Source organism: Streptomyces sp. NPDC055400 (genome assembly GCF_053644375.1).
In genome coordinates, this window is sequence record NZ_JBSHLM010000013.1 from 1 (window position 1) to 55,089 (window position 55,089).

The following is a 55,089-nucleotide window of genomic DNA, read 5'->3' on the forward strand; positions in this document are numbered from 1 at the left end:
CCGGAAGGAGCGCGGGGCCCGCGACGCGCGTACGGAACCGATCGCCTAGGCTGCAGCGGGCCGGCGCGTGGCGGCCGACCGGCGCAGGGACACGGCCCGTTGAGGCGGGCCGCGACGTGAGGGGGCGGGCCATGGGCGTGGCGATCCGGAGGGCCACGGAGGGCGATCGGGCGGACCTTGTGCGGCTGCTCGACGAGGCGTTCATGGACGACCCGGTGAGCGGCTGGGTCTTCCCCGGACTGGCGCACCGGCGCCGCAGGCACGCCGGACTCATGGCGGCCTTCATCGACATCTCCCTGAGTGAGGGATATGTCGACATCACCGAGGACGGTGCCGCGGCCGCGCTCTGGCTCTCGGTGCCGGCCCGGCCGGACGGCTCGGCTGAGGACGAGGACGACGACGGCCCCGCGCACCTGCGCGCCGCCGTGGACCCGGACAACGAACGGGTCGAGGAGATCGGCCGGTTGACCGCAGGGGCCCACCCGAGCGACCGCGCGCACGAATACCTGTGGATGATCGCCGTCGACCCGGCGCGGCAGGGCCAGGGCCTCGGCACCGCGCTGACGCAGCCCGTCCTCGACCGCTGCGACCGCGAGGGCACCGCGGCGTATCTGGAGGCGAGCAGCGACCGCAGCCGTGTGCTGTACGAGCGGCTCGGCTTCACGTGTACCGGCAGCGGGATCGCGTTGCCGGACGGACCGACGATGTGGCCCATGTGGCGTGATCCGCAAGGGATGTGAGCGCCTCGCTCAGGGTCCGGCCGCTCAGGGGCCGGGCGGCTACTCCTGCGGCACGATCGTGCGGACGATCCGGTCCATGAGGCCTTCGGGGACGCTCACGCCGGGCACGGCGCCGTCCAGCATCCCCGGCATCGTCAGGTGTTCCAGGATGAGCCCCAGCGTGGCGAGATAGAGCACGGTCACCGTCTCCGCGCCGCCGGGCAGCCCGCACTCGGTGTGGAACGAGATGCCGAAGTCGAGGTCGCCGCGGAGCGATTTCATGAGGGACGCGCGCAGTTCGGGCCGGCGCCCCGCCTCCAGGCGCATCTCCATCATGGCCAGATAGCCCGTGCGGTCACGCTGGGCGCGGCCGAGCAGATCGTGCATGAACGCCGCGACCAGCTCGCGGTCCCGCGGCCGCTCGAGGAGTTCCGCGACCACCGCCGGATCCGGGGCCAGCCGCTCGTGCAGCCATGCGTCGATCTGGTGCAGCAGGTCGTCCCTGCTGGTGAAGTAGTTCGACGAGGTGCCCGTGGGGACGCCCGCCGCCGCGTCCACCGCGCGGAAGGTCAGGCCGCGCGCGCCCTCGGCCGCGAGTACCTCCACCGCGGCGTTCACCAGGGCCACCCTGCGCTCCGCGTTCCGTGCCATCTGCGCGCTCCTCTTGACCGTAGGTCCGGAAACCTCTTGCAACCACTACAGATGAAGCACTATAACTGCAGTTGTTCGAGCGGGCCAGGAAGCCGAAACGGCGCGACGGCACACACGGACACCCCTGTCGTCTGCGGAAAGAGACCCACTTGCGAAAGCTCACGTACTTCGTCGCCGTGTCGATCGACGGTTTCATCGGCGGTCCCGACGGAGACGCGAACGCCTTCATGCGCTTCGTGGACGAGGAGTTCCTGGAGTTCCTCACGACCGAGTACCCCGAGACCATCTCGGCGGAGGGCCGGCGGATCCTCGGTCTGGAGCACCTGGCCAACAAGCGGTTCGACACCGTCATCCAGGGCCGGGCCAGCTATCAGGTCGGCCTCGACGCCGGCCTGACCAGCCCCTACGGGCACTTGCGCGAGTACGTCGCGGCGCGCTCGATCGAGAAGTCCCCCGACCCGAACGTGGAGATCGTCGCCGATGACGTCGTCGGGAAGATCCGCGAACTGAAGGCGCAGGACGGCGAGTTCGGCATCTGGCTGTGCGGCGGCGCGACGCTCGCCGGTGTGCTCGCCGACGAGGTGGACGAGCTGGTGATCAAGACGTACCCGCTGGTGTTCGGCTCGGGCATGCCGATGTTCGGCTCCGGCTTCGCGATCGGCGAGTTCGCGCTGGAGGAGAACCGGACCTTCGGCAACGGCGTGATCGTGCGGACGTACAGCAGGAAGAGCCCGGGGACCCCCGGCTAGAATTTTTCTCCGGGCGGTGTCGAGAACGCTGCTGCCGCTCCGACGTCTCCAGTGAAGCCGCCCGCGCCCGGCGGGCGGCGGACCGAAGGAGTGCAGCAATGAAGTACCTGATGATGGTGACAGGCACCCAGCTCGACTACGAGGCCATGGCGGGCAAGGCGTCCGAGGGCAACCCGGCCTGGGGCGAGAAGGACATCCAGACGATGTTCGCCCACATGCAGAAGATCAATGACGACCTCGCCGAGACCGGCGAGATGCTCGCCGGCGAAGGTCTGGCGGAGCCCGCGAAGACCCGGTTCGTCACTCCGGACGCGGAGGGGCGGCCCGTCATCAGTGACGGCCCCTACGGGGAGACGAAGGAGCTGCTCGCCGGTTTCTGGATCCTCGAGTGCGAGAACCTCGACCGGGTCACCGAGATCGCCAAGCGCGTGGCCGAGTGCCCCGCCCCCGCGGGCGCACCAGCCCGCCCCGTCGTGATCCGCCCCATCCTGGACAGCGGCGGCGACGTTTGCTGACCGCGTCGACCGAGGACCTGCTGCGCCGCCACGCGCCGCAGGTCCTCGGCGCGCTGGTCCGCCGCTACGGACACTTCGACGCCGCCGAGGACGCCGTGCAGGAGGCGCTGCTCGCCGCCGCACGCCAGTGGCCCGACGCCGGGGTGCCCGACAACCCGCGCGGCTGGCTCATCAAGGTCGCCTCGCGCCGCCTCGTCGACACCCTGCGCAGTGACGACGCGCGGCGCAGGCGCGAGGAGGCGGACGCCGCGCTCACCCCGCGTGACGCGTTCACGGCCCCGCCGCCCGGCGAGAGCCGCGCCCCCTGTGAGGACGACACCCTCACCCTGCTCTATCTGTGCTGCCACCCGGAGCTGACCCCCGCCGCCCAGGTCGCCCTCACCTTGCGCGCCGTGGGCGGCCTGACGACGGCCGAGATCGCCCGCGCCCACCTCGTCCCCGAGCCGACGATGGCCCAGCGCATCAGCCGCGCCAAGCAGCGCGTACGAGGCGTGCGGTTCCGCCTGCCCGAGAACTGGCGAGAGCGGCTGCCCGCCGTGCTCCAGATCCTCTATCTCATCTTCAACGAGGGGTATACGGCCACGTCGGGGCCCCAGTTGCAGCGCGCCGACCTGGCCCGCGAGGCGATCCGGCTGACCCGGGCGGTGCGGGCGCTGCTGCCCGACGACAGCGAGGTCACCGGGCTGCTCGCCCTCATGCTGCTCACCGACGCGCGCCGCGCGGCCCGTACCGACGCGGCGGGCGAACTGGTCCGCCTCGACGAACAGGACCGCACCCTGTGGGACCGCGCGGAGATCGACGAAGGCGTCGCCCTGGTCTCCCTCGCCCTCCTGCACGGACCGGTCGGCCCCTATCAACTCCAGGCCGCCATCGCCGCGTTGCACGACGAGGCGGCGCGCGCCGAGGACACCGACTGGCCGCAGATCCTCGCCCTGTACGAGCTGCTCGTGCGGATCGTGCCCGAGGGGGAGGCGATGGCCTCACTCGGCCGGGCGGTCGCCGTCGCCATGGTGCACGGCCCCGAGGCGGGCCTTGCGGAGACGGACAAGCTGGCGGACGCCCTCGGCGGGCACCACCGGCTCGCCGCCGTGCGGGGTCATCTCCTGGAGCTGGCCGGGGACCGCGACGCGGCGCGGGCGGCCTACCAGGAGGCGGCGAGCGGCACGCTCAGCCGCCCGGAGCAGCGCTACCTCCAGCTGCGGGCGGCCCGGCTCGGGTGAGGCGCGCCGCGTCGGCCGATATGCGATGCCCGCCGAGCGATCGGCTCGTGAGCCGGGCCGCGTGATCGTAGGTTGGTGCGCATGACCGAACTCCTGCACATCACCGAGCGCTCCCTGTGGGACGCGGCCCGCGCGTCCGGCGCTTACGAGATGTCCACGCGCGGCAGGTCCCTCGCCGAGGAGGGCTTCATCCACTGCTCGCTGGCGCACCAGCTCCAGAGGGTCGCCGACTTCCTGTACGGCGCGTACGATGGGCCCGACCGGCTGGTGGTCCTGGTCATCGACAGCGAGCGGGTGCCCGCGCCCGTCAGGTTCGAGGCGCCGGAGCCCGGCGCGGATGAATTCCCGCACATCTACGGGCCGTTGCCGGTCGACGCCGTCACCGAGGTGCGCGACTGGGACGGCGGGCGGGTCCGCTAAAGTCCCCCCGGTCTGCCCGTCGGTCGGACGGGCGTTCGGACTCGGGGGCGGCTCGCCCCGGGCGGGGACGGGCCGGCGTGAGCCGGCCGAGGGGGTTCGGTGCGCGCACGGCGAGGGGGCGGTCCCGCAGGGGTCGCGGCGGCGATGGCGGTGGTCCTGCTGGCGGGGTGTGACGGTTCACCGTCCGGCGGCCGGCGGACCGAGGACGGCGTTCCGGTCGTCCGCGAGGCGAAGGACCGGCCCGAACTGCCTCTGCACCGCTACGAATTCACCGCCGAGGACGACGGGGCGTTCGGCACGCTCAAGCGCGCCCAGAAGCTCCTCGCCCAGCGGTGCATGCGCGACTTCGGCTTCGCCGGCTTCCCGCGCGACCCGAAGAACCCGAATCCCGGCGCGTTGGCCATGGTGGCGGTGTCCCAGGATCTCGACGGGCAGCTCGACCTGGAGAAGGCGCGGCGCTGGGGGTACGGCTGGGACCCGGATCGGGGCGTCCGGATCGAGCCCGAGGGCCGCCGTATGACGGTCGAGGAGTCCCACGTCTACTGGGGGCACCGCACGGGCGGGGAGCGGACGGTCCTCGGCAGGCGCGTGCCCGAGGAGGGCTGCCTCGGCCGCGCGGACGAACGCCTCTACCGCGGTGTGCGGGACCTGCGCCGCACGTGGGGGTACGTCCCGCGGCGGGAGATCGTCCTGGAGAAGGCGGCCGTGAAGGACCGGCGGATGCGGCGCGTGCTCAAGGCCTGGTCGCAGTGTGTCGTGGACAAGGGGTTCAAGCGGTACGGCACCCCCGATGACGCCTTCCGCGACAAGGCGTGGAAGCGCGACAGCGGCGGCAACACGGCGCGTACGCGACGCGAGCGGGCCACGGCCGTCGCCGACGTCGAATGCAAGCGCGAACACAACACCGCCGGGGTGTGGTGGTCCGTGCTGTCCGAGCGGCAGCGGGCGGACCTCGGGCGTCACAGGTCCGCGTACGAGGCGGCACGCCGGGACCAGGAGACGGTGCGGGACAACGTCCGCGAGGTACTCGCCGGAACGTAACGGAACTGCAGTTCCCTTAGGGCCCTCCACTCTGCTACGTTTGGCATGCCTTAACGGGAACGCAGAACCATTTAAGGAGAGCCCTCATGTCGGCGCCCACACAGACCACCCCCGCGCCCGCCGTCGCATCAGCCCCGCGCATGACGGCCCGCCAGAAGCTCGTCCTCACCCTTCTCCTCGGCGCCCAGTTCATGATCGCCGTGGATTTCTCGATCCTGAACGTCGCGCTGCCCGCCGTCGGCGAGGGGCTCGGCTTCTCGCTCTCCCGTCTCCAGTGGATCGCCACGGCGTTCGCGCTCGCCGCCGCCGGGTTCACGCTCCTCTTCGGCCGCGTCGCCGACCTGGTGGGCCGCAAGCGGCTGTTCCTCGCCGGCATGGGCGTCCTCGGCGCCTCCTCACTCCTGGGCGGGCTCGCCTCCTCACCCGAAGTCCTGCTCGTGGCAAGGGTGTTGCAGGGCCTTGCGACCGCGGCCGTCACCCCGGCCGGTCTCGCCCTCCTGACCACCGCCTTCAAGGAGGGGCCGCTGCGCGAGCGCGCCCTCGGCCTCAACGGCGCCCTGATGTCCGCGGGCTTCACCGCGGGCGCCATCCTCGGCGGGCTGCTCACCGACCTGCTCTCCTGGCGCTGGGCGTTCTTCGTCAACGTCCCCGTCGCAGCCCTCGTCCTCGTCCTCGCCCCGTCCGTCATCGCCGACTCGCGCCCGGACCGGCGCCCGCGCCTCGACGTACCCGGCGCCGCGGCCGTCACCGGCGGACTCCTGCTCCTCGTCTACGGGCTCACGCAGGCCGGCGAGACCGGCTGGGGCGCCCCGGCGACCCTGGCCGCGCTGCTCGCGGGCGCCGCGCTCCTCGTCGCCTTCCTGTTCGTCGAGAAGCGGGCCGCCGCGCCCCTCGTCCCGCTCCACATCCTCAGGCGGCGCACCGTGATCTGGGGCAACGCGGCCGGGCTCATCGCCTTCGTCACCGAGACGTCCCTCGTCTTCCTGCTCACGCTCTACCTCCAGGAAGTCCTCGGCTACTCGCCGCTCGCCACGGGCCTCGCCTTCGGCGTCCTCGGGCTCGGCACGGTGATCGGCGGCACGCTCGGCGGCCGGGCCGTCGGACGCCTCGGCAACCGGACCACGATCGTCGTCGGCGGCGCCGTCCAGGCCGTCGCCACGCTCGCCCTGGTGGCGCTCGGCACGTCGGGGGCCTGGATCTGGCTGCTCCTCGCGGCCACGTTCGCCGGGGGCGTCGGCAACATGCTGGTGATCGTCGGCTTCATGGTGACGGCCACGTCCGGACTGCCCGACGAGGAGCAGGGCCTCGCCACCGGCCTCGCGACCATGATCCAGCAGGTCGGCATCACCCTGGGCATCCCGGTGATGAGCGCGATCGCCACGGCCCGCATGGGCGGGGCGACCGGCCCGCACGCGGTCCTGTCCGGAGTCTCCACGGCCGTACTCGTCAATTCACTTCTGGTGGCGGCGGGTTCGGCGCTGACCGCGCTGTTCCTCGCGCCCCGGCGCGGACAGAACAGGGCGGACGCCTGACCCCTTGGCCCTGCATGAGGGGGTCATGTCCGACCACGGCGCGATCCGCTTCCACCGGCGCCTGAGCGCCCGCGAGAAGGGCAAGGTCCGCTTCAGCCGGCCGTCCTCGTCAGACCTCGTCGGCCAGTAGCCCCCGCAGCGAGTCCGCCATCGCCGCCACGAACGCGTCGCGCGTGCCCGCGTCGACGAGGTCCAGGGACAGATACGGATTGAGGTCCTCCAATTCGACCAGGAGCAGCTCGCCCTCCGGCGTGCGGCACGCGTCCACGCGCTGGATGCCGTGGCCGACGGTGTTCCAGTCGATGAACTTCTGCGCGAACTCCCGGTCCGCGTCGGTGGGTTCGTACGGTTCCAGGACCCATCGCTCGTCCGGCCGGGGCGCGTACAGGGCGTACTGGAGAGCGCGGTCGACGAAGTAGAACGACACCTCGTACCGGAAGCGGATCCGCGGCTGGACGAGGATGCCGTCGAACTCCAGGCCGGGCAGCGCCTCGCGGGCGACGAACTCGAGGCCGATGGAGTCGGCGCCGAGCAGCGGCTTGACCACGTACTCGTCCGCCTCGGGCAACAGATGCAGATCGGCGGCGCGGGCGACGGTCGGGATGACGGGATACCCGGCGGCGGTCAGGTCGAGCAGGTACCCCTTGCCCGCCATGTCGGCCTTCCCGGACAGCGCGTTGTAGACCCGCACTCCGCGCGCGAGGGCCCGCTCGCGGAACGCGTCGTACGCGGCCTGGTAGTGCAGCACGGGCCCGCTGTTGCGCACGACGACCGCGTCGAAGCCGTCCATCAGCGCGGCGGCGTCAAGGGGATGGCACAGCGCCACGTCGAACTCCTCGCGCAGCCGCGCCGAGAGGCCGATGTCCTCGTCGCAGTAACGGCGGCCTCGGGCCGGGTATGCGAGATCGGTGACGTAGAGGATGCGGGGGCGACGCGAGCGGTCCATCCGGGCGACGCTACCTGAGCGCCCCGAAGACGCCGACAGCACCCGGCGTCGGTTAGTTGCAAGCGATACCATATTGAATGAGCGGGTGGCTGGTATTTTGTGCTTATGGCCGCTGACGTTCCTGACCGAGACGCCGCCGCGCGTGCGACCGATCGCCCTGGGGACACGTCCCCTTTTGCTCTCGGCCTGCTGCTGCGCCGGGCGCACTGGCGCGCGGCCGCGGTGATGACCGAGGCGCTCAGGCCGCTCGGCATCGAGCTGAGGCATTTCGCCGTGCTGGTCGAGCTGGTCAACCATGGGCCCACGGTGCAGCGGGATCTGGCGGCTGCGACGGGGTCGGACAAGGCCGGAATCATGCGGGTCGTGGACGACCTGGAGCGCAAGGGGCTGGCTGTACGCAAGGCCGTTCCGGGGGACCGGCGGGCGCGGGCGGTGGAGATCACGCCTCAGGGGCTCGAGCTCTTCGACGCGGCCCACGTGGCGGCGGAACCGCTGGCTGAGCGCCTGGTCCTCGAACTGGGGCCCGGCGAGTCCGCGCAGCTGACAGATCTGCTGACGCGGATCACCTATCCCGGAGGCGGAGGCGGAGGCGGAGGCGGGGGCGCGTAGCACTGCCGCGGTCGCCCCGCGTCAAGGCGTCGTCCTCACCGTCGGAGGGCGTGCGGGCGCCCAGGCGCCGTGTGACGTCCTCGGGTGAGCTGTCACACGGCGTCCACGGGCCCGGGGGTTATGCGGCGAGGCGCTCCGCGAGTTCCTTGGCCTTGGTGGTCGCGTCCTCGAACGCGCGCCGGCGGGAAGCCTCGTAGAGGGGAACCAGTTCAGACATGGCCGGGTTGCGGGGTGCCATGGTGAGTTCCGGGACGATGAAGTCGAGGTCCAGGCCGAGAGTGCCCGCGCATACGGCCTCCAGGTAGTTCTGTACGAACTCGTAGTCCTCGCGCGGGGTGCCCGGCGCGTAGGAGCCGCCGCGGCTGGCGACGATGATGACGGGTGTGCCCTGGGCGGAGGGGGTCTCGCCCGCCGTGCGGCCGAGCAGGAGCACGTTGTCCAGCCAGGCCTTGAGGGTCGACGGGATCGAGAAGTTGTACATGGGCGCGCCGATCAGGACGGTGTCCGCCTGCTCCAGCTCCTCGATGAGCTTCACGCGCGCGGCGAACGCGGCGGACTGCTCCGGGGTGCGCTCGGACGGGGCGGCGTAACCGGCGGACCAGGCGTCGGCAGTGATGTGCGGGACAGGGGTCGCGGCGAGGTCGCGGTAGATCACCGCGCCCTGCGGGTGCTGCTCCTCCCAGGTCTTGCGGAAGGCGGCTGTGACCGAACGGGACGAGGACGCCTCGCCGGGGAACACGGACGAGTCGATGTGCAGCAGCGTGGCCATGAACTTTCTCCAATGAACGGTGCCCGAGGCGAGGAACAGGGGGCGAGGATTCGTAGGCGATGATAGTTGCGCATGAGATGGTGTTGATTGATACCATCGTAAGTGTAACGAAGATGATCCCGTTGAACAGATTGGAGGAGGGTGATCATGGACGCCTACGAGGCGGTCATGAGCCGACGAGCAGTGCGCGGATTCACCGACCGGCCTGTCCCGAGGCAGGTGCTGGAGCGCGTGCTGTCGGCCGCGGCCTGGGCGCCGTCCGGCTCGAACCTCCAGCCGTGGCACGCCTTCGTGGTGACCGGCGCGCCGCTGGCCGAGATGAAGAAGCGCGTCGACGAGCGCCTGGCCGCAGGTGACCCCTGGGACGAGCCGGAGTATGAGATGTACCCGCCCGCGCTGACGTCCCCCTATCGCGAGCGCCGGTTCGCGTTCGGCGAGCAGCGTTACGGGGCACTCGGCATTCCGCGCGAGGACATGGAGGCGCGCCAGCGGGCCTCTGCCGCGAACTGGAAATGCTTCGGTGCGCCCGCCGCCCTGTTCTGCTATATCGACCGCGACCTGGGGCGGCCTCAATGGTCCGACGTCGGGATGTACCTGCAGACCGTCATGCTGTTGCTTCGCGCCGAAGGGCTGCACAGTTGCCCGCAGATGGCCTGGGCGAAGTTTCACAGGACCGTCGCGGAGGTCCTGTCACCCCCGGACGAGCTCATGCTCTTCTGCGGCATGTCGATCGGATTCGAGGACGCGACGGTGGGTGACGCCCGTACGGGCCGCGCGCCGCTGGGTGAGACGGTCACGTTCGTCGACGGTCTGTGACGCCGTCTGCCTCCTCGACTGGCCGAGGCGCCGTTTCTTGCGGCGCCCACATGGCTCCGCCCACAGATTCGTTCATATGTCACATTGCGCTTGAAATCCCCATGAAAGGCATGTCATGAAGATCGCAGTCATCGGCGGTACCGGGCTGATCGGGTCGCAGGTCGTCAAGAACCTGAACGCTGCCGGGCACGAGGCGGTACCGCACTCGAAGTCCAGTGGAGTCGACGTCATCAGCGGCCAGGGAGTGGAAGAGGCGGTGGCGGGAGCCGATGCCGTCGTCAACCTGACGAATTCCCCGACCTTCGACGAAGCCTCCCGGGCCTTCTTCCAGACCTCGATGGACAACCTTCTCGCCGCGGCCCACAAGGGCGGCGTCGGCCACTTCGTCATCCTCTCGATCGTCGGCGTGGACCAGGTGCCGGAGCTGGACTACTACCGGGCCAAGGCGCTCCAGGAGAAGCTCCTGATGGACGCGTCGGTTCCCTACTCGGTCGTCCGGGCGACGCAGTTCATGGAGTTCATGGATGCCGCTCTGTCGTGGACGGCGGACGGCGACACCGTACGGTTGCCGGCCACACCGATCCAGCCGATCGCCTCCAAGGACGTGGCCGACGAGGTGGCACAGGTCGCCGCAGGTGCCCCGCTGAACGGCATCCGCAACATCGGCGGCCCCGAGATCTTCACCCTGGACGAGCTGGGCCGCGTCACCCTGTCCCACAAGGGCGACAACCGCACCGTCGTCACCGACCCCACCGCCGGTATGTTCGCCGCCGTCAAGGGTGACGTCCTCACTGACAAGAACGCTCACCTCGCCTCCACGCGCTACGCCGACTGGCTCTCCTGACCCGCTCGCGGCTCCCGCGGACGCGGCGGTCGTCTCGCCGGATCAGGCTTGCGAAGAGGCGAGTTGCTCGGCCTGCCGGAGACCGCCAAGTCCCGGCGCGCTGTCCCCGTCGTCGCGGTGAGCGAGCGTCAAACAGGTCCAGTTGGTCCGCGGTCACGCCTGTGGCGTCATCGAGTTGCGGATATGCGCCCATCTGTGGCGGGGCGCAAAAAAAGACCGCACCCGGACCGTCATGGACGCCGTTCTCGGCGGCCTGCGGGCCGGGTGCGAACCGGTAGACCTGGCGACCAAAGAAGTCGCAGGTCAAGCGGCGTGATCGAGGATCAGGCCTTCTTCGTCTCCCAGAAGATCTTGTCGATCTGGGCGATGTAGTCCAGAGCCTTCTGGCCCGTCGCCGGGTCGCTCGACGCCTTGGCGGCCGAGAGGGCCTTCAGGGTGTCGTTGACCAGCTGGCTCAGCTCCGGGTACTTCTCGAAGTGCGGCGGCTTGAAGTAGTCGCTCCACAGCACCGACACGTGGTGCTTGGCGAGCTCGGCGCGCTGCTCCTTGATGAGGATGGCGCGCGTCTGGAACTGGGGGTCGTCGTTGGCGGCCATCTTGTCCTGGACGGCCTTGACCGACTCCGCCTCGATGCGGGCCTGGGCCGGGTCGTACACGCCGCAGGGCAGGTCGCAGTGCGCGCTGGCCTTCACCTTGGGGGCAAACAGGCGGGAAAGCATGTAGCTGTCCTTCCTCGTGATCGTCTTCTCAGGTGGGACATTACTCCGTGGCAGAGGGGTTTTCTCGGGTGCCCCCATGGGCTTAGGACAAAAGTCCGGGGCGAGACTGGGACTGGTGGAGGATGGGACCGGACGACCGGCGGGCGGAACCGGGGAGGATGTCTGATGCCTGAGACGGCGGAGGAGACGCGGGAGGCCAGGGTGCCGTTTCAAATCATCGAGGTGGACGGGCCGTCCATGGTGCCCACGCTGTATCCCGGCGACTGGATGCTCGTGCAGCACGGCGCGCGGGTGCGACCGGGGGACGTGGTCATCCTGCGGCACCCCTTCCAGCAGGATCTGCTCGTGGTGAAGCGGATCTCCGAGCGGCGGGAAGGGGGTTGGTGGGTGCTCGGCGACAACCCCGACGCCGGCGGCGACAGCGAGGTGTACGGGGCGGTGCCCGACGACCTCGTGCTCGCCAAGGTGCGCGGGCGCCTGCGCCGCCGCAAGCCGTGGGTGGAGGGCGAGCGTCAGCGGTCCGTCGCGGCCGTGGCCGCCTGGGCGTTCTCGGCGCTGCGGCCCGTGCTGTCCGACCGGTCCGCCTCGGCGCGCTTGCGGGCGCGGTAGGCCGCCACGTTCGCGCGGGTCGCACATCGGTCCGAGCAGTAGCGCCGGGAGCGGTTCGTCGACGTGTCCAGGTAGGCGTTGCGGCACGGCGACGCCTCGCACAGGCCGAGGCGGTCCACGCCGTACTCCGTGAGGTGGAAGGCGAGGCCCATCGCGGCGATCGCCGCGTATCCCGCTGTCGCGTTCGACGGGTGGTCCGCGAGGTGCATGTGCCACAACGGGCGGCCGTCGTCGTCCCGGTGGTCGTGTCCGGAGATCTGCGGGCTCACCGGGAACTCCAGGAGGAGCGAGTTCAGCAGGTCGACCGCGAGGGTCTCGTCGCCGCCGTCCGCCGCCTCGAAGACCGAGCGCAGGCGCGCCCGTACGCCGCGGAAGCGGGTCAGGTCGGCGTCCGTGGCGCGCCGGGCCGCCGACTGGTTGGCGCCGAACAGGTCGCGCACCGCCTCGACCGTGGTCAGGGAGTCCTTGCCACGACCCGGCTCCTCGCTGTTGACCAGACGTACGGCGTAGTCCGAGTAATAGGCCAGTTCCACTTGTAGTCCTTACCGGGGCGGTCTATCTTCGTCAGTGACGGGAGTAATGGCTGCTCTTGCTTCGAGGGTATTACGTACGGGAGGGTTCTCGATGACGGGATCTACGGAAACCGCAGGAGTCACCGCCGACTGGCGCGCCTGGCAGGACAGCTGGGACCGGCAGCAGGAGTGGTACATGCCCGACCGCGAGGAGCGGCTGCGGGTCATGCTCGACATGGTGGAGGCCTTCGCCGGGCCCACGCCGCGCGTGCTCGACCTCGCGTGCGGTACGGGAAGTATTACGGACCGGCTCCTGAAGAGGTTCCCCGGAGCCACCAGTGTCGGCGTCGACCTCGACCCCGCGCTGCTCGCCATCGCCGAGGGCACGTTCGCGGACGACGACCGCGTCACCCTCGTGACCGCCGACCTCAAGGACCCGCACTGGGCCGCGCGGCTGCCGCACACCTCGTACGACGCCGTTCTGACCGCCACCGCCCTGCACTGGCTGCACAACGAACCGCTCGCCACCCTCTACGGACAGATCGCCGGCCTCGTCCGCGACGGCGGCGTCTTCATGAACGCCGACCACATGATCGACGACACCACGCCCCGGATCAACGCCGCCGAACGCGCCCACCGCCACGCCCAGATGGACCGCGCCAAGGCCTCCGGCGCCCTCGACTGGGCCGAGTGGTGGGCCCTCGCCGCCAAGGACCCGGTACTCGCCGGACCCACGGCCGAGCGCTTCGAGATCTACGGGGAGCACGCCGACGGCGAGACCCCGTCGGCCGACTGGCACGCCCGCACCCTGCGCGCCGCCGGGTTCGGCGAGGCCCGCCCCGTCTGGCGCTCGCCCTCCGACGCGCTGGTGCTCGCGGTCAAGTAGCCCTGCGGACAAGCGCAGACGCGCATACGGGAGGGGGCGGTGCGGACATGGTGTCCGTACCGCCCCCTCCTTCATGCGTACGCGGAGCTACAGCACCTTCGACAGGAAGGACTGCGTGCGCTCGTGCTGCGGGTTCGTCAGGACGTCGCGCGGGTGGCCCGACTCGACGACCACGCCGCCGTCCATGAAGACGAGGCTGTCGCCGACCTCGCGCGCGAAGCCCATCTCGTGCGTCACGACGATCATCGTCATGCCGGACTCGGCGAGGTCACGCATCACGTCGAGGACGTCGCCGACGAGCTCGGGGTCGAGGGCCGAGGTCGGCTCGTCGAAGAGCATCAGCTTCGGGTCCATCGCGAGCGCCCGGGCGATGGCGACGCGCTGCTGCTGGCCGCCCGACAGCTGCGAGGGGTAGTTCCCCGCCTTGTCGGCGAGGCCCACGCGCTCCAGGAGCTCGCCGGCCCGCTGCCGCGCCTGGGACCGGGACTGGCGCTTGACCTGGACCGGCGCCTCCATGACGTTCTCGAGAGCGGTCAGGTGCGGGAAGAGGTTGAAGCGCTGGAACACCATGCCGATGTCCCGGCGCTTGAGCGCGACCTCGCTGTCCTTGAGCTCGTAGAGCTTGTCGCCCTTCTGCCGGTAGCCGACCAGCTCGCCGTCGACGTAGAGCCGGCCGGCGTTGATCTTCTCCAGGTGGTTGATGCACCGCAGGAACGTCGACTTGCCGGAGCCGGAGGGGCCGATGAGGCAGAAGACCTCGCCCTCCTTGACCTCCAGGTCGATGCCCTTGAGGACCTCGACGTTGCCGAAGGACTTGTGGACGCCCTCGGACTTCACCATGGCGTTGGTGGACATCACGCGGCTCCCTTCAGCCGGCCGAGGGACAGCACGTTGGCCCGGATCTTCTGGAACGGCGTCGGAGGCAGCGAGCGGCTGGAGCCGCGGGCGTAGTAACGCTCCAGGTAGTACTGGCCGACGCTCAGGACCGACGTCATCACCAGGTACCAGGCCGCGGCCAGGAAGAACATCTCCACCGGTGCGCCGGAGTTCTGGCCGATGTCCTGGGCGTAGCGGAAGAGTTCGTAGAACTGCACCGCCGACACCAGCGAGGTCGTCTTCAGCATGTTGATGACCTCGTTGCCCGTGGGCGGCACGATCACCCGCATCGCCTGCGGGATCACGATCCGGCGCAGGGTCTTGGAGTGGCTCATGCCGAGGGCGTGCGAGGCCTCCGTCTGGCCCTCGTCGACCGAGAGCAGACCTGCGCGGCAGATCTCGGCCATGTACGCGGCCTCGTTCAGGCCGAGTCCGAGCAGCGCCGTCAGGAACGGCGTCATGAACGAGGACCAGTAGTCCTTGTAGATCGGGCCGAGGTTGATGTACTCGAAGACCAGGCCCAGGTTGAACCAGACGAACAGCTGGACCAGGACCGGCGTACCGCGGAAGAACCAGATGTAGAACCAGGCGATCGACGACGTCACCGGGTTGCGCGACAGGCGCATCACGGCGAGCAGGACGCCGCCCGCCACGCCGATGATCATGGAGATCGCGGTCAGCAGCAGGGTCTGGCCGACACCCTTGAGGATGCGGCTGTCGAAGAAGTAGTCAGGGATCGCGCCCCAGTTGATCTTGCCCTGGGCGAACGCGTAGACGATCGCGACGAGGACGGCGATCGCGACGACCGCGGCCACATAGCGGCCGTAGTGCCGGACCGGGATGGCCTTGATGGCCTCGGGTCCCGCCTTGGGCGTCGGGACGTCCTCGGGCCCGTCCGTCTTGTCGATGTCAACAGACACGGGTGTTGCCTTTCAAACGGCTGGGTGACGACAGGGACGCGGTCACTTGCCGCCGTTGACGGTGGCTTCCTTGACGGAGCCCGCCTCGACGCCCCACTTCGCGATGATCTTCTCGTACTCGCCGTTCTTGATGACGGCGTCGAGCGCCGCCTTCAGGGCGTCCCGCAGCTGGGTGTTGCCCTTGGCGACCGCGATGCCGTACGGGGCGGCCTCGACCTGCTCGCCGACGAGCTCGAAGTCCTTGCCGCCGCCCGCGGTCTTCACCGCGTACGCGGCGACCGGGAAGTCGGAGGAGCCGGCGTCCGCGCCGCCCGAGCGCAGCCGGGTCTGGGCCTGCTGGTCGTCGTCGAAGGACTCGATGGCGAGCTTCTTGCCGGCCGGGCACTTCTTCGCCTGCGCCTTGGCCAGGTCGTGCGAGACCGTGCCGCGCTGGACGACGATCTTCTTGCCGCACAGGTCGTCCCAGGTCTTGATGCCCTGGGTCTTGCCCTTCGGCGTGTAGATCGAGACGCCCGCGTCGAAGTAGTCCACGAAGTCGACGCCCTCGCCGACCTTCTTGCCGGTGTCGGAGTCGACACCGTTCTGCCGGTCCTTGGTGTCCGTCATCGCCGACATCGCGATGTCGTAGCGCTTGGAGCGCAGGCCCGTGATCAGGGTGTCGAACGTGCCGTTCTGGAACTCGAACTTCACGCCGAGCTGCTTGCCCATGGCGGCCGCGAGGTCGGGGTCGATGCCCGCCGTGTTGCCGGACTTGTCCTTGAACTCGACCGGCGCGTACGCGATGTCCGAACCCACCGTGATGACGCCCTTGTCGCGGATCTGCTTGGGGAGCTTGTCCGCGAGCGGGGCGCTCTTGGTGGAGTCGGCGGGCCCGCTCTTGTCCTTGGTCTGGTCACCGCAGCCGGACAGCAGCAGAGTGCCGGCGACCGCGATCGCGCCGACCACGGCAATCCGGGACTTCGCGGACTTCGCTGCGGTCGAACGACGGGTGGTGCTTGCGGTCATTTCTGGTTCCTCCGGCAGGGTGAGGGAGTAGCCGATGCAGAGATCCGGCACACATCTTCGAGTGTTGCGACCTCGTGTGATTACGGCATCTTGCCATTCGGACCAGGTCATTCAGGGGCCCTGCTATGTCAAAATCGGATAACGGGTTATCCCCCTGCCGCTCCCGGACCCCGACAGGCCGGTACATCGCGCCACCGGGCGAGCGAACATCTGCGGCGACAGCGCCGTCCGGCCGGAAGATCTGCGGCCACGCGGGCCGCGTCTCACCATGTGAGCGACGCCCCGTCGGCGTTGAGGCCGGCTTGAGGTCGGGCCCCTAATATCCGGATCCTCGGCTATGAGTCATGTCACCGCGCTGTGATCGATCACAAATGGACTCGTCCGGGGTGGCGTCCTTCAGGTAAGAAGGTTCTTTACACCCCTCATCCGGGGCTCAGGGCGCGCGTGCGGCGCGCCCATCGCGTACTGACCCGTACGAGTGCAAGACACCCGACATGTGGGTCATACGCGGTGCCCGCCCGTTCCTCAACCAGGAGCGGACCCACCCTCAACTGATGATTAAGACTTAAGGGGTCATACAAGTGGCAGCGGAGATCGTCAATCCTCGCAGCGACGCCGGTTCCGGCCAGGCCAGTGCGGGCCCGGCGCATACCGGCAACGAAAGCACCGAAGAGCCCTTCGATCCGGCCTTCGCGCTGCACCGCGGCGGCAAAATGGCCGTGCAGGCCACCGTGCCGGTGCGCGACAAGGACGACCTGTCCCTGGCGTACACGCCGGGTGTCGCGAAGGTGTGCTCCGCGATCGCGGAGAATCCCGAGCTCGTCCACGACTACACGTGGAAGTCGTCCGTCGTGGCCGTCGTCACCGACGGCACCGCGGTGCTCGGCCTCGGGGACATCGGTCCCGAGGCGTCCCTCCCGGTGATGGAGGGCAAAGCGATCCTGTTCAAGCAGTTCGGCGGCGTCGACGCGGTGCCGATCGCGCTCGGCACGACCGACACGGACGAGATCATCGAGACCGTCGTCCGGCTCGCTCCCTCGTTCGGCGGTGTGAACCTCGAGGACATCTCGGCGCCGCGCTGCTTCGAGATCGAGCGCAGGCTGCAGGAGCGGCTCGACATCCCGGTCTTCCACGACGACCAGCACGGCACCGCCGTGGTCACGCTGGCGGCGCTGAAGAACGCGGCCAAGCTCAGCGGACGCACGCTCGGCGAGCTGCGCGCCGTGATCTCGGGCGCCGGCGCGGCCGGTGTCGCCATCGCCAAGTTCCTCCTCGAGGCGGGGCTCGGCGACGTGGCGGTCGCGGACCGCAAGGGCATCGTCAGCCGGGACCGCGAGGACCTCACGGACGTCAAGCGCGAGCTGGCCGAGCTCACCAACAAGGCCAACATCACGGGTTCGCTCGAGACGGCGCTCGCCGGCGCGGACGTGTTCATCGGCGTCTCCGGCGGTACGGTCCCGGAGCCCGCGGTCGCCTCGATGGCGCCCGGCGCCTTCGTTTTCGCGATGGCCAACCCGAACCCCGAGGTTCACCCGGACGTGGCGCACAAGTACGCGGCGGTCGTCGCGACGGGGCGCTCCGACTACCCGAACCAGATCAACAACGTCCTCGCCTTCCCCGGCATCTTCGCCGGTGCCCTTCAGGTGCGGGCGTCGCGGATCACCGAGGGCATGAAGATCGCGGCGGCCGACGCGCTCGCCGACGTGGTCGGTGACGACCTGGACGCCGGGTACGTCATCCCCTCGCCGTTCGACGAGCGGGTCGCTCCCGCGGTGACCGCGGCCGTCGCCGCCGCCGCGCGCGCCGAGGGCGTCGCCCGACGCTGATCACGCCGCAGGCCCCGACCGCGCCCCGTGCGCCACGGATCGACTCCGTGGGGCACGGGGCGCGGCGCGTGTCACAGCCCTACGGTGTTCCGCGCGGCTCCGCGCGGACCTAGGGTCAAGGTCATGTTCGCTGCCTACGCCGCCCGAATCGACCGTGACCAGCCGCTGAACGGCCTTGAGTTGGGGGATCGCCCGGCCCCCGAGGCCCGCCCCGGCTGGACGACCGTGAACGTCAAGGCCGCCTCCCTCAACCACCACGACCTGTGGTCCCTGCGCGGGGTCGGACTCGGTGAGGACAAGCTCCCGATGATCCTCGGCTGCGACGCCGCCGGGATCGACCAGGACGGCAACGAGGTCGTCCTGCACTCCGTCATCGGCCAGGCCGGTTACGGGGTCGGGCCCCGGGAGGGCCGGTCCATCCTCACCGAGAAGTACCAGGGCACCTTCGCCGAGCAGGTGAGCGTGCCCGAGTGGAACGTACTGCCCAAGCCGAAGGAGCTCAGCTTCGAGGAGGCGGCCTGCCTGCCGACCGCGTGGCTGACGGCGTACCGGATGCTGTTCACCAACGCCGGTGTGCGGCCCGGTGACTCCGTGCTCGTGCAGGGCGCCGGCGGCGGGGTCGCCACGGCCGCGATCGTCCTCGGTAAGGCGGCCGGTCTCAAGGTCTTCGCGACCAGCCGCGACGAGGCCAAGCGCAAGCGCGCCCTGGAGCTCGGCGCCGTCGAGGCCGTGGAGTCGGGTGCGCGGCTGCCGCAGCGGGTGGACGCCGTCATCGAGACGGTCGGCGCGGCCACCTGGTCGCACTCGATCAAGTCGCTCAAGCCCGGTGGCACGGTCGTCATCTCCGGCGCCACGAGCGGGGACCGCCCCTCGCACGCCGAGCTGACCCGTGTCTTCTTCCTGGAGCTGAAGATCGTCGGCTCCACGATGGGCTCGAAGGACGAGCTGGAGGACCTGCTGTCGTTCTGCGCGGCCACCGGTGTGCGTCCCGTGATCGACGAGACGCTCCCGCTGGACCGCGCCCGCGAGGGGTTCGAGCGGATGGAGGCCGGCGGCCAGTTCGGCAAGATCGTGCTGACGGTCTGACCTCGCCCGGCCTCGCCCGGCCTCGGCGGGCCTGTGCGGGTCGAGGGGCGGCGCCCCTCGACCCGCATCGCCGAGGCCCTCACCGCGGGTCAGCCCTTGGGTGCCTGGAGGGAAGCCCCGATGTGCGCCGCCGCCTCCGACAGCCGGCTCCTGGCCTCGCGGAGTTGATCCTCCGTCACCCCGTGGTCCCTGGCCGCGTCGCGGATGTCGTCGCGGAAGCGGTCGAGGAGGCGGTCCAGATCGCGGGCCGGGTCACCGGTCGAGTCCTCGTGGGTCCACGACGGCAGATACTCCGCGGGGATGTCCCCATGAGTGACCCGCACCTCGGGCCCGGCGCTGTCCGAACGGGCCGCGCCGCCCGTCTCCTTGCCGAAGTACTTGCCGAAGTCGCCGAACTCCTTGGCCAGTTCGGTCAGGCCCTCCCGGACCCCCGTGGGCCAGTCGCCCTGCGTGAAGTGGTCCTGGACCTGGTCCTGCACCCGCTGCGCCAGACGCTGGACCTGCTCCTGCGCCTGCTCGCGCGCCTGCTCCTGCGCCTCCTTGGCCTGCCGGCGCGCCCGCTGGGCCTCCTCGCGGGCCCGACGGCTCTCGTCCTTCGCGCGCCTCGCCTGCTCCTTCCACTCCTGCCGGGCGCGGCGCAGCTCCTCCTTGGCCGCGCGCCACGCCTCCTTGTCCCCGAAGTCCTGGAAGTCGCCGAACGGGCTCTGCCGCTCGCTCTTGCGCGTGGTCGCACCCGACCCGTTCCTCGCCTCCGAGGCGGCCGCCCGCATCTCGCGGCGCAGATCGCCCGCCGCGCCCCGCACGTCGTCCCGGATCTCGGCGGCGAGCTCCGCCACGGACTCGCGGATCTCCAGCTCCAGGTCGGCCAGCTCACCGCTGCGGTCGGCCAGCTCGGCGCGGCCCGCGTCGGTGATCGAGTAGACCTTTCTGCCGCCCTCCGTGGTGTGCGTGACCAGGCCTTCGGCCTCCAGCTTCGCCAGGCGCGGGTACACCGTGCCGGCCGAGGGCGCGTACAGGCCCTGGAAGCGTTCCTCCAGGAGCCTGATCACCTCGTACCCGTGGCGCGGGGCCTCGTCGAGCAGCTTCAGGAGGTACAGGCGCAGGCGGCCGTGGGCGAAGACGGGGGGCATGTCAGAGCACCTTCTTGTCGGCCGGGCCGCCGGAGGCGGCGTCAGTGGCGGGGGAGTCCTCGGCGGGGGGCTGCGTGTAGTCCTCCGCCGGAGGCCGCCGCAGGAGCGCGATCGATCCGGAGACCGTCGTCGCCTTGAGCTTTCCGCGGCCCGTGCCGAGCCTGCCCGTGATGCTCTTGGCGCCCCAGTGGCCGCCGACCCGCAGATCCTCGAAGGCGTTCGACACGGCTCCGCTCGCCGTGTTCGCCTCGACCTCCGCGTCCGCGGGGTGCGGGAGGCGGATCGCGATCTCGCCCGAGACGCTCGTCAGGTTCACATCCGTCGCCCGGTCGGCCGGGTCGAGGTCCACGATCATCGAGCCGCTCACCGATTCGGCCCGCACGCGGGAGCCCGCGCCCTCGACGACGGTCAGGTCGCCGGACACGGAGTTGAAGCGCAGGTCGCCCGTGACCGCCTGGGCCTCGAGATTCCCGGAGACGGTGTCCGTGCGCACGTCGCCCGCGACGCCGACCAGTGTCGTGTCACCGGTGACGCCCTTGACCTCCGTACGCCCCTGTATCCCGGAGACGACCGCTCCGGCGCCGACGACGCCGACCTCGACTCCGGTGCCCGCCGGGACCGCCAGGGACACGACCGCGCTGCGGCGCCAGCCCTTGCGGTCGAGCCACTTGAGGAAGCCCTTCCAGGGCAGGTCGTCGTACGCGACGGTCAGCACGCCGTCCGCCAGGGTCACCTGGAGCGGCGGGCCCTCGATCCCGGACACCTCGAGGCGGGCGGAACCTTCGTCTGTGCCCACGACGTTCACCGTTCCGTTGACGATGCGGACGTGGAGCGTCGTCACGGGCTCGTCGAAGGCGAGCTTGCGGGGCTCTGCCACGGACCACTCGGGCATGGTGCGACCTCCTCGGCGGGACGGTTCGGGAGCGAACGCGTTGTATCGCACCCTCGTGAGACACGATATATCGCGGATACGGAAAGTCAAGACAGTCGCGACTGGATTCCGTCGTACCGGTCATCCCACACAGAGGCATCCAGGGCATACAGGGGCTGAATCCCGCGAACTGACCTAGCGTTGGCTCCATGCCGTCCGACGCCACCGCCGACTCCGCCGGCACCCCCGCCCCGCAGGCCAGGGCCGCGGGAGCGCTGCTGCTCTGCCGCGCCGACCCCGCCACCGTCGGCCCCGCCGCACAGCTCCTGCGCGAACGCATGCTCCTCGCCCAGGCAGGACCCGGGTGGAGCGTCCTGATCCCCGAGGGCAAGCCCTGGCTACACGGCGGCGAACGGGTCGACAGCGTCCTCGCGGGCTGGGCAGCGGCCCTCGCCGTCAGCGCCCCCTGGCCGGTGCTCGCCCTGTGGTGGGACGCCGAACACAGCGGCTACACCCTCGCCTCCGGGTTCCGCCGCCCCGTCGGCTACGTATGGCTGGCGAACGGCACGCCCGTCGGCGAGGACGAGGCCATGCGCACGTTCGCCGCACGTCTCGGCCTCGACCCCGTCCTGGACATGCAGTCGCTGGAGGCACTCACCCGGCTCGACAGCGCCGCGGACGCCCGCGCCCGCCTGCTCGGCCTGCTTGCGGTCCTCACGCGCGCGGGGCTGACGCTCCCGCCGGGCATGAACCCCGGCGAACCCGCCGACCGGCTGCGCGCGGTCGCGCGCGTGCAGCCCGGCGCCGAGCACATCGTGTGGTCGGGCTGGCGGGACGCCGTACGCGCGGAACTCGACGTCGTCGAGCGCAGCGCCATGGGGCCCTGGCTGCGCGGCCCCAAGGCGCGCACAGCGGCGGTGGGCCAGCTCGCCGTGGGCATCCCGCTCACCGCCTGGGGCCTGCGCCGACGCGGCATCGGCTGGGCGGTCGCGGGCGCGCTCCTCGTCGTGCACGGCGCGCTCGGCCTCGCCTACGACCGGCTGCGCGCCTGGGACTGAGACCTGCCCGGGACCTGCTACTCGTCGTCGTCCTCGTCGTCGAGCCGTGCCAGCCAGGTCGCCAGCCGCTCGACCGGCACCTCGAAGTCCGGGTTCAGGTCGACGAACGTGCGCAGCTGCTCGGCGAGCCACTCGAAGGTGACCTCCTCCTCGCCGCGCCGCTTCTCCAGTTCCTCGATGCCGCGGTCGGTGAAGTACATGGGCCAGTCGCTCCTGGGGTGATACGGACGTGGGGCCCGGGACGATGTCCCGGGCCCCACAATCGTACGTACGAGGTCAGGCTGCTCAGGCCTCGAAGACCTCGCGCACCAGCTGCTCCTGCTCCGCCTGGTGACGCTTCGCCGAGCCGACCGCCGGGGACGAGCTGTGCGGCCGCGAGATGCGGCGCAGGCGCTCACCGTGCGGGACGTCGGCGCCGACCGCCAGGTCCAGGTGGTCGATCAGGTTGAGGGCGATGAAGGGCCACGCGCCCTGGTTCGCCGGCTCCTCCTGCGCCCACAGGTACTTCTCCGCGTTCGGGTACTTGGAGATCTCCGCCTGGAGCTCGGCACCCGGCAGCGGGTACAGGCGCTCGATGCGGATGATCGCCGTGTCCGTCACGCCGCGCTTCTGACGCTCGGCCTCGAGGTCGTAGTAGACCTTGCCCGCGCAGAAGACGACCTTGCGGACCGCGGCCGGGTCCACCGAGCTGTCGCCGATGACGGGACGGAAGCCGCCCTCCGTGAACTCCTCCGCCTTCGACGCGGCGGCCTTGAGGCGCAGCATCGACTTCGGGGTGAAGACCACCAGCGGCTTGTGGTGCGGGTTGTGCACCTGCCACCGCAGGAGGTGGAAGTAGTTCGACGGGAGCGTCGGCATGGCGACCGTCATGTTGTTCTGCGCGCACAGCTGGAGGAAGCGCTCCGGGCGGGCGGACGAGTGGTCCGGGCCCTGGCCCTCGTAGCCGTGCGGCAGGAGCAGCGTGACGCCGGAGGTCTGGCCCCACTTCTGCTCGGCGGCCGAGATGTACTCGTCCACCACCGTCTGCGCGCCGTTGACGAAGTCGCCGAACTGCGCCTCCCACATCACGAGCGACTCGGGACGGGCCAGCGAGTAGCCGTACTCGAAGCCCATGACCGCGTACTCGGAGAGCAGGGAGTCGTAGACGTTGTAACGCGCCTGGTCGTCCGAGAGGTACAGGAGCGGGGTGAAGTCCTCGCCCGTCTCACGGTCGATCAGGACCGCGTGGCGCTGGCCGAACGTGCCGCGGCGCGAGTCCTGGCCCGAGAGGCGCACCGGGGTGCCCTCGAGGAGCAGGGAGCCGATGGCGAGCGTCTCGCCCATGCCCCAGTCGATCGTGCCGTCCTCGATCATCGCCGCGCGGCGCTGCAGCTGCGGCAGCAGACGCGGGTGGACGGTGACGCGGTCGGGGATGTTGACCTGCGACTCGGCGATCCGCTTCACGGTCTCCTGGGAGATCGCGGTGCTGACGGCGACCGGGAACTCGGCCTGCGGGTCGAGGGCCGGAACCGGGGCGGGGAGCGCGGTGGCCTCGCGGACCTCGGCGAACACCTTCTCCAGCTGGCCCTGGAAGTCCTGCAGCGCCTGCTCGGCCTCTTCGAGCGTGATGTCGCCACGGCCGATGAGGGACTCGGTGTAGAGCTTGCGCACCGAGCGCTTCTTGTCGATCAGGTCGTACATCAGCGGCTGCGTGAACGCGGGGTTGTCCGACTCGTTGTGACCGCGGCGGCGGTAGCAGATCAGGTCGATGACGACGTCCTTGTTGAACGCCTGACGGAACTCGAACGCCAGACGGGCAACGCGGACGACGGCCTCGGGGTCGTCGCCGTTCACGTGGAAGATCGGCGCCTCGATCATGCGGGCCACGTCCGTGGCGTACATGGAGGAGCGCGACGACTCCGGGGCGGCGGTGAAGCCGACCTGGTTGTTGATGACGATGTGGACCGTGCCGCCCGTGCGGTAGCCGCGCAGCTGCGACATGTTGAGCGTCTCGGCGACCACACCCTGGCCCGCGAAGGCCGCGTCACCGTGCAGGGCGACCGGCAGGACCGTGAAGTCCGTGCCGCCCTTGTTGATGATGTCCTGCTTGGCGCGGACGATGCCCTCGATGACCGGGTCGACCGTCTCCAGGTGGGACGGGTTCGCGGCCAGCGAGACCTTGATCTGCTCGCCGTCCAGGCCCGTGAAGGTGCCCTGGGCGCCCAGGTGGTACTTCACGTCGCCGGAGCCGTGCATCGACTTCGGGTCGAGGTTGCCCTCGAACTCGCGGAAGATCTGCGCGTACGACTTGCCGACGATGTTCGCCAGGACGTTCAGGCGGCCGCGGTGGGCCATGCCGATGACGACCTCGTCCAGGCGCGACTCGGCGGCGGAGTCGATGACCGCGTCGAGCAGCGGGATGACGGACTCGCCGCCCTCCAGGGAGAAGCGCTTCTGGCCGACGTACTTCGTCTGCAGGAACGTCTCGAACGCCTCGGCCGCGTTCAGCCGGCGCAGGATGCGCAGCTGCTCCTCGCGCTCCGGCTTGGTGTGCGGGCGCTCGACGCGGTCCTGGAGCCACTTGCGCTGCTTCGGGTCCTGGATGTGCATGTACTCGATGCCGGTGGTGCGGCAGTACGAGTCGCGCAGGACGCCGAGGATGTCGCGCAGCTTCATCATCGACTTGCCGGCGAAGCCGCCGACCGCGAACTCGCGCTCCAGGTCCCACAGGGTGAGGCCGTGTTCGGCGATGTCCAGGTCGGGGTGCTTGCGCTGGCGGTACTCCAGCGGGTCGGTGTCGGCCATGACGTGGCCGCGGACCCGGAAGGAGTGGATCAGCTCGAAGACGCGGGCGGCCTTCGTGACGTCGTCGTCGTGCGAGGCGTCGATGTCCTTGAACCAGCGGACCGGCTCGTAGGGGATGCGCAGCGCCTTGAAGATCTCGTCGTAGAACTCGCCCTCACCGAGGAGGAAGTTCGCCACGACGCGCAGGAACTCGCCGGAGGCGGCGCCCTGGATGACCCGGTGGTCGTAGGTCGACGTGAGCGTCATGACCTTCGAGATGCCGAGCTTGTTCAGGGTGTCCTGGGACGTGCCCTGGAACTCCGCCGGGTAGTCCATCGAGCCGACGCCCATGATGACCGACTGTCCGGGCATCAGACGCGGCACGGAGTGGACGGTGCCGAGGCCGCCGGGGTTGGTCAGCGAGACCGTGACACCGGTGAAGTCGTCCATGCCGAGCTTGCCGTCGCGGGCGCGGCGGACGATGTCCTCGTAGGCCTGCCAGAACTCGAAGAAGTTCAGCGTCTCGGCCTTCTTGATGCCCGCGACGACCAGCTGGCGGTCGCCGTTGGGCTTCACGAGGTCGATGGCGAGGCCGAAGTTGATGTGCTCCGGCTTGACCAGCGTCGGCTTGCCGTCCTTCTCCGCGAAGGAGTAGTTCATCGACGGCATGGCCTTGATGGCCTGCACCATCGCGTAGCCGATGAGGTGGGTGAAGGAGATCTTCCCGCCCCGGGCGCGCTTCAGGTGGTTGTTGATGACGATGCGGTTGTCGAACAGCAGCTTCACCGGGACCGCGCGCACGGACGTCGCCGTGGGGACCTCGATGGAGGCGTTCATGTTCTTCGCGACGGCGGCGCTCGGGCCGCGCAGGGTCACGAACTCGGGGCCGGCAGGGGCCTCGGTCGCGGGCTGCGCCTTGGCGGGAGCCGGGGCCTTCACCGCTGCGGCGGCCGGCTTCGCGGGCGCCGCGGTGGCGGGCTTGGCCAGCGGGGCGGCCGGAGCCGCCTTGACCGGAGCTGCGGCCGGAGCCGGAGCTGCGGCCGGGGCCGGGGCCGCCGGTGCGGCGGGCGCCGCGGCAGTGCCCGCAGCCCCCGCGGCTGCGGTACCGGCGGTGCCGACGGGGCCGGAACCCTGTGCGGGGGCTCCGGTCGTCGGCTGGGCCGGGGCACCCGGCTTGTAGTCGGCGAAGAAGTCCCACCAGGCTCGGTCAACCGAATTCGGGTCCTGGAGGTACTGCTGATAGATCTCGTCGACGAGCCACTCATTGGGACCGAAAGCGGCGGCAGGACTCTTGCCCTGCCCCTCTTGGTCGGTCGAGGTGCTCGAGTTACTGGGGGACTGTGGCGACACGGCGGTAACCGCCCTCTTCCGCTTCTCACAAGGTGATGGACAGCGGGAATAAAGGCTACGCCTCCAACACCGGGACTTGCAGACCGGGCCGGTCATCCGTCGCGTAAGTCACACCGGAAGCCGTGTTTCGGCGCTGGAAATGGCGGGAAACAAGCGAGGTTCCGGTTCACCTTGGGTACGTCGTTGTACGAGTGCGGCCCATCGGCCCGCACCCCGTGACGAATGGCACGGCGATCTTGTGCTTCCGGTTCGAACCCTACGTCAACTTTGAGCGCGCGGCAGGCCCGGAAGAGTGACCTGGATCCGGCAGCCGCGAGCCGATTCGGCCACGCCGATCCGGCCGCCGTGCAGGTCCACGGCCCACCGGGCGATGGCGAGGCCGAGACCGGTGCCGCCGTCGCTGCCGGGGCCGTGCGCGGCGCCCTTCACATGGCCGCCTCGGTTGAAGCGCTCGAAGACGCGGTGCCACTCGGAGCGGGGGATGCCGGGGCCCTCGTCGAGGACCTCCAGATCGAGCGACTCCGGGTAGAGACCGCGCCGCGCGAGCACGGTCACGCGGCCGTGCGGCGGGCTGTGTTTCACGGCGTTGTCGATGAGGTTGGCCACGACCTGGTGGATCCGCTCGGGGTCCGCGTGCGCGGTCAGCTCGGGCGGGGACACGTCCAGGTGCAGATGTACGTCCGTACGCGTATGGGTGCCGGAGCCCGAGGCGATGCCGGCGCGCTGCGAGGCGACCATGTTGGCCTCCTTCAGGACGCCCGACAGATATGGCCACACCTCGAAGCGGCGCGCCTTGAGCGGGACCACGCCGTTGTCGAGCCGGGAGAGGTCGAGCAGCGTCTCGACCAGCCGGCCCAGGCGCTCCGTCTGCTTCAGCGCCGTGCGCATGGTCTCGGGGTCGGCGGCCGAGACCCCGTCCACGACGTTCTCGAGGACGGCGCGCAGGCCCGCGATCGGGGTGCGCAGCTCGTGCGAGACGTTCGCCACGAGCTCCTTGCGCTGCTGGTCCTGGGCCTCCAGGTCATCCGCCATGCGGTTGATCGTCGCGGCCAGGTCGCCGAGCTCGTCGCGCCGGTCCGCGCCACGGACCCGGCGGGTGTAGTCGCCGTGCGAGATGGAGCGGGCGACCGTGTTCATCTCGTCGAGCGGCGCGGTCAGCGAGTGCGCCACGAACTGGGTGATGAGGAGCGTCGCGATGACCGAGAAGACCGTGATGAAACGGAGCTCGGTCTGGGTGCGGACGGCGACCATCAGCAGTCCGGTCGTGATGAACACCGAGACGACGACCAGCGTGCCGAGCTTGGTCTTGATGGAGAACGGCCGCAGGCTGCCCTGCACCCAGTGGCCCGCCAGGGGCCGGGCGGCCGGGGGAGCGCCGGGCACAAGGCCCGGAGCCCCCGGCTCGTACCCGTCCGCGTCCCGTACGTCGGATGCGCCGCCGCTGCCGGTCATGGCGTCGGCGTCTCCAGCGCGTAGCCCACACCGTGCACGGTGCGGATCCGCTCGGCGCCGATCTTCCGGCGCAGCGCCTTGATATGGCTGTCGACGGTCCGGGTGCCCGACGCGTCCGCCCAGTCCCACACCTCGGCGAGCAGCTGCTCGCGCGAGAGGACGGCGCGGGGCGTGTTGGCCAGGCAGACCAGGAGGTCGAACTCCGTGGGCGTCAGGTGGACGTCCTCGGAGCGCACCCGCACACGGCGCTGTGCGTGGTCGATCTCCAGCTCGCCGAGCCGCAGGATGCCGCTCCTGGGCGTGGCCGCCGCGAGCGCCGCGCGCTCGACCCTCCGCAGCAGGACGTGCACGCGCGCCGCGAGCTCCCGCATCGAGAAGGGTTTCGTCATGTAGTCGTCGGCACCCACGCCGAGCCCGACGAGCATGTCCGTCTCGTCGTCGCGCGCCGTGAGCATCATCACCGGCACCGGCCGCTGCGCCTGCACACGGCGGCAGACCTCGAGCCCGTCGAAGCCGGGCAGCATGATGTCGAGGATCAGCAGGTCCGGCTGCCATGCCTCGGCTGTGTCGACCGCCGCCGGACCGTCCTGTGCTGTTTGCACGAGGAATCCCTCGGCGCGCAGCCGAGCGGCGATGGCGTCGACGATCGTGGGGTCGTCCTCGACGACCAGGACCCGTCGCTGGGCACCCGGCGTAGCCGTGCTGCCGTTGTGGGAGGTGTGTGTCTGCTCCATCGCCCCGCCCCTGAATGCGCACATCCGTGTGCGCTTGACGCTTGAATGATCTGGGTTTCGGCAGTCAGCGTACGGGGAGTTACCGCGAGTCGGCTACGCAGGCCTGACCCCGAGATGTACGACGTCGGGAACGCCACGGACAACCGGGATCTCTTCGGTGCGGACCGACCGGAATCCGGCATTCCACAAGGTTCCTTCAAAATTTGCGGAGGGCTGTGCGGACCACACGGCAAGCACGCCGCCAGGGGCGAGCCGCTCCCGGCAGGCCGCGAGACCTACCGGTGAGTAGAGGTTGTCATTACCCTCCGTCACCGTCCAGTCGGGTCCGTTGTCGATATCGAGGCACAGCGCGTCGTACGTCTCGGTCGATTCCCGGACGTACGAGACAAGGTCCGCCTCCACAATCTCCGTGCGCGGATCGGTGAGCGCGGATCGTGACAGCTCGGACAGCGGGCCTTCGCGATGCCAGTCGACGATCGCGGGCTCGCGTTCCACGACGGTGATGCGGCCCCAGCGGAAATTCGCAGCCGCGTGCGTGAGGGAGAATCCGACACCGAGTCCGCCGATGAGAATTCCTGGCGCCGGGCGGTCGTCGAGAGCGTCGAGCGCCGCGTCGACCAGGAGGCGCTCGGAGCGCCCGTCGGACGTGTCCATCAGGAAGCATCCGTTGGCGATGATCTGGAGCAGCGCGCCGTGGCGCCGCAGTACGACCTCTCCGAAGGGCCCTTCGCGCCGGTCGAGGACGACGGGCGCGGTGTGGTCGGTGTCGTACGGGGTGGGGTACGAGGTGGACATGGCGTCCATCCTGCCGTAACCGGCGCGACGCCCGGCTGCCCCTGGAAAGGGAGTTGACGGCTCTCCCGTGCGCGTCCTGCGGATCGTGCCGCACGTGGCGCCGGTCATAGACAGTGCGGGTGCGAGGGGCGAAGGGTTGGGGCGGGCCGGAAGGGAAAGGATGCCGCAGGTGGAGCGTGGCGTGACGGTCGAGGCCGACTCTTCGGAGACGCTGCCTGAGGCTTCGCTGCCCGTATCGCGGCCCCTGCTCGACGCCGTCCCGGCTCAGGCGCCGGCCGGTGGCGCGGCGCTCGGCGCGACCGGCGGGCGCGCGGCGTCCGAGAGGGCCGTCCCCCTGCGCCGGCTGCGCCCCTGGCGGCTGCTGCCCACGCCCACGGGGACCCCGTTCACGTTCGTCTACGCCGCCGTGCTCATCGGCACGTCCCTCTTCGCGCAGTTCGCCGACCCCGGCCTCGTCGCGTCCGCGCTGCGGGGTTCGAGCACCGACGTGGCGCACCTCGCGCACACGCCCGTATTCGTGCTGGTCGCGAGCGCGCTGTGGATCGCCGGCGGGATCACCTCCCCGTTCGCGGTCTGCTTCCTGGTCGTCCTCACGGCGCTGGAGCGCAGGATCGGCGGCTGGTGCACCGCCGGTGTCTTCGTCCTCGGCCACACCGTGGCGACACTCGCCACCGAGGTGCCGGTCGGGCTCTCCGTGATGGCCGGGCATCTGCCCGAGAGCTCGCTGCACCGCCTCGACTACGGCATCAGCTTCGGCGTGGCCGCGAGCATCGGCGCCCTCGCCGGTCTCCTCACGCCCTGGCTGTGCTGGATTGTGCTGGCCGTCTTCGGCGGAATGCTGGTCGAGGACCTCATCGCGTTCACGGACCCGATGGCGAACTGGGGCCACCTCATGGCCCTGGCCATCGGCGTCGGGACCTGGCTGCTGGTGCGCCGGTGGCGGCGCGCGCCGGGTTCCTCCGCGACCTGACGTAGTCCCCCGGCCGGCCTAGGGCCGGTCCCTGGCCGTCCCCGTCACAGACCCCCTCTGAGCTGCGGATCTCCCCTGCCCATCCGCTGATCGCCGAGAGCGAACAGCGCCGGGGGAACATTCAAGGGCTCACGTGCATTGAGCCTGCATAGCTCAACTTGACTGCTTAAGGGGAGATCATGGCTTCGACGTCCACACCGCTCACCCTGCCCGTGCTGCCGCTCGACGACGAGGTCGTGCTGCCCGGAATGGTGGTGCCCCTGGACCTCAACGACAACGACGTACGCGCCGCGGTGGAGGCCGCCCAGGCAGCGGCCCGTTCCAGCGGATCCGTGGGCGGCAGCAAGCCGAAGGTGCTTCTTGTTCCCCGGATCGACGGCACGTACGCGAACACCGGCGTGCTCGGCACCGTCGAGCAGGTGGGCCGGCTCGCCGACGGCGACCCCGGCGCCCTGATCCGCGGCCGCAGCCGTGTACGGATCGGCGCGGGCACGACCGGCCCCGGCGCCTCCCTGTGGGTGGAGGGAATCGCGGTCGAGGAGACCGTGCCGGAGCCGCTGCCCGGCTCGGTGACCGAGCTGGTCACCGAATACAAGGCACTCGCCACGAACTGGCTGAAGAAGCGCGGAGCCTGGCAGGTCGTGGACCGCGTCCAGCAGATCGACGACGTCTCCGCGCTCGCCGACAACTCCGGCTACTCGCCCTTCCTGAGCACCCCGCAGAAGGTGGAGCTCCTGGAGACGGCCGACCCGGTCGCCCGGCTCAAGCTGGCCACCGAGCAGCTGCGCGAGCACCTCGCCGAGCAGGACGTGGCCGAGTCCATCGCCAAGGACGTCCAGGAAGGCGTCGACAAGCAGCAGCGCGAGTTCCTGCTGAGGCGCCAGCTGGACGCCGTACGCAAGGAGCTGCGCGAGCTGAACGGTGAGTCGGAGGGCGAGGAGTCCGACGACTACCGCACGCGGGTCGAGGCCGCCGACCTTCCGGAGAAGGTCCGCGAGGCCGCGCTCAAGGAGGTCGAGAAGCTGGAGCGGTCCAGCGACCAGTCCCCCGAGGGCTCGTGGATCCGCACCTGGCTCGACACGGTCCTCGAACTGCCGTGGAACGAGCGCACCGAGGACGAGTACGACATCCAGGGCGCCCAGAGCGTCCTCGATGCCGAGCACTCGGGTCTGGAGGACGTGAAGGAGCGCATCACCGAGTACCTGGCCGTGCGCAAGCGGCGTTCCGAGCGCGGGCTCGGCGTCGTCGGCGGGCGCAGGGGCGGCGCGGTGCTCGCGCTCGTGGGCCCGCCCGGCGTCGGCAAGACCTCGCTCGGCGAGTCCGTGGCGCACGCCATGGGCCGCAAGTTCGTCCGCGTCGCCCTCGGTGGCGTACGGGACGAGGCGGAGATCCGCGGACACCGGCGTACGTACGTGGGCGCCCTGCCGGGCCGTGTCGTGCGGGCGATCAAGGAGGCCGGGTCGATGAACCCGGTCGTGCTGCTCGACGAGATCGACAAGGTGGGGTCCGACTTCCGGGGCGACCCGGCGGCCGCCCTCCTCGAAGTCCTCGACCCGGCGCAGAACCACACGTTCCGCGACCACTACCTGGAGGTCGAACTCGACCTCAGCGACGTCGTGTTCCTCGCGACGGCGAACGTCCTGGAGGCCATCCCGGAGGCCCTGCTCGACCGTATGGAGCTGGTCAGGCTCGACGGGTACACCGAGGACGAGAAGGTCGTCATCGCCCGCGATCACCTGCTCCCGCGCCAGCTGGAGCGGGCCGGTCTGGACAAGGACGAGGTCACCCTCGACGAGAGCGCGCTGCGCAAGCTCGCCGGGGAGTACACGCGGGAAGCAGGCGTACGCAACCTGGAGCGGTCCGTCGCCCGCCTGCTGCGCAAGGTCGCGGCCCAGCACGAACTGGGCGAGCGCGAGCTGCCGTTCACCGTCGAGGACACCGACCTGCGGAGCCTCATCGGGCGCCCGCACCACGTGCCCGAGGCGGCGCAGGACCCGGCCGAGCGCCGCACGGCGGTGCCGGGCGTGGCCACCGGACTCGCGGTCACCGGAGCGGGCGGCGACGTCCTCTACGTGGAGGCGTCCCTCGCCGACCCGGAGACGGGCGCGGCCGGCCTGACCCTGACCGGTCAGCTCGGTGACGTGATGAAGGAGTCCGCGCAGATCGCGCTCTCCTTCCTGCGCTCGCACGGCGCCGAACTGGAGCTGCCCGTCGCCGACCTGAAGGACCGGGGCGTGCACATCCACTTCCCGGCGGGCGCGGTGCCGAAGGACGGCCCGAGCGCGGGTGTCACCATGACGACCGCTCTCGCGTCGCTGCTCAGCGGGCGCCAGGTCCGTACGGACGTGGCGATGACCGGTGAGGTGTCGCTGACCGGCCGTGTGCTGCCGATCGGTGGCGTCAAGCAGAAGCTGCTCGCCGCGCACCGGGCCGGGATCACGACGGTCGTCATCCCGAAGCGGAACGAGGCGGACCTGGACGACGTCCCCGCCGAGGTCCTGGAGAAGCTGGACGTGCACCCGGTGACGGACGCGCGCCAGGTGCTCGAACTGGCGCTGGCGCCGGCCGCGGTGGAGGTTCCGGTGGCGGCGTGACGGACGCTGCCGGATGACGAAGGCCCGGGTCCCCGCACGGGGCCCGGGCCTTCCGCAGGGTCGACCGCCCGGCGGGCAGCTGCTGACCCGCCCCCGTACGAGCGGCCGGACCCCTGGGGGAGCCCGGCCGCTCTTCGTTCGCTCGCGGGCTCAGCCGTTGGCCAGTGCCTGCAGTCGGTCGTAGGCGCCGTTGAACTTGCTGTGGTCGCCGACCGTCGGGCCGGACGACGTGTACTGCCACATCGTGTAGAAGCCCCAGCCGGCCGGGAGCGCGCCCGGGTCGGTGTTGTAGCGGGCGATCCAGAGCGGGTTGGTCGCCCCGAAGGCGCTGGAGTTGCCGGTGCACTGGGTCCACCAGCTCGTCGCCGTGTAGATCACGGCGTCGCGGCCGGTGCGGGCCTTGTACTGGTTCACGAAGTCACGGATCCAGCTGACCATTCCGGCCGCGGTCTTGCCGTAACAGGCCGCGCCGTACGGGTTCCACTCGATGTCGAGCGCGCCCGGCAGGGTCCTGCCGTCCTGGGACCAGCCGCCTCCGTGGTCCACGAAGTAGTTGGCCTGGGTGGCGCCGGTCGTCGTGTCCGGGGTCGCGAAGTGGTACGCGCCGCGGATCATGCCGACGTTGTACGAGCCGTTGTACTGCTGGGCGAAGTAGGGGTTCGTGTAGTACGTGCCCTCCGTGGCCTTGACGTAGGCCCACTTCACGCCGCTGTTCCAGAGCGTTGACCAGGCCACGTTGCCGTTGTGGCTGCTGGTGTCCACGCCCTCGGTCTGGACCGCCTTGTTGTCGGTGGGCAGACCGCCCTGACCGTCGTGCTCGGCGACGCCCATGCCCATCGTGGCGGAGCCACGGGCGGGGACGTCGGCGGCCTGGGCCGCGGTGGGCAGGGTGAACAGCAGCGAGAGCGCTGCGAGGATGACTCCGGCCGCCGGGATGCGCCTCAGGCGCGGGCGGCGGACGGTTCCGGATCTGTGCACGGGCATTGCGTGCCTCCGAAGGCCTCGTTGAGCTTCTGCGAGCTCGGTGGGGGGATCTGTCGACATGTCGCTGGTGTGGACATGTCACCAATGAAGCTACGCACGTAGACCGCCGGGAGGGAAGGGGGCCCGGATGCTGCCGTTGGTCTACTCCTGCGAAATACTGGCGGAGCTGCGGCAATGGCCGCGAATGGCGGAAACTTTCAGGAACGGGAAACTCTGGCATGGGCGCTGACGTGCACGAGGACGGGAACGGCGCGCGGCCGGGCGCCGAATCCGACGCGACGGAGAGTGGTGTGGACCACGAATTCTTGTCCCTGGAGAGGGAGTTGACGGTCTTCCTCCGGCGGGCCCGCGCCTCCTCCGGCGAGATGGCGCGTGCCGTCCACCCGGACCTCGAACCCGCCGCCTACGGACTTCTCGCGCGCCTCGAGGAGTGCGGCCGGCAGCGGGCCACCGAACTCGCCGCGTACGTCGGCGTCGGCAAGGCCACCATGAGCCGGCAGCTGCGCGCCCTGGAGCACCTCGGACTCGTCGCGCGCGAGCCGGACCCCGCCGACGGCCGCGCCTGGCTCGTCCACCTCACCGAGGAGGGCCGCGCCAACTTCCGCCAGGTGCGCGACGCCCGCCGGGCCACGTACGTACGCCAGCTCGCGGGCTGGGACCGCACCGAGGTGGCGGAACTGGCCCGGCTGCTGCATCAGTTGAACGCCGGTGCCGAGAGCTAGGGCCTGCGTTCGGTCCCCTGCAGCTCCACGTACACCGCCGTCGCGTCGTCATGGGTCTTGCTGCGCCGCAGGAAGACCCGGTCCTGCTCGTCCGCGTCCTCCAGGGCCCGTACGCGCGCGAGCGCCGCGTGCGCGCCCTCCTTGCGGACGAGCGCGAACAGGTCCGCCCAGTCGCCTTCGCGGAACTTCTCGACCCAGCGCGTGACTCCGTCGGTCAGCGCCACGAGCGTGCGCACCCGCGCGCGGGGGAGTTCGCCGGTGACCGCGCGGGCGGCGGCCGAGGGATCGGCGGCGGCCGTGAAGAAGCCGCCCTCCTTGTTGCGCACCGTCGCGTCGGCCACCTCGTCCGAGACGAGGGAGGAGCGCGGCACACGGTCGAGCCGGTCGTCCACCAGCGCCGTCACCGAGCCGGACACGTCCTCGACCAGCAACACCGAGTCGGACAGCACCAGATGCTCGACCCGTTCGGCGTCCCACCGCGCCAGGACCACGGTTGCCTGAGGCGTACGCGGGTGAGAAAGGTCACATGTCCGCCGATGGGTGTCGGCGGTGCGCCGGATTGCCTCGGCGAGGACGGCGGTCAACGTCATATCCCGGCGTGAAACGGACAGTTCACCCAATGCGCCGCCGAGCCGGGACGTGAACCAGGGGACCGAATGCAGACAGCCGGTCTCGCCCCTGGGTGGTGTGACCCCGTCCAGGACCACCAGCGTTCCCCCCTGTCCGGAGGCGGGAACGGCCGCCGAGGCGAAGTCCTCGTTGGGCCGGTCGGGGTTTCCGGGCTCCGTCGCGAGTTCGATGCGCATCCGGCCAGTCTGCACGAGCCCTTCACAAGAGGCCCGTTGAGCCGTGAGTTGAGCCGCATCGGCAGGTCAGGCGCCTGGTTTCGACCGGAATGATCAACTCCGCCGGAGAGTGGCGGGGCATCTTGCCAAAGCCTGTGAGAGACGTCCAACCGGCGCCCCGTTCGGGCTCCGTGCCCATGCCACCGGGACTTGCTCGCCAACTCCCGCTCGATGTTCACTCCTTCGGGTGGCTGGCTAGGTGATGCGCGACCACTGCTCACCGGCACTGGAATGGTCAGGAGCCATTCCAGGGGGGCGCGCGCGTTGACAGATCGTCACCCGGGCCCATGGGTAGACGAGTCAGGAATGCGAGCACCGGTGCGGAAGATGCGGCCTCGACGCAAGGGCAAGCAAGCGGCCTCCGAAGCGGACGAGGGGCGCACGACGGCTCCCGCGGGACCCGCCGCGCAGGCCCCGGCGGGCACCCCCGCCGACCCCGGAGGGCGACGCCCCGCGCGGGTGCGCAACCGGCTCATCATCGCCGTGGCGGTAGTCGCCGCGGCCATCGCCGGTGCCGCCGCACCCGCCCTCATGACCGCGTCGGGGCAGGTCGGCGACTCCCAGGAGCTCGTCGACCTCGCGGCGCGGACCCAGCAGACCGTCACGCTCTCCCACTCCCTGGCCGACGAGCGCGACGAGGTCACCGCCTTCATCGCCGCCGGGCGCCCCAAGGGACAGGGGCTCTCCGAGAGCCGCAGCGCCCGCGTCGACCGGCAGCTCGAAGAGCTCCGCACCGACGCACCGGCCCCTCTGCAACGCGACCTCTCCGGCATCGCGGCCGTCCGCCGGGCCGCGCTCACCGGCAAGGGCAGCGCCCTCGAGGCGCACAAGGCGTACTCCGACGCGATCAACGAGCTGCACAGCACCGCCGAGCAGCTCGCCGAGAGCACCCCGCCCCGCGCGGGTTCCGGAGCACACGCCTTCGCCGACCTCGACCGGGCCGTCGAACAGGCTTCCGCCGCCCGCGGACTCCTGCTCGCCGCGCTCGCCGTGCCGCGCTCCAGCCAGACGTCCACGGTCATCGACCCGGTCACCGGACTCCCGAAGACGGTCGTCTCCCAGGACTCCGCCGACGGCAAGGAGCGCGACGCCCTGAGCGCCGCCGCCCAGCAGGCCCACGTACGCGAACAGGCCGCGCTCGCCGACTTCGAGGACGCCGCCCCGTCCGCGTCCGTCTCCTCCTACGGCGCCACGGTCACCGGGCCCGACGTCACCAAGGCCGACAAGTACCTGGCCGCCCTCACCGACGAGCCCACGCTGTCCGCCGGAGACCTCTCCGCAAGCCCCAAGAACATCGACGCCGCGCTGTCCGCCCGTATCGACCTGATGCGCGGCGCCGAGTCGTCCCTCTACGACCGGCGCACCAAGGACCTCGCCCTGCTGCGCGACGACGACGTCAACGCGCTCGAGGTCCGCATCGCGCTGGCCGGTCTGTGCCTGCTCGTCGCCGTCGGCGTCTCGATGGCCACGGCCCGCACACTGACCAGGCCGCTCGCGGTGCTCCGCCTCGGCTCGGCCCGCCTCGCGGGGGACCCGGCGAGCGAGGAGCCGGTCAAGTTCACCGGCCGCAACGACGAGTTCTCCCAGGTCGTACGGTCCGTCAACGCCCTGCACGCGCACGCACTCGGCCTCCACGAGCGCCTCACCACGCTGGAGGCCGACCGCAAGCACCTGATCGGCCAGCGCGCGACCATGGCCGACGAGCGCGAGAAGCTGCGCGCCGAACTCGCCTCGGCCGCGGCCCACCTGGACCGGGTCCGGCACAGCATCCACGGCACGTTCGTGAACCTCGCCCTGCGCACCCTCGGCCTCGTGGAGCGCCAGCTCGGCGTCATCGAGAACCTGGAGGAGCGCGAGCAGGACCCCGAGCGCCTCGCGACCCTCTTCAAGCTCGACCACTTCGCCACCGTCATGCGGCGGCACAGCGAGAACCTGCTCGTACTCGCCGGCGCCGAGCACGGCCACGGAAACCCGGGCGCCGTCCCGCTGGTCGACGTCGTGCGCGCCGCCGTCAGCGAGATCGAGCGCTACGAACGGGTCCGGATCTCCGCGCTCCCGCCGCACGCGCACCTCGCCGGCTTCGCCGCCGACGACGTCAGCCACCTCGTCGCCGAAGTCCTGGAGAACGCCACGTCGTTCTCGCCGCCCGACGCCTCCGTCGAGGTGTCCGGCTGGCTCCTGGAGAGCGGCGAGGTCATGCTCTCCGTCCAGGACGAGGGCATCGGCATGACCGACGAGCGGATGAAGGAGCTCAACGCCCGCCTCGCCGCGTTCGCGGACGACGAGATGTTCGACCCCGAGGACGGCGACGGACTCGGCCTCGGCCTGTACGTCGTGGCCCGGCTCGCCGCGCGCCACGGCGTGCGGGTGCAGCTGCGCGAGCAGAAGCAGGGCGGGATCGCCGTCGTCGTCGTACTGCCCAGGGCGCTCCTCGCGGCGGCCCCCGCGGCAGCCGTGCCGCCGCGGGTCCCGGTGGCGGGCGCCGCACCCGCCGTGCACCTGCCCGGATCCGAGGCCGAGGCCAACTCCAATGTCCTGAGCGGCCGTTCCAAGGACGGCCACGACCCGCTGATCGCCGCGGCGGAGCACGCCGTACGCGAAGCGGGGACGGACGCCGAAGCCCCTGCACCGGTGGCGGAACCCGACCCGGAGCTCACGAAGCCCGCGGTCCCGGCCGAGTCGCCCGCCGAGACGACCATGACGCTGATGGCGCCGATCCCCGCCGTCGACCCGGAACCGGTACCCGCCGTCGACCCGGCACCCGTACCGGCACCAGCCCCCGAGCCTGCGCCCGCGCCCCAGACCCTGCACCTCGACGACGAGCCCGCGCACGACCGGGTCGCCGACGAGACGGGCGCCGGGCAGACCAGCGGCACCCCGGGCCTGCCCACCCGGCCCAAGGCCGACACGCCTCCCGCCCCCGAGGCGGCGGGCGAGCCCGTGATCCCCGCGGCCCGCACCCCCCAGTGGGAGCGGGTCACGGACAAGGGCCTGCCCAAGAGGACCCCCAGGATCTCGGCCCCCGCGCCCGCCGCGGCGCCGCGTACCGGATCCGTCGACGCCGACGCCCTGCGCCGCAGGCTCGGCGGGTTCCACCAGGGGGCCAACAAGGGCCGGCGGGACGTCGAGGCCGAGATCGGCGGGACGGACCGGACCGCAGAACCCAAGGGGGACACAGTCGAGGAGGCAAGCAGTTGACTGCGCCCAGTCGCACGCCGAGTGCGTCCACCCCTGGATTCGGACTGAGCACCGAAGCCCGCAACCTGCACTGGCTGCTGACCAATCTGGTGGAGGAGGTGCCAGGGCTCCTCTCGGTCGCGGTCGTCTCCTCCGACGGGCTGCTCCTGCTCTCCTCCGACCCCGGCAGGAACGCTGAGCGCCCTGCCGACCACAGCGGCGGGCCCAAGGGGTCCAGCGCCGACCTGGCCACGATCGTGTCCGGCGTCGGCAGCCTCACCATCGGCGCCGCCAAGCTGATGGACGGCGGCAGCGTCAAGCAGACCATGGTCGCGATGGAGGAAGGCAGCCTCTTCGTCATGTCCATCAGCGACGGCTCACTGCTCGGCGTGCACGCCACCCCGGACTGCGACATGAGCGTCGTCGCCTACCACATGGCGCTCTTCGTCGGCCGTGCCGGGCACGTCCTCACGCCCGAACTCCGCAGTGAACTGCGCCAGTCGATGGAGAACGCCAAGTGAGCAGCAGCATCACGAACCTCAGTACCGGCGGCCCGAAACTTCCCACCCGGGGCGGCGACCGCAAGCCGGCCCGGGTGCGCCCCTACTCGCTCACCGGCGGCCGCACCCGCTTCGGCCATGTGCTGCTCGTCGAGACATTCGTCGCCGCGCTCGAAGCGCCCGAGGAACGCCTCGAGATAGGCCAGGGCACGCTCTCGACGCGGATCATGCCGGAGATGCGGGCGATCGTGGAGCTGTGCCGCCGCATGCGCACGGTCGCCGAGATCGCCGCGCTCCTGAAGATGCCCCTCGGCGTGGTCCGCGTACTGCTCAGCGACCTCGCCGACCAGGGAAAGATCCGCGTTTACGGAACCGGCCACGGCCCGGGCCAGCCGGACCGCGCACTGCTTGAAAGGGTGCTGAGTGGACTCCGTCGTCTCTGAAGGCGTCACTGAGGGCGTCACGCCCGCCTTCGTACCTGCCCAGCCGTCGTCCGGCCGTGAAGCCATCGCCTTCGAGCCCCAGGAAGAGCTCCAGGCCTGGCAGACGGACCGCACCCGCGCCCCGATCGCCACGAAGATAGTGGTGGCCGGCGGCTTCGGCGTCGGCAAGACCACCCTCGTCACCGCCGTCTCGGAGATCCAGCCCCTCCAGACCGAGGCGCTGATGACCCAGGCGAGCGAGGACACCGACGACCTCACCGCCACCCCGGACAAGACCACGACCACGGTCGCCATGGACTTCGGGCGGATCACGCTCGACGACGACCTGGTGCTCTACCTCTTCGGCACGCCGGGGCAGCAGCGCTTCTGGTTCATGTGGGACGACCTGGTGCGCGGCGCGATCGGCGCGGTCGTGCTCGCCGACACCCGGCGGCTGCCCGACTGCTTCCCGGCCCTCGACTACTTCGAGAGCTGCGGGCTCCCGTACGTCGTCGCCGTCAACCACTTCGACGGCTCCGACGAGTTCGCCGCCGCCGACGTGCGCGAGGCACTGACGGTGCCGCCGCACATCCCCGTCCTCATCATGGACGCGCGGCAGCGCATCTCGGTCGTCGAGACCCTCCTGGCCCTCGTCGGCCACGCGCTCGACGCCACCCCCGAATAGCCACCACCCCTCAGCAGTAGAAGAGGCACCCGCATGCGGAAGATACTCGTCGTCGGAGCCGGACAGTCCGGTCTCCAGCTCGCCCTCGGCCTCCAGTCGAACGGGTACGAGGTCACACTGATGTCCAACCGCACCGCGGACGAGATCCGGTCCGGCCGGGTCATGTCCACGCAGTGCATGTTCGACACGGCGCTCCAGCACGAGCGCGACCTCCAGGTGAACTTCTGGGAGTCCCAGGCCCCGAAGATCGAGGGCCTCGGCGTCTCCGTCGCCGCCCCCGGCTCCTTCGACCCGGGACCCTCGCAGCGCGCCATCGACTGGGTGGGCAAGCTCGACGGCTACGCGCAGTCCGTCGACCAGCGCGTGAAGATGGCCGGCTGGATGGAGACGTTCGCGCAGCGCGGCGGCCAGCTCGTCATCCACGGCGCCGCGGTCTCCGACCTCGACTACTTCGCCCGCACCTACGACCTGGTGCTCGTCTCCGCCGGCAAGGGCGAGCTGGTCTCGATGTTCGGCCGCGACGCCTCGCGCTCCCCGTACACCGAGCCGCAGCGCGCGCTCGCCGTCGCGTACGTGCACGGCATGGGTCCCCGCCCCGAGCACCCGGACTTCGACGCGGTGCGCTGCAACCTGGTGCCCGGCGTCGGCGAGCTGTTCGTCATGCCGACCCTCACCACCTCGGGCCGCGCCGACATCCTGTTCTGGGAGGGCATCCCCGGCGGTCCGCTGGACGCCTTCAAGGGCGTCAAGGACCCCTCGGAGCACCTGGCCCTCACCCTGGAGCTGATGGAGAAGTTCACGCCCTGGGAGTACGCGCGCGCCACGAAGGTCGAGCTGACCGACGCCAACGCGACCCTCGCCGGCCGTTACGCGCCGACCGTCCGCAACCCGATCGGGCGGCTGCCCGGCGGCGGCGCGGTCCTCGGTGTCGCCGATGTCGTCGTCGCCAACGACCCGATCACGGGCCAGGGCTCGAACTCGGCGTCCAAGTGCGCCGCCTCATACCTCGACTCGATCACCGAGCACGGCGACAAGCCGTTCGACGAGGAGTGGATGCAGTCCACCTTCGACCGCTACTGGGACACCGCGCAGCACGTCGTGAAGTGGACCAACGCGATGCTGGGCGTCCCGCCGGAGCACGTCCTCAACCTGATCGGCGCCGCCGGCCAGCTCCAGCCGGTCGCCGACCGCTTCGCGAACGGCTTCAACAACCCGGCCGACTTCGAGAACTTCTTCTATGAGCCCGAGAAGACGAACGCCTATCTGGCCTCCGTCTCCGGCTGATCCGCGGCGGGGCGCGCACCGGTCAGCCGGTGGGCGCCCCCGCGGCGCCGTACCCGGTGTCGTCGCCGCCCGTCGCGCCCCCGGGCAGCTTCGGCGGGGTGTAGCCCTTCATCGACGGGTCTCCCTGATCGGGGCGGACAGCGCCGAGCAGCGGGTTGGCCGCGATCGGCGACACCTTGACCTTCGCGCCCGGCCGCGGCGCCTGCACCACCATCCCGTCGCCCAGGTACATCGCCACGTGCGTCGCCTCGCGGAAGTACACGACGAGGTCCCCGGGACGCAGCTCGCTGAGCGGGACGCGCGGCAGTCTCGCCCACTGCTCCTGCGACGTGCGGGGAATGTCCTCGCCCGCGTGCTCCCACGCCTGCGACGTGAGCCCCGAGCAGTCGAACGCCGCGGGCCCTTCCGCGCCCCACACGTACGGCTTCCCGATCTGCTTCACCGCGTACGCGAGTGCGGCGTCCCCGGCTCGTGACGGCGCCTGCTGTGAACTGAGCGCGCCCGACGCCATGAACGTCTTCTGGGCCTTCGCCATCCCCGCGTTCTCCAGGCGGGTCAGCTCGGCGAGCTGACCCGGGCGGAGTGAGGCGAGCACCCTCTCGACGTCCTTGAGGCGGGCCTGGACAGCGTCCCGGTCCTTCTTCTGCCGCTCCGACAGCCGGGTCTGCTCGGCGAGCGTCCTGCGTGCCTGCGCCGCCAGGCCGTCGGCGCGCTTCTCGCCGCCGACGAGCCGGTCCACGGTCGCCATGCGCTCCTGGGCCACGCGCCGGATCACATGGCCCTGGTCGAGGGCGTGCTGCGGGTCGCGGGCGAGGAGCAGGTGCAGGTAGGGGGAGATGTTGCTGCTGCCCTGGTACTGCTCGCGGGCGAGGCGTCCTGCCGCGCCGCGGCTGTCGTGGAGCGAGGTGCGGGCCGCGGCCAGCTTGCGAGCCAGGTCACCGGCCGTCTTGCGGCGCTTCTTGAGCTTCTCGGCGGTGGCGTTGTACTTCTCGGTGGCCTTCTCGGCATCCTGGTACAGGCGCTGAAGATCCGTCAGGAGCGTCGTGACGGAGGTGCGGTTGGGCGCGGGGAGGGGCTGGGGGGCCGGTGTGGGTGCGGCGGACGCGGGCCCCGGCGCCGCGAGCGTTGAGGCCACCGCCACGGCACAGGCCCACCGCAGAAGGCTTTCTGACACGTCATCACCTCCGGTGCGGGGCGGCCCGTCCGTCCCGCACCGTGAGCATCAACACGTCCGCCCGCCCGCGCGCCTCCTGCTGGGCGGTTCGGCCCAAGGACCTCACCCGGCCGGGGGACTCCATGAAGGTGATCCGTCAAAAAGAGTGCTATGAGCGCGGCTTGGACCAGGGCCACCGGGGCCCGCTGTCGTCGCGCCCAGAAGGGTCGTACTCGTACTTCCAGCGGTGGGCGAACCGGATCTTGCCGGGGGTCATCGGCACCCGGCGGTAGATGAGCACCGTGCCTGGGGAGCCGTCGGGGCCCGGCACCGGGATGCGGTACACCTTCGGCGGATGCCCCGTCGGTCCCAGCAGCACGGGCAGCACCCGCCCGTCCATCGGCCCGCCGACGAACGGCGTCTCTTCGCTCTTCACGGCACCAGTGTCACAGCAGGTGCGCGGCGTCGCTCACCACGGGCAGCACCAGGCGGGCCAGCCGGCCCACGGGCCCGTCCGCCGTCTCCAGGGCCAGCGCGTGCCGCACCGCCCCGGCGGTCTGCGGGTCGCGGCCCGCCGTCGCCGTGAGGACGGCCATGAACTGGTCGACGAGCCCGTCGCGCAGCTCGTCCAGCGGCGGCTTCTTGTCCTCGTCGAGCCAGATCAGCGAGGCCGCCTCCACGGCCGTGATCCACATGCGTACGGTCATCCGCAACCGGGGACCCGGGTCCGCCACGGCGAGATGGCTCAGGATGTGCTCGGCGGCCGCCCTGCGCACGCCGTCCACGATCGACGTCGTCCGCGACGTCTCCACCACGCTGCCGCCCTGGAGCAGCGCGGCGAACCCCATGTCGTGCTGGTCCACGAACGCGAGGTAGCGGTCGAGGGCCCGCGTGAGCCGGCCGCTCAGCGGTCCTTCCTGCGGCTCCGCGAAGCACTTCTCCAGCTCGTCGGCCGCGGAGCGCAGCGCGGCCTCGTACAACTGCTGCTTGCCGCCGGGGAAGTACCGGTAGACGAGCGGCCGCGAGACACCTGCCGCCTCCGCCACGTCGTCGAGGGACACCTCCTCGGGTGCCCGGTGCGCGAAGAGGGACAGCGCGGCGACGAGGAGCTGGCTGCGACGCTCCTCGACGCTGAGCCGTCGGTACGCGCGGGTGCCGGGTGCCGAGGTCATGTTCCGCAGCGTAACCGGCTTTTCGCGCGGGGGTCCTGTACGGAGGCGCTCCGCCGGGTCCCGGGCGCAGTCCTGGGCGAGCGGCCCGGGTCGTGTGGCGGTCAGGCGAGGAGCCCGGACCGCGTGGCGGTCAGGCGAGCAGTCCGGACGACTTCCAGAGCCTGCGGCCGACGCCCCGCATGACCCCGATGTCGTCAAGGCTGTATCGATGTGCGGCTCTGCCGCGTGGCGGTCAGGCGAGCAGTCCGGACGACTTCCAGAGCCTGCGGCCGACGCCCCGCAACACCCCGATGTCGTCAAGGAAGTCGGTCAGGCGCTTGGCGCCGGTCTGCATGATCTCGCGCCGGTGGCCGCTGGCCTTGACCTGTGCCAGTGCCTCCTTCGGGTCGAGCCCCGCCCGTTCGTAGGCGGCCGGGTTGTGGAACGCCGTGTAGATGACGCGGGCGGCCTCGCCGCACACGATCCGGGTGTACGCCGCCTCCGTCGGGCCGCACGCCACCATCTGGCGGCGCAGCTCCTCGCGGGCGTAGCGCACGTGCCGCGCCTCCTCGATGACGTGGATGCGGGTGATGCCGCGCACCAGCGGCTGGACGCGCTCGTCCGGGAACGTCATCCGCTGCATCCAGTCGATGATCTCCTCGCCGAGCAGCGTCGCCGAGAAGGATCCCGGCGTCGTGGAGATCGTCTTGAGCACGCGCCCCAGGTTGTGGTGGATACGCGGCATGGGGAAGCCCTCGCCGACGCTCCTCTTGATCATGCGGGCGAACATCATGGAGTGCCGGCACTCGTCGGCGATCTCCGTGAGGGCGTAGCGCACATGGCTGCTGGTCAGCGACTTGTCGTAGATGTGCCGTACGAGGAGCTGCATCAGGATGATCTCGAACCAGACGCCCATGGACGCCATGGAGGCGGCCTCGTACTTGGAGAGCTCGATGCGCTGCTCCTGCGGCATCCGCTTCCACATGGGGGTGTCGTAGAGCGAGCAGAGCTCCGGGGGCCAGTACCAAAGGCCCTCGACGTCGGGGGAATCCCAGTCCAGTTCCTTGTCCGGGTCGAAGGAGTGCTTGGCGGAGGAGTCGAGCAGGCGCTCGGCCACCTGCTCGCGGTCCTTGAGCAGCCCGAGCGCGTCGCGCAGACCCTCGAACGCGTCGGCTTCCGTCACGGTCGTCATGGCTGTCCCCACCTCGTCGTACGGGAAACGTGCGCCGCGGCACAGTAGTTACCGGCGGTCACGTCTTATGAGACTGCTTGTCAGCAAGGCCGTCAATCCCTTGCGCGCGACTTGTTGACCCGGTGTCCACAAGCGTGTGAGCCTGCCTGTATGTCGACGCATGAGCTGTACACCAGGGCGCCCGAGGAGCTCAACTGGCAAGTACCCGCGGCCGGTTCGGCACGATTCAGCTGGGAGTACGACGAGGGCAGGGAACGCCTCCTCGCGCTCTACCAGAAGGGCAAGGACAAGCAGTGGGACGGTGCCAAGCGCATCGACTGGGGCCTCGAGGTCGATCCCCACAACCCGCTCGGCACCCCCGACGAGGCGCTGACCCTCTACGGCACCCGGCACTGGGCGAAGATGACGGACCGGGACAAGGGCGAGCTGCGCAAGCACTACGCGTCCTGGCAGTTCAGCCAGTTCCTGCACGGTGAGCAGGGCGCGATGGTGTGCGCCGCCCGCATCGTCGAGTCCGTCCCCGACATGGACGCCAAGTTCTACTCGGCGACCCAGACCATGGACGAGGCCCGGCACGCGGAGATCTTCGGCCGCTTCCTGCACGAGAAGGTCGGGATGCTCTACCCGATCAACGACAACCTCCAGTCGCTCCTCGGCGACACCCTGCGCGACTCCCGCTGGGACATGCCCTACCTCGGCATGCAGGTCCTCATCGAGGGCCTGGCGCTCGCCGCGTTCGGCATGATCCGCGACACCACGGACAAGCCGCTGCCCCAGCAGATCCTCGCGTACGTCATGCAGGACGAGGCCCGCCATGTGGCCTTCGGGCGGATGGCCCTGCGTGACTACTACAAGCAGCTCACCGACGCCGAACTGCGCGAGCGCGAGGAGTTCGTCATCGAGGGCTGCTACCTGATGCGCGACCGGCTGCGCGGCGTCGAGGTCCTGGAGAACTTCGGCATCTCCAAGGCCGAGGCCGAGGAGTACAGCGAGCAGTCCGAGTTCCTGGCCCTCTTCCGCCAGCTGCTCTTCTCCCGGATCGTGCCCTGCGTCAAGGACATCGGCCTGTGGGGCAAGCGCCTCCAGCAGGCGTACGTCGACATGGGCGTCTTCGAGATGGGCCACTCGAACCTCGACCAGCTCATGGCCCAGGACGAGGAGATCGCCGAGAAGCTCGACGCGGAACGCTTCGCGGCGGAGGAACTGGAGCGCGTCGCGGAGGTCGAGTCGACGATCGGGGAGGGCGCGCAGCAGCCCTAGGGCTCGCCTGAGCGGGGCCTGGCGAGTGCGGGCCCCACCCCGATGTCCGGGGCGTGGGGATGTGTCACCCGCATGGAGTATTTTGCTGACGTGTCCACGCCTCAGCCACCCCAGCCCGGCCCGTACGGCCAGCAGCCCCCGGCCGCGCCCTACGGTCAGCCCGGCCCCTACGGTCCGCCGCAGCAGCCGGGCCCGTACGGCCAGCCGGGCCAGCCCGGTCCGTACGCCCAGCAGCCCTACCCGGGCGGTGCCCCCTACCCCGGATGGGGCGGTGCCCCCATGGGCCCGCCGCCCAGGAAGCGGCGGGTCGGGATGATTCTCGGCATCGTCGGTGGCGCGCTCGGCGTCGTCGTCATCGGCATCGTCGCGGTCGCCATGTTCGGCTCGGAGGTCGACAAGAGCTTCCCGGCGGCCGAGTACAAGCTGACCATCCCGCAGACCGTTCTCGACGGGAGGTACACCCTCACCGAGGACCTGTCCCGGACCCAGGGCAAGGAGATCGAGGACGAGGCGGACGGCGCCTGGGACGCACGCGACACCAAGGCGGCCGTCGGCCAGTACGCCGCGACCGACCCCGCCAAGAAGAACGCGGGGGTGGTGATCTCCGGCATGTACGGCCGGTTCAAGAACACCGACCTGGCGCGCAAGAACATGATGCAGGGCGCCGCCAAGAGCGACGGCGCCGAAGTCGCCGTGCCCGCCAAGGACTTCAAGCCGGCCGGCTCCGACGTCACCATCACCTGTCAGGTGCTCACCAAGCAGCAGGCGACCATCCCGATGTGCGCCTGGGCCGACGGGAACACCGGCGCCACCGTCGCCGAGATCACCCCCGAGATCGCCCTTCAGGCCCCCTCCGAGGTGGACCTCGACGCGGCGGCCGCGACCGCGGCGAAGATCCGTTCGGAGATCAGGAAGCCGATCGGCTGACGGACTCCGGCTCCGACTCCGGCTCCGACGCCGGCTCCGGTTCGGGGCCGGCGTCGCCCGCCGGGAACGACGTACGCAGAGTGAAGGCGTACGGCGTCGGACCGTGCGTCCGCAGATGGACCAGGCGTTCCTCCGCCTCCGCGACAGTGGGCCGGTGCCCGGCCGGCACCCACCACAGGGCGGTCACCGCCTCGTCGAGACGCTGGAAGAACTCCCGGCGGCGGGCGAGGAGTTCACGGTGCTGCCCCTGGTATATGAACGCTGTCAGCGCGATGGTGTCCCGCCACACCGACATGTTCACCAGCAGCCACGCGTCTTCGAAGATCCGGATGCTCGTCGCGTCCCCGGTGTCGTCCTTCAGACGCCACACGAACCCGTCCGACGCGTCGGCGACGGCGTTCACCGGATCGAGTCCCTCCGCGAAGTCTCTCAGCGGCTCCGAGTCGAGCGGGGCGGTGAGGCGGCCGATGTTCACCTGGGCGAGTTCGTGGCGAGTCCCGTTCTCCGTCGTACGCACAGTCCCGTAGTCAGTCATGGGCTGCACGATAGGCAGCGGACGCGTCGCCGTGGAGGGCCGATTCACCTGTTGGTATCAAGGGCCAATCGCTCCATTGCCGCTACTGGTCAGAAGAGTTGAGTGCGGCCTCCATCACCTTCCGTGCGATCGGTGCCGCGCTGCCGCCGCCGCTGATGTCCGAACGGTTCGCCGACGCGTCCTCGACGACCACCGCGACAGCGACCTCCGGGCTGCCCGGCTCCGGGGACCGCGCCCAGGAGATGAACCACGCGTACGGGGTGCCCTTGTTGCCCACGCCGTGCTGCGCCGTGCCGGTCTTGCCGCCCACCATCACATCGCGGATCTGCGCGTTCGTGCCCGTGCCGTACTCCACGGCGTCCTGCATCATGTCCTGGAGCTGCGTCGCCGTGGCCGGGTTCATAGCCTGCCGGTACGTCTTCGCAACGGTCTGCGCGAGGGTGTTCCCGCCGTGGTCCGTCGTCCTGTCCACCAGATGCGGCGCCATCAGGACCCCGCCGTTGACGACGGCGGCCGACACCATCGCCATCTGCAGCGGCGTCGCCGTCGTGTTGAACTGGCCGATGGACGAGAGCGCCAGCTGCGAACGGTCCATGTCCGTGTCGAAGTTGCTCCGTGAGACGCTCGACGGGATCCTCACCCCCGCGTCGTCGAAGCCGAACCGCTTTGCGGCCGACACCATCCCCTTCAGCCCGACCTGGACACCGAGCTTCGCCATCACCGTGTTGCAGGAGACCCGGATCGCGTCCGCGAGCGACGCGTCCTCGCAGCCGCGCGACTCGTTCCGCAGCAAGGTCGACGTGTCCGGCAGGACCCAGGGGCTCGGCGTGTCCGTCGGCTCGTCCACATCCGTCACGATGCCCGCGTCGAGGGCCGCCGCCGCGGTGACGATCTTGAAGGTCGAGCCCGGCGGATACGTCTGCCGGATCGCCCGGTTGAGCATCGGCTGACTCGGCGCGCGGTTCAGGCGCGTCCACGCCGACATCGTCGCCGAATCCGTCCCGGCGATCTTCCCCGGATCGTACGAGGGGCTGCTCACCAGGGCGAGGATCGCCCCGGTCGCCGGATTGAGCGCCGCGACCGCGCCCCGGCGCCCGGCCAGCGCGGAGTACGCCGCGCGCTGAGCCGCCCCGTTGATCGTGGTCGCCACCTTGCCGGCCGGCTGCTGCGAGCGCGTCAGGTCGTCCCACAGGGGGAGCGGGGCGAGCGTCGGGTCCGTGCCGGAGAGGATGTCGTCCTCGGCGTTCTCCAGCAGCGAGGTGCCGTACGTCTGGGACGCGTACCCGGTCACCGGCGCGAACAACGGGCCGTACCTGTACGTCCGTTCGTAGCGGAGCTGCTGGCCGGAATCCCTGGACCCGGTGACCGCCTTGCCGTCGACGAGGATGTTGCCGCGCGCCTGGTGGTAACGCGCGATCGTGTTGCGGCGGTTGGCCGGATTGCCGTCGAGGGAGTCCGCCTCGAAGATCTGCACGCGGGCCGCGTTGACCAGCAGCGCGGCAAGCAGCACCAGACACAGGACCGCGGCCCGGCGGATGTAACGGGTCACCGATGCGCCTCCAGCGCCTTGTCGGACAGGAGCTGGCCCCGCGCGGAGTCACTGATCCGTACGAGCAGCGCCACGATGATCCAGTTGGTGACGACGGACGAGCCGCCCTGCGCGAGGAACGGCATCGCCATGCCGGTCAGCGGGATCAGGCCCATCACCCCGCCCGCGATCACGAACACCTGGAGCGCGACGATCGACGCGATACCGATCGCGAGGAGCCGGCCGAACGGGTCGCGCAGCGCGAGCCCCGCCCGGTAGCCGCGTTCCACGAGCAGCGCGTACAGCAGGAAGACCGCCGTCAGGCCGACAAGTCCCAGCTCCTCGCCCGCGGTCGCCAGGATGAAGTCCGACTTCGCGGCGAACCCGATGAGGATCGAGTGCCCCGCCCCGAGCCCCTCGCCGAGCATGCCGCCCGCCGCGAACGAGAACAGGGACTGCGCGAGCTGGCCGGGCCCCTGGCCCGCGTCGATCGAGGCGAACGGGTGCAGCCAGTCGTGGACGCGGCTGTTCACATGCGGTTCGAGCGCGCCGACGACGACCGCGCCGCCCGCCGCGAGGAGCAGCCCGATCGCGATCCAGCTGCCGCGGCCCGTCGCCACGTACAGCATCACGATGAAGAGGCCGAAGAACAGCAGCGACGTCCCGAGGTCACGCTCCAGGACCAGGACGCCCACGCTGATCAGCCAGAAGACCAGGATCGGCGCGAAGACCCGCATCGTGGGGAACTGGAAGCGCCAGATCTTCTTGCCCGTGTACGAGAGCGCGTTGCGGTTCGCCGCGAGATAGCTGGCGAAGAAGATCGCGAGCAGCACCTTGGCGAACTCTCCCGGCTGGATGGAGAATCCGCTGATCCTGAGCCAGATACGGGCGCCGTTCACCGCCGGGAAGAGGATCGGCAGGACCATCAGGAACAGCGCGGCGACGGCCGACAGATACGCGTACCGCTGGAGCACCCGGTGGTCGCGCACGAGGACCACGACCGCGATGAACAGGGCCACGCCCAGCGTGGACCAGATGAGCTGGATCGGCGCCGCCTGGTCGTCGGGCGTCTCCAGGTCGAGCCGGTAGATCAGGACCAGGCCGAGGCCGTTGAGCAGCACGCCGATGGGCAGCAGGAGCGGGTCCGCGTACGGGGCGCGCAGGCGGATCGCGCCGTGCGCCACGAGCGCGAGGACGCCGAGCCCGGCGCCGTAACCGGCGGCGCCGGGCGGTACCGAGCCGTTCTCGGCGAGTCCTACGTCGCAGTAGCCGTAGACGCTGAGCAGGACGGCCAGAACGATCAGGACGAGTTCGGTGCCACGGCGCCGCGGGAGGTGGACAGCGGGGACCGCGGGAGGGCTGACCTCGGCTCTCGTGCCTGCCGGGCCCATGGGTCCCGTTGATCCCGTCGGTCCGGTCATGGCGGGAACGTAACAAGCTATAGCCGGGAAAACCCGCTATGTCTCTTTAATCTGACTGGGTGTGTGTCCGCTGGGGGTTCTGGGCGAGGGCTTCGGGCGGGGGCTCTGGGCGAGGGCTTCGGGCGGGGATTCTGTGTGGGGGTGACGCGTCAGCGCTGCCGGTCGTTCAACGTCAGCGTCGCCATCGCTCCGCCGTCCTGCGCGTTCGTGAATCTGAGCGAAGCGTCCAGCACTTCCGCCTGGCCCAGCGCGATCGTCAGGCCGAGGCCGTGGCCCTTCGCGCCGCCCTCCGTCCTGAACCGCTGCGGACCGCCCTCCACCAGGTAGTCCGGGTAGCCCTCCCCGTGATCCCGCACCGTGATCACCGGGCCGTCCACTGTGAGGACCACCGGCGGGCGCCCGTGCCTGTGCGCGTTCGCCACGAGGTTGCCGAGCACCCGCTCCAGGCGCCGGCGGTCCGTCAGTACGCAGACGTCCCGCACCACGACCACCTCCGTCCGCGTGCCGGACCCCCGCACCACCCGCTCGGCGAGCGGGCCGAGCCAGTTGTCGTCCAGGTCCACGCGCTCGCTGCGTGCGTCCAGGCGCGAGATCTCCAGCAGGTCCTCGGTGAGGGTCCGCAGCGCGGCGACCCGGTCCCGTACGAGCTCGGTCGGGCGGCCCGGCGGGAGGAGTTCGGCCGCCGCGTGCAGGCCCGTCAGCGGTGTCCGCAGTTCGTGTGCCACGTCCGCCGTGAACCGTTGCTCGCTCAGCAGCTTGCGCTGCAACGACGACGCCATGCTGTCCAGCGCACCGGCCACGGCTGCCACCTCGTCCTGGTGCCTGGCCGGATTCCTCGTCCTCGGATCGCCCACCCGGGCGTCCAGGTCCCCGCCGCTGATCCTCCGGGCCACTCTCGCCGTCGCGTGCAGGCGCCGCGTCACGCGCGTCACCGCGAACGCCCCCACCAGCAGCGTCGCGCCGATCGCCAGCACGGACGAGCCGACGATCGCCTTGTCCAGGCCGGCGATCGTGCGGGCGCCCTGCGAGTAGTCGACCTCCACGGCCAGGACGCGGTTCCTGTCGATGGGGCCTGCCGCCCACATCGTGGGCTGCTTCGCGTCACTGCTCACCATCGTGCCGCGCTCACCGTCCGTGGCGAGCCGGTGCAGCGAGTCGGGCAGGTCCGGGGGGTCGACCCCTGCGAGCGGGCCCAGCCTCGCGCCGGCCTCGTACGCCTTGGTGGCCTCGTCCAGCCGGTCCAGTGCGCGGGCGCGGGCCTGGCCGACGGTCTGGTTGCTGACCGATACGTGGACCAGGGCGCCCAGGAGCGCGGCGAGTGCGCAGCACATCACCGTGATGAAGACCGCGGCCTTCCAGGTGAGGGTGGCCGTCCAGGCGGGGAGCCGGGGTTTGAGCCTGGGGCTGGGGCTGGGGTGGCTCGGGTTGGTGCGGGAGGCGGTGGGGGTCATGGGCGGCTCTTGGCGGGCTGCCGGGGGTGCGGGTGTTCTGGGGCGGTGTTCTTGTGTTGGGCTGTGTGGGTGTGGGTGTGGGTGTGGGCGCTGCCGCTGCCGGGGCTCTGCGCCCTGCGTGTGGGAGTGGGTGCGGGGCCGGGCCGGTATGTCCGTCCTCGCCTGGATGGTTCGGCGTCGGATTTCGTGCGCCTCAGTAGTGTGTGCCGGCTCCGGGCGGACATACCGGCCCGGCCCCTCCCGTTCGCTCGCGGGTGCGGATCCTTCGGGGCCGGGGGGCTTGTCCCTCGGGTCTTGTACGTGGATGGGTTCGGGTGCGGGTGGGTTGTGGCGCCGGCTGTGCCCCGACGTGTGTGCGTGGGGCGGCTTCGGCTCGTGTGTCTGGTCATCGGGCGGCGGCCGATGGGGTTGTCGTCGGGGTCTTCGGCGGAGCGGTGGTGGGGGAGGAGGGTTCGGGCTTGGGGGGTGTGGTTGGGGCCGCCGGCGGGCCCGTTCGGAGGATTTCGTCTCGGGTGGGGAGCATCGCGTGCTGGTGCGCGTCCCAGGACCACGCCGTGCGGTACTCGTAGCCCGGCAGGTCCGCCACCGCCCGCAGGATTACGTCGCGGCCCGCGATCTCCACGCTCACGACCGCGTCTGACGTGCCCATCACCTGCGTCAGCTTGTGGCCCTCGAACTTGTAGCAGCGCACGGCGAGCTGGCGTTTCGGCAGGCGGATCCCGAGGAGCAGTTCGTCCTTGCCGTCACCCGTCAGGTCCCGGTAGTACGCCTTCAGGACCGGGCACTTGGCGCTGTCTTTCGTGCCGCAGTCGCCCAGCCCTACGATGTTGTCCGGGGACGGGGACGGGGACGGGGACGGGGACGGGGACGGGGACGGGGACGGGCTCGGTGAAGCCGAGGCGGCCGCCTCCTGTGCGCGGACCACGTCGACCGGGTTCACGCGGTGAATGTCGTCACCCTTGGCGGTGATGCCGTGCACTACTTCGGTCTTGCCCGAGCCGTAGTCGTCGGCCGCGGCGGACGCCGGCGGCAGTGTGGGCCAGAGCCGGGCGGGTCCCATCGCCGTGGACGTCGGACCCGCGCTGCGCAGCTCGCCCGCGTCGCCGCACCCCGCGAGCAGCAGTACCGACGCCGTCACGGCGGTCGCCGCGGTACAGGTGCGCCTTGAATTCACTGCACTCCTGCCTGTCCGCGTGCCGGTCGGTCACTCCACTGTCACCTTATGGGTGAGGAAGTCCTTTTTATTGACCCGCGGGACCGTGCGCACCTCGAACGGTCAGCCGTCGGTGCGCCCGCGCCGGTACATCGAGAAGGCGAGTCCCCCCGCGCCCGCCGCCGCCATGCCGCCGCCCACCGCCAGGAACAGCGGGGTCGAGTCGGGTGTGCCGTGCTCCGGTGAGCTCGCCGCGGCGGGAGCCGCCGCGCGGTCGGGCTGGGCGTGCGCGAACGCGGCCGTCGGGACCACGAGCGCGCCGCCGAGAACGGCGGCGACGAAGGCGCCGCGGGCCAGCAGGCATGCTCGACGGGTGGTGCTCACGGAACGTCTCCTCTGCTCTACTCCCGGTGCGGTGTGCTCCACCAGGTGGCTTAAACCCTGACCTCATCACCGTAAAGACCCCTCATCACGGCAATTCGGCAGCTGTGTAACAGCGGGCCGAAACTCCGCGGGCGGTGGTGTCACTGAGGGGCGGGACGGCATATTGCCCTGCGGCTCCGGGGCTGTTCCCATGGTCGTGGGGTGATGGTGCATGAGCGGTCTGCGCGTCATACCGACCTGGCGGCACGGTCGGGAGCGGCTCTATGTCTGTGGCGACGACGGCAGGAATGTCGCCTGGTACGACCGTGAGGCCGGCCGCGTCAATCTGATCAGCGAGGCCCGCCGGGACGCCGTGCTCGACGTCCTCGGGCCCTTCCTGACCGGCCAGGTCACCGTGGGTCCGCCCCCCGTGCCCACCTCCGTCGAACTTGCCAGGCTCGCCCTCCACCCGGACGACGACCTCGCGCCGAACCGGCCCGGCGAGGCCCTCCAGATCGCCGTCGACCGCGACCCGGGGCCGCCACGGCGGCTGCGCGGTGACCCGCGGCGCCGGGCCCTGGAGGCCGAGCAGTGCGTCGGCGGAGGGCTCGACGCGTTCGAGCGGGCGGGCTGGCGCGCGCTGCACTCCGTGCCGCTGCCCGGCGGCGACCGCATCCACCACCTCCTCATCGGGCCCGGCGGCCTCTACGCGCTGCACACGCTTCCGGCCCGCAAACAGCGCGTCCGCGTCGCCGACCCGATGGTCATGACCGGCCGCTCGGAGCCGCACCCGCTGCTGCGCCGCGTCCGCGCGGCCGCCTCCCGCGCGTCCTTCGCCCTGACCGCCGAGGTCCGCCCGGTCCTGGCCGTCGCGGGCGCCACGACGGTAGAGGTGGCGGCGCCCCCACGGGACGTACGCATCGTCCTTGACACCGAACTCCAGTCACTGGCGCGCACGGGCGGCGTCCTGAAACCGGCCGACGTCGAGGCACTGCATGCCATGGCCCGCGACCGCCATACGTGGCTGCGGGTCTGACTGAGGGCGGGGCAGGGCGGGACGGGCTGAGCGCAGGTCTTTACTGGGCTTGCCGGCGGCGCACTATCTCGGTGATCCAGACCGGGGCGAACGGGGACGTGCAGCCCGGGGACGTCGGGTAGTCCTTGAGTACCTGTAGGCGCTCGCCGATGTCGATGGCCCGGGTGCGGAGGCCGGCGTGGTCGATCCCGATCTGGGCCAGGCAGTGGTTCATCGCCCACTGCAGACGGTCAGGGGCGTCCTTCATCTCCGCCTCGATGACGTCGAGGAGCCCTGAGAGGTCGAGCCCTTCCGGCTTCTTCGCCACGCGTTC

General features: G+C 70.7%; 54 protein-coding genes (1 of these 54 only partly in view). 26 read left to right on the forward strand and 28 right to left on the reverse strand.

Annotated features, from left to right (window positions below; all coding sequences use genetic code 11):
* Nucleotides 1–131: 131 nt before the first annotated feature.
* Nucleotides 132–740, forward strand: a complete 609-nt coding sequence (locus tag ACWIGU_RS30225) for a GNAT family N-acetyltransferase (protein ID WP_454404873.1) — start codon at nt 132–134, stop codon at nt 738–740.
* A 39-nt stretch (nt 741–779) separates the two neighbouring features.
* On the opposite strand, the gene ACWIGU_RS30230 is transcribed toward ACWIGU_RS30225, so the two are convergent.
* Nucleotides 780–1,370 (reverse strand): TetR/AcrR family transcriptional regulator, encoded by a 591-nt coding sequence (locus ACWIGU_RS30230; protein ID WP_454404874.1) that lies wholly within the window; start codon nt 1,368–1,370, stop codon nt 780–782.
* 149 nt (nt 1,371–1,519) lie between these two features.
* Between ACWIGU_RS30230 and ACWIGU_RS30235 the strand changes: the two genes are divergently transcribed.
* The 6 genes from ACWIGU_RS30235 to ACWIGU_RS30260 all read left to right on the forward strand — a co-directional run bounded on the left by ACWIGU_RS30235 (nt 1,520) and on the right by ACWIGU_RS30260 (nt 6,847).
* Nucleotides 1,520–2,119: a dihydrofolate reductase family protein gene (locus ACWIGU_RS30235; protein WP_454404875.1), complete on the forward strand. Its 600-nt coding sequence runs from the start codon at nt 1,520–1,522 to the stop codon at nt 2,117–2,119.
* A 98-nt stretch (nt 2,120–2,217) separates the two neighbouring features.
* Nucleotides 2,218–2,634 carry a YciI family protein gene (locus tag ACWIGU_RS30240; protein WP_454404876.1) on the forward strand — a complete coding sequence of 139 codons (417 nt, stop codon included), beginning with the start codon at nt 2,218–2,220 and terminating at the stop codon, nt 2,632–2,634.
* Entirely contained in the window at nt 2,628–3,854 is a 1,227-nt protein-coding gene (locus ACWIGU_RS30245) for an RNA polymerase sigma factor (RefSeq protein WP_454404877.1), read from the forward strand. Before ACWIGU_RS30240 ends, ACWIGU_RS30245 begins: the two co-directional genes overlap by 7 nt.
* 81 nt (nt 3,855–3,935) lie before the next feature.
* Nucleotides 3,936–4,274, forward strand: a complete 339-nt coding sequence (locus tag ACWIGU_RS30250; protein ID WP_454404878.1) for a DUF952 domain-containing protein — start codon at nt 3,936–3,938, stop codon at nt 4,272–4,274.
* A gap of 99 nt (nt 4,275–4,373) precedes the next feature.
* Nucleotides 4,374–5,315, forward strand: coding sequence for a hypothetical protein (locus tag ACWIGU_RS30255; protein WP_454404879.1), 942 nt, complete (start codon nt 4,374–4,376; stop codon nt 5,313–5,315).
* A gap of 86 nt (nt 5,316–5,401) precedes the next feature.
* Nucleotides 5,402–6,847 carry an MFS transporter gene (locus ACWIGU_RS30260; RefSeq protein ID WP_454404880.1) on the forward strand — a complete coding sequence of 482 codons (1,446 nt, stop codon included), beginning with the start codon at nt 5,402–5,404 and terminating at the stop codon, nt 6,845–6,847.
* Nucleotides 6,848–6,956: 109 nt separating this feature from the next.
* Here ACWIGU_RS30260 and ACWIGU_RS30265 read toward each other — a convergent pair whose 3' ends face one another.
* Nucleotides 6,957–7,793 carry a hypothetical protein gene (locus ACWIGU_RS30265; RefSeq protein ID WP_454404881.1) on the reverse strand — a complete coding sequence of 279 codons (837 nt, stop codon included), beginning with the start codon at nt 7,791–7,793 and terminating at the stop codon, nt 6,957–6,959.
* Between the two features lie 105 nt (nt 7,794–7,898).
* Between ACWIGU_RS30265 and ACWIGU_RS30270 the strand changes: the two genes are divergently transcribed.
* Nucleotides 7,899–8,402, forward strand: a complete 504-nt coding sequence (locus ACWIGU_RS30270) for a MarR family winged helix-turn-helix transcriptional regulator (protein ID WP_454404882.1) — start codon at nt 7,899–7,901, stop codon at nt 8,400–8,402.
* Nucleotides 8,403–8,520: 118 nt separating this feature from the next.
* Here ACWIGU_RS30270 and ACWIGU_RS30275 read toward each other — a convergent pair whose 3' ends face one another.
* The gene (locus tag ACWIGU_RS30275; RefSeq protein ID WP_454404883.1) at nt 8,521–9,171 is read right to left on the reverse strand and encodes an FMN-dependent NADH-azoreductase; all 651 of its coding nucleotides are present in this window, start codon (nt 9,169–9,171) and stop codon (nt 8,521–8,523) included.
* A 147-nt stretch (nt 9,172–9,318) separates the two neighbouring features.
* On the opposite strand from ACWIGU_RS30275, the gene ACWIGU_RS30280 reads away from it, so the two are divergent.
* Both ACWIGU_RS30280 and ACWIGU_RS30285 read left to right on the forward strand, forming a co-directional pair.
* Nucleotides 9,319–9,987 carry a nitroreductase gene (locus tag ACWIGU_RS30280; protein WP_454404884.1) on the forward strand — a complete coding sequence of 223 codons (669 nt, stop codon included), beginning with the start codon at nt 9,319–9,321 and terminating at the stop codon, nt 9,985–9,987.
* 115 nt (nt 9,988–10,102) lie between these two features.
* Entirely contained in the window at nt 10,103–10,831 is a 729-nt protein-coding gene (locus tag ACWIGU_RS30285; RefSeq protein WP_454404885.1) for an SDR family oxidoreductase, read from the forward strand.
* A 323-nt stretch (nt 10,832–11,154) separates the two neighbouring features.
* Here ACWIGU_RS30285 and sodN read toward each other — a convergent pair whose 3' ends face one another.
* Nucleotides 11,155–11,550, reverse strand: coding sequence for a superoxide dismutase, Ni (gene sodN, locus ACWIGU_RS30290; RefSeq protein ID WP_356282509.1), 396 nt, complete (start codon nt 11,548–11,550; stop codon nt 11,155–11,157).
* A 165-nt stretch (nt 11,551–11,715) separates the two neighbouring features.
* Here sodN and sodX point away from each other — a divergent pair, with 165 nt between their 5' ends.
* A complete protein-coding gene (gene sodX / locus ACWIGU_RS30295; RefSeq protein ID WP_454404886.1) occupies nt 11,716–12,159 on the forward strand; it encodes a nickel-type superoxide dismutase maturation protease in 444 nt (147 codons plus the stop codon).
* Here sodX and ACWIGU_RS30300 read toward each other — a convergent pair.
* On the reverse strand, nt 12,063–12,692 hold the full coding sequence (locus ACWIGU_RS30300; protein WP_454404887.1) for a CGNR zinc finger domain-containing protein: 630 nt from the start codon (nt 12,690–12,692) through the stop codon (nt 12,063–12,065). The two genes, sodX and ACWIGU_RS30300, sit on opposite strands and share 97 nt — an antisense overlap.
* Before the next feature lie 91 nt (nt 12,693–12,783).
* On the opposite strand from ACWIGU_RS30300, the gene ACWIGU_RS30305 reads away from it, so the two are divergent.
* Nucleotides 12,784–13,557, forward strand: a complete 774-nt coding sequence (locus ACWIGU_RS30305; protein ID WP_356282515.1) for a class I SAM-dependent methyltransferase — start codon at nt 12,784–12,786, stop codon at nt 13,555–13,557.
* Between the two features lie 87 nt (nt 13,558–13,644).
* On the opposite strand, the gene ACWIGU_RS30310 is transcribed toward ACWIGU_RS30305, so the two are convergent.
* From ACWIGU_RS30310 to ACWIGU_RS30320, 3 genes are read right to left on the reverse strand one after another with little or no spacing between them, the layout of a single operon-like run.
* On the reverse strand, nt 13,645–14,397 hold the full coding sequence (locus ACWIGU_RS30310; RefSeq protein ID WP_199841901.1) for an amino acid ABC transporter ATP-binding protein: 753 nt from the start codon (nt 14,395–14,397) through the stop codon (nt 13,645–13,647).
* 14 nt (nt 14,398–14,411) lie between these two features.
* On the reverse strand, nt 14,412–15,353 hold the full coding sequence (locus ACWIGU_RS30315) for an amino acid ABC transporter permease (RefSeq protein ID WP_454404888.1): 942 nt from the start codon (nt 15,351–15,353) through the stop codon (nt 14,412–14,414).
* A 42-nt stretch (nt 15,354–15,395) separates the two neighbouring features.
* Nucleotides 15,396–16,358 carry an ABC transporter substrate-binding protein gene (locus ACWIGU_RS30320; RefSeq protein WP_454404889.1) on the reverse strand — a complete coding sequence of 321 codons (963 nt, stop codon included), beginning with the start codon at nt 16,356–16,358 and terminating at the stop codon, nt 15,396–15,398.
* A gap of 581 nt (nt 16,359–16,939) precedes the next feature.
* Here ACWIGU_RS30320 and ACWIGU_RS30325 point away from each other — a divergent pair.
* Nucleotides 16,940–18,184 carry an NAD(P)-dependent malic enzyme gene (locus tag ACWIGU_RS30325; protein WP_454404890.1) on the forward strand — a complete coding sequence of 415 codons (1,245 nt, stop codon included), beginning with the start codon at nt 16,940–16,942 and terminating at the stop codon, nt 18,182–18,184.
* Nucleotides 18,185–18,307: 123 nt separating this feature from the next.
* Entirely contained in the window at nt 18,308–19,270 is a 963-nt protein-coding gene (locus tag ACWIGU_RS30330) for a zinc-binding dehydrogenase (RefSeq protein WP_356282527.1), read from the forward strand.
* Between the two features lie 89 nt (nt 19,271–19,359).
* Here ACWIGU_RS30330 and ACWIGU_RS30335 read toward each other — a convergent pair whose 3' ends face one another.
* Both ACWIGU_RS30335 and ACWIGU_RS30340 read right to left on the reverse strand, forming a co-directional pair.
* Nucleotides 19,360–20,400, reverse strand: a complete 1,041-nt coding sequence (locus tag ACWIGU_RS30335; RefSeq protein ID WP_454404891.1) for a helix-turn-helix transcriptional regulator — start codon at nt 20,398–20,400, stop codon at nt 19,360–19,362.
* A 1-nt stretch (nt 20,401) separates the two neighbouring features.
* Nucleotides 20,402–21,292 (reverse strand): DUF4097 family beta strand repeat-containing protein, encoded by an 891-nt coding sequence (locus ACWIGU_RS30340; RefSeq protein ID WP_454404892.1) that lies wholly within the window; start codon nt 21,290–21,292, stop codon nt 20,402–20,404.
* A 188-nt stretch (nt 21,293–21,480) separates the two neighbouring features.
* On the opposite strand from ACWIGU_RS30340, the gene ACWIGU_RS30345 reads away from it, so the two are divergent.
* Nucleotides 21,481–22,329 (forward strand): hypothetical protein, encoded by an 849-nt coding sequence (locus ACWIGU_RS30345; RefSeq protein ID WP_454404893.1) that lies wholly within the window; start codon nt 21,481–21,483, stop codon nt 22,327–22,329.
* A 17-nt stretch (nt 22,330–22,346) separates the two neighbouring features.
* Here the strand turns inward: ACWIGU_RS30345 and ACWIGU_RS30350 are convergent, their stop codons facing one another.
* The 5 genes from ACWIGU_RS30350 to ACWIGU_RS30370 all read right to left on the reverse strand — a co-directional run bounded on the left by ACWIGU_RS30350 (nt 22,347) and on the right by ACWIGU_RS30370 (nt 29,423).
* Nucleotides 22,347–22,529, reverse strand: a complete 183-nt coding sequence (locus tag ACWIGU_RS30350) for a DUF6104 family protein (protein ID WP_019075209.1) — start codon at nt 22,527–22,529, stop codon at nt 22,347–22,349.
* An 85-nt stretch (nt 22,530–22,614) separates the two neighbouring features.
* Nucleotides 22,615–26,442 carry a multifunctional oxoglutarate decarboxylase/oxoglutarate dehydrogenase thiamine pyrophosphate-binding subunit/dihydrolipoyllysine-residue succinyltransferase subunit gene (locus tag ACWIGU_RS30355; RefSeq protein ID WP_454404894.1) on the reverse strand — a complete coding sequence of 1,276 codons (3,828 nt, stop codon included), beginning with the start codon at nt 26,440–26,442 and terminating at the stop codon, nt 22,615–22,617.
* A gap of 261 nt (nt 26,443–26,703) precedes the next feature.
* Complete coding sequence (locus ACWIGU_RS30360) at nt 26,704–27,894, reverse strand: HAMP domain-containing sensor histidine kinase (RefSeq protein ID WP_454404895.1); 1,191 nt, start codon at nt 27,892–27,894, stop codon at nt 26,704–26,706.
* Complete coding sequence (locus ACWIGU_RS30365; RefSeq protein WP_116510033.1) at nt 27,891–28,628, reverse strand: response regulator transcription factor; 738 nt, start codon at nt 28,626–28,628, stop codon at nt 27,891–27,893. The genes ACWIGU_RS30360 and ACWIGU_RS30365 overlap by 4 nt, the downstream gene beginning before the upstream one ends.
* Before the next feature lie 93 nt (nt 28,629–28,721).
* Complete coding sequence (locus tag ACWIGU_RS30370; RefSeq protein WP_454404896.1) at nt 28,722–29,423, reverse strand: spermidine synthase; 702 nt, start codon at nt 29,421–29,423, stop codon at nt 28,722–28,724.
* A 181-nt stretch (nt 29,424–29,604) separates the two neighbouring features.
* On the opposite strand from ACWIGU_RS30370, the gene ACWIGU_RS30375 reads away from it, so the two are divergent.
* Nucleotides 29,605–30,393, forward strand: coding sequence for a rhomboid-like protein (locus ACWIGU_RS30375; RefSeq protein WP_454404897.1), 789 nt, complete (start codon nt 29,605–29,607; stop codon nt 30,391–30,393).
* A gap of 179 nt (nt 30,394–30,572) precedes the next feature.
* Nucleotides 30,573–32,987: an endopeptidase La gene (gene lon, locus ACWIGU_RS30380; protein WP_454404898.1), complete on the forward strand. Its 2,415-nt coding sequence runs from the start codon at nt 30,573–30,575 to the stop codon at nt 32,985–32,987.
* Between the two features lie 150 nt (nt 32,988–33,137).
* Here lon and ACWIGU_RS30385 read toward each other — a convergent pair whose 3' ends face one another.
* Nucleotides 33,138–33,971, reverse strand: coding sequence for a lysozyme (locus ACWIGU_RS30385; protein ID WP_454404899.1), 834 nt, complete (start codon nt 33,969–33,971; stop codon nt 33,138–33,140).
* Nucleotides 33,972–34,189: 218 nt separating this feature from the next.
* Between ACWIGU_RS30385 and ACWIGU_RS30390 the strand changes: the two genes are divergently transcribed.
* Nucleotides 34,190–34,693 (forward strand): MarR family winged helix-turn-helix transcriptional regulator, encoded by a 504-nt coding sequence (locus tag ACWIGU_RS30390; protein ID WP_454404900.1) that lies wholly within the window; start codon nt 34,190–34,192, stop codon nt 34,691–34,693.
* On the opposite strand, the gene ACWIGU_RS30395 is transcribed toward ACWIGU_RS30390, so the two are convergent.
* Nucleotides 34,690–35,499, reverse strand: a complete 810-nt coding sequence (locus ACWIGU_RS30395) for a protein phosphatase 2C domain-containing protein (protein WP_454404901.1) — start codon at nt 35,497–35,499, stop codon at nt 34,690–34,692. The two genes, ACWIGU_RS30390 and ACWIGU_RS30395, sit on opposite strands and share 4 nt — an antisense overlap.
* A 345-nt stretch (nt 35,500–35,844) precedes the next feature.
* Here ACWIGU_RS30395 and ACWIGU_RS30400 point away from each other — a divergent pair, with 345 nt between their 5' ends.
* The 5 genes from ACWIGU_RS30400 to ACWIGU_RS30420 all read left to right on the forward strand — a co-directional run bounded on the left by ACWIGU_RS30400 (nt 35,845) and on the right by ACWIGU_RS30420 (nt 41,606).
* Nucleotides 35,845–38,736 carry a sensor histidine kinase gene (locus tag ACWIGU_RS30400; protein WP_454404902.1) on the forward strand — a complete coding sequence of 964 codons (2,892 nt, stop codon included), beginning with the start codon at nt 35,845–35,847 and terminating at the stop codon, nt 38,734–38,736.
* The gene (locus ACWIGU_RS30405) at nt 38,733–39,236 is read left to right on the forward strand and encodes a roadblock/LC7 domain-containing protein (protein ID WP_454404903.1); all 504 of its coding nucleotides are present in this window, start codon (nt 38,733–38,735) and stop codon (nt 39,234–39,236) included. Before ACWIGU_RS30400 ends, ACWIGU_RS30405 begins: the two co-directional genes overlap by 4 nt.
* Entirely contained in the window at nt 39,233–39,658 is a 426-nt protein-coding gene (locus ACWIGU_RS30410) for a DUF742 domain-containing protein (protein WP_240654277.1), read from the forward strand. The genes ACWIGU_RS30405 and ACWIGU_RS30410 overlap by 4 nt, the downstream gene beginning before the upstream one ends.
* Nucleotides 39,659–39,722: 64 nt before the next feature.
* Nucleotides 39,723–40,322 carry a GTP-binding protein gene (locus ACWIGU_RS30415; RefSeq protein ID WP_382476643.1) on the forward strand — a complete coding sequence of 200 codons (600 nt, stop codon included), beginning with the start codon at nt 39,723–39,725 and terminating at the stop codon, nt 40,320–40,322.
* A gap of 33 nt (nt 40,323–40,355) precedes the next feature.
* Complete coding sequence (locus ACWIGU_RS30420; protein WP_454404904.1) at nt 40,356–41,606, forward strand: styrene monooxygenase/indole monooxygenase family protein; 1,251 nt, start codon at nt 40,356–40,358, stop codon at nt 41,604–41,606.
* Between the two features lie 22 nt (nt 41,607–41,628).
* Here ACWIGU_RS30420 and ACWIGU_RS30425 read toward each other — a convergent pair whose 3' ends face one another.
* The 4 genes from ACWIGU_RS30425 to ACWIGU_RS30440 form a co-directional block, all read right to left on the reverse strand.
* Nucleotides 41,629–42,780, reverse strand: coding sequence for an NlpC/P60 family protein (locus ACWIGU_RS30425; RefSeq protein ID WP_454404905.1), 1,152 nt, complete (start codon nt 42,778–42,780; stop codon nt 41,629–41,631).
* 148 nt (nt 42,781–42,928) lie between these two features.
* Nucleotides 42,929–43,195, reverse strand: a complete 267-nt coding sequence (locus ACWIGU_RS30430) for a hypothetical protein (RefSeq protein ID WP_454404906.1) — start codon at nt 43,193–43,195, stop codon at nt 42,929–42,931.
* Between the two features lie 10 nt (nt 43,196–43,205).
* Nucleotides 43,206–43,931, reverse strand: coding sequence for a TetR/AcrR family transcriptional regulator (locus tag ACWIGU_RS30435; RefSeq protein WP_356282661.1), 726 nt, complete (start codon nt 43,929–43,931; stop codon nt 43,206–43,208).
* 232 nt (nt 43,932–44,163) lie between these two features.
* Nucleotides 44,164–45,102: an AurF N-oxygenase family protein gene (locus ACWIGU_RS30440; RefSeq protein WP_454404907.1), complete on the reverse strand. Its 939-nt coding sequence runs from the start codon at nt 45,100–45,102 to the stop codon at nt 44,164–44,166.
* A gap of 150 nt (nt 45,103–45,252) precedes the next feature.
* On the opposite strand from ACWIGU_RS30440, the gene ACWIGU_RS30445 reads away from it, so the two are divergent.
* Together ACWIGU_RS30445 and ACWIGU_RS30450 are read left to right on the forward strand one after the other, a co-directional pair.
* A complete protein-coding gene (locus ACWIGU_RS30445; protein ID WP_454404908.1) occupies nt 45,253–46,362 on the forward strand; it encodes a ferritin-like domain-containing protein in 1,110 nt (369 codons plus the stop codon).
* 90 nt (nt 46,363–46,452) lie between these two features.
* Entirely contained in the window at nt 46,453–47,289 is an 837-nt protein-coding gene (locus tag ACWIGU_RS30450) for a hypothetical protein (RefSeq protein WP_454404909.1), read from the forward strand.
* Here ACWIGU_RS30450 and ACWIGU_RS30455 read toward each other — a convergent pair.
* From ACWIGU_RS30455 to ACWIGU_RS30480, 6 genes are all read right to left on the reverse strand, one after another.
* Nucleotides 47,270–47,824 carry a DUF3291 domain-containing protein gene (locus ACWIGU_RS30455; RefSeq protein WP_454404910.1) on the reverse strand — a complete coding sequence of 185 codons (555 nt, stop codon included), beginning with the start codon at nt 47,822–47,824 and terminating at the stop codon, nt 47,270–47,272. The two genes, ACWIGU_RS30450 and ACWIGU_RS30455, sit on opposite strands and share 20 nt — an antisense overlap.
* Before the next feature lie 82 nt (nt 47,825–47,906).
* Nucleotides 47,907–49,373 (reverse strand): peptidoglycan D,D-transpeptidase FtsI family protein, encoded by a 1,467-nt coding sequence (locus tag ACWIGU_RS30460; protein WP_454404911.1) that lies wholly within the window; start codon nt 49,371–49,373, stop codon nt 47,907–47,909.
* The gene (locus tag ACWIGU_RS30465) at nt 49,370–50,743 is read right to left on the reverse strand and encodes an FtsW/RodA/SpoVE family cell cycle protein (RefSeq protein WP_454405081.1); all 1,374 of its coding nucleotides are present in this window, start codon (nt 50,741–50,743) and stop codon (nt 49,370–49,372) included. Before ACWIGU_RS30465 ends, ACWIGU_RS30460 begins: the two co-directional genes overlap by 4 nt.
* 179 nt (nt 50,744–50,922) lie before the next feature.
* Nucleotides 50,923–52,224 (reverse strand): ATP-binding protein, encoded by a 1,302-nt coding sequence (locus ACWIGU_RS30470; RefSeq protein ID WP_454404912.1) that lies wholly within the window; start codon nt 52,222–52,224, stop codon nt 50,923–50,925.
* Nucleotides 52,225–52,609: 385 nt separating this feature from the next.
* Nucleotides 52,610–53,362, reverse strand: a complete 753-nt coding sequence (locus tag ACWIGU_RS30475; RefSeq protein WP_454404913.1) for a hypothetical protein — start codon at nt 53,360–53,362, stop codon at nt 52,610–52,612.
* 138 nt (nt 53,363–53,500) lie between these two features.
* On the reverse strand, nt 53,501–53,761 hold the full coding sequence (locus ACWIGU_RS30480) for a hypothetical protein (protein WP_454404914.1): 261 nt from the start codon (nt 53,759–53,761) through the stop codon (nt 53,501–53,503).
* Between the two features lie 211 nt (nt 53,762–53,972).
* Between ACWIGU_RS30480 and ACWIGU_RS30485 the strand changes: the two genes are divergently transcribed.
* Nucleotides 53,973–54,776 carry an NERD domain-containing protein gene (locus ACWIGU_RS30485; protein ID WP_454404915.1) on the forward strand — a complete coding sequence of 268 codons (804 nt, stop codon included), beginning with the start codon at nt 53,973–53,975 and terminating at the stop codon, nt 54,774–54,776.
* A 40-nt stretch (nt 54,777–54,816) separates the two neighbouring features.
* On the opposite strand, the gene ACWIGU_RS30490 is transcribed toward ACWIGU_RS30485, so the two are convergent.
* Nucleotides 54,817–55,089 carry the end of a DNA alkylation repair protein gene (locus tag ACWIGU_RS30490; RefSeq protein ID WP_454405082.1) on the reverse strand. It continues 372 nt past the right edge of the window, so only the last 273 of its 645 coding nucleotides appear in the window; its start codon lies off the right edge, out of view; the stop codon is at nt 54,817–54,819.

What these genes read in the sequence shown, in the direction of transcription:
- ACWIGU_RS30435 (WP_356282661.1), bottom strand. Translation starts at nt 43,931, where the DNA reads ATGACCTCGGCACCCGGCACCCGCGCGTACCGACGGCTCAGCGTCGAG.
- ACWIGU_RS30485 (WP_454404915.1), top strand. Translation starts at nt 53,973, where the DNA reads ATGAGCGGTCTGCGCGTCATACCGACCTGGCGGCACGGTCGGGAGCGG.
- ACWIGU_RS30335 (WP_454404891.1), bottom strand. Translation starts at nt 20,400, where the DNA reads ATGCCCCCCGTCTTCGCCCACGGCCGCCTGCGCCTGTACCTCCTGAAG.
- sodN (WP_356282509.1), bottom strand. Translation starts at nt 11,550, where the DNA reads ATGCTTTCCCGCCTGTTTGCCCCCAAGGTGAAGGCCAGCGCGCACTGC.
- ACWIGU_RS30440 (WP_454404907.1), bottom strand. Translation starts at nt 45,102, where the DNA reads ATGACGACCGTGACGGAAGCCGACGCGTTCGAGGGTCTGCGCGACGCG.
- ACWIGU_RS30470 (WP_454404912.1), bottom strand. Translation starts at nt 52,224, where the DNA reads ATGACCCCCACCGCCTCCCGCACCAACCCGAGCCACCCCAGCCCCAGC.
- ACWIGU_RS30240 (WP_454404876.1), top strand. Translation starts at nt 2,218, where the DNA reads ATGAAGTACCTGATGATGGTGACAGGCACCCAGCTCGACTACGAGGCC.
- ACWIGU_RS30270 (WP_454404882.1), top strand. Translation starts at nt 7,899, where the DNA reads ATGGCCGCTGACGTTCCTGACCGAGACGCCGCCGCGCGTGCGACCGAT.
- ACWIGU_RS30360 (WP_454404895.1), bottom strand. Translation starts at nt 27,894, where the DNA reads ATGACCGGCAGCGGCGGCGCATCCGACGTACGGGACGCGGACGGGTAC.
- ACWIGU_RS30280 (WP_454404884.1), top strand. Translation starts at nt 9,319, where the DNA reads ATGGACGCCTACGAGGCGGTCATGAGCCGACGAGCAGTGCGCGGATTC.
- ACWIGU_RS30390 (WP_454404900.1), top strand. Translation starts at nt 34,190, where the DNA reads ATGGGCGCTGACGTGCACGAGGACGGGAACGGCGCGCGGCCGGGCGCC.
- ACWIGU_RS30345 (WP_454404893.1), top strand. Translation starts at nt 21,481, where the DNA reads ATGCCGTCCGACGCCACCGCCGACTCCGCCGGCACCCCCGCCCCGCAG.
- ACWIGU_RS30420 (WP_454404904.1), top strand. Translation starts at nt 40,356, where the DNA reads ATGCGGAAGATACTCGTCGTCGGAGCCGGACAGTCCGGTCTCCAGCTC.
- ACWIGU_RS30225 (WP_454404873.1), top strand. Translation starts at nt 132, where the DNA reads ATGGGCGTGGCGATCCGGAGGGCCACGGAGGGCGATCGGGCGGACCTT.
- ACWIGU_RS30285 (WP_454404885.1), top strand. Translation starts at nt 10,103, where the DNA reads ATGAAGATCGCAGTCATCGGCGGTACCGGGCTGATCGGGTCGCAGGTC.
- ACWIGU_RS30230 (WP_454404874.1), bottom strand. Translation starts at nt 1,370, where the DNA reads ATGGCACGGAACGCGGAGCGCAGGGTGGCCCTGGTGAACGCCGCGGTG.
- ACWIGU_RS30305 (WP_356282515.1), top strand. Translation starts at nt 12,784, where the DNA reads ATGACGGGATCTACGGAAACCGCAGGAGTCACCGCCGACTGGCGCGCC.
- sodX (WP_454404886.1), top strand. Translation starts at nt 11,716, where the DNA reads ATGCCTGAGACGGCGGAGGAGACGCGGGAGGCCAGGGTGCCGTTTCAA.
- ACWIGU_RS30365 (WP_116510033.1), bottom strand. Translation starts at nt 28,628, where the DNA reads ATGGAGCAGACACACACCTCCCACAACGGCAGCACGGCTACGCCGGGT.
- lon (WP_454404898.1), top strand. Translation starts at nt 30,573, where the DNA reads ATGGCTTCGACGTCCACACCGCTCACCCTGCCCGTGCTGCCGCTCGAC.
- ACWIGU_RS30260 (WP_454404880.1), top strand. Translation starts at nt 5,402, where the DNA reads ATGTCGGCGCCCACACAGACCACCCCCGCGCCCGCCGTCGCATCAGCC.
- ACWIGU_RS30320 (WP_454404889.1), bottom strand. Translation starts at nt 16,358, where the DNA reads ATGACCGCAAGCACCACCCGTCGTTCGACCGCAGCGAAGTCCGCGAAG.
- ACWIGU_RS30465 (WP_454405081.1), bottom strand. Translation starts at nt 50,743, where the DNA reads ATGGGCCCGGCAGGCACGAGAGCCGAGGTCAGCCCTCCCGCGGTCCCC.
- ACWIGU_RS30265 (WP_454404881.1), bottom strand. Translation starts at nt 7,793, where the DNA reads ATGGACCGCTCGCGTCGCCCCCGCATCCTCTACGTCACCGATCTCGCA.
- ACWIGU_RS30330 (WP_356282527.1), top strand. Translation starts at nt 18,308, where the DNA reads ATGTTCGCTGCCTACGCCGCCCGAATCGACCGTGACCAGCCGCTGAAC.
- ACWIGU_RS30275 (WP_454404883.1), bottom strand. Translation starts at nt 9,171, where the DNA reads ATGGCCACGCTGCTGCACATCGACTCGTCCGTGTTCCCCGGCGAGGCG.
- ACWIGU_RS30250 (WP_454404878.1), top strand. Translation starts at nt 3,936, where the DNA reads ATGACCGAACTCCTGCACATCACCGAGCGCTCCCTGTGGGACGCGGCC.
- ACWIGU_RS30340 (WP_454404892.1), bottom strand. Translation starts at nt 21,292, where the DNA reads ATGCCCGAGTGGTCCGTGGCAGAGCCCCGCAAGCTCGCCTTCGACGAG.
- ACWIGU_RS30350 (WP_019075209.1), bottom strand. Translation starts at nt 22,529, where the DNA reads ATGTACTTCACCGACCGCGGCATCGAGGAACTGGAGAAGCGGCGCGGC.
- ACWIGU_RS30400 (WP_454404902.1), top strand. Translation starts at nt 35,845, where the DNA reads ATGCGAGCACCGGTGCGGAAGATGCGGCCTCGACGCAAGGGCAAGCAA.
- ACWIGU_RS30370 (WP_454404896.1), bottom strand. Translation starts at nt 29,423, where the DNA reads ATGTCCACCTCGTACCCCACCCCGTACGACACCGACCACACCGCGCCC.
- ACWIGU_RS30445 (WP_454404908.1), top strand. Translation starts at nt 45,253, where the DNA reads ATGTCGACGCATGAGCTGTACACCAGGGCGCCCGAGGAGCTCAACTGG.
- ACWIGU_RS30455 (WP_454404910.1), bottom strand. Translation starts at nt 47,824, where the DNA reads ATGACTGACTACGGGACTGTGCGTACGACGGAGAACGGGACTCGCCAC.
- ACWIGU_RS30385 (WP_454404899.1), bottom strand. Translation starts at nt 33,971, where the DNA reads ATGCCCGTGCACAGATCCGGAACCGTCCGCCGCCCGCGCCTGAGGCGC.
- ACWIGU_RS30395 (WP_454404901.1), bottom strand. Translation starts at nt 35,499, where the DNA reads ATGCGCATCGAACTCGCGACGGAGCCCGGAAACCCCGACCGGCCCAAC.
- ACWIGU_RS30310 (WP_199841901.1), bottom strand. Translation starts at nt 14,397, where the DNA reads ATGGTGAAGTCCGAGGGCGTCCACAAGTCCTTCGGCAACGTCGAGGTC.